This window comes from Pseudoalteromonas sp. BSi20311 (assembly GCF_000239875.1).
Classification (GTDB): Bacteria; Pseudomonadota; Gammaproteobacteria; order Enterobacterales; family Alteromonadaceae; genus Pseudoalteromonas.
Window position 1 is genome coordinate 1 of the sequence record NZ_BADU01000046.1, and the last position, 57,671, is coordinate 57,671.

Below are 57,671 nucleotides of genomic sequence, written 5' to 3' on the forward strand. Positions count from 1 at the left end.
GTCTATGCCAAATTTATAAAAAATAGATTGGAAATATGTCTAAAATCCGTTCAATGAGTTTAACCACTCGCATCATGATTGGTATGGTGCTTGGTGTTGCAGTAGGCTTTATATTTCAGGCTATATTAGCTGGTGAAGACGATTACCTAATCCCTCTTGGGTTATTCTCTTTGCCAATTAAAGCTTTTTTTGTTGATGGCCTATTTCATGTAGGTGGGCAAATATTTATAGCTAGTTTAAAAATGCTAGTTGTTCCCTTGGTATTTGTATCTCTTGTGTGTGGTACTTGTAGTTTAAGCGATCCTAAAAAATTGGGCCGTTTAGGTGGAAAGTCGATTGGTTTATATCTGGTGACCACAGCAATTGCTATTACAGTGGCAATTACATTAGCGCTATTATTTAACCCAGGTGAAGGTATTGGTTTACCCTCTCAAGCAAGCTACGACGCAAAAGAAGCGCCTACTTTAGCTCGTGTTATCATTGATATGTTCCCTACCAACCCATTTGAAGCAATGGCAAAAGGAAACATGCTACAAGTTATTGTGTTTGCTTTGTTATTTGGTATTGCAATGGCGCTTAGCGGTAAAGCTGGTAAACGTGTAGCAACGGTATTTGAAGACTTAAACACGGTTATCTTAAAACTAGTTACTTTGCTAATGAATATTGCTCCTTACGGCGTATTCTTCCTAATGGCTAAGTTATTTACGACTATTGAACTAAACTTAATTGTGAGTTTAGCTAAGTACTTTGGCGTGGCTGTATTAGCCTTATTACTACACGCATTTGTAAACTACACCCTGCTGCTAAAAATACTCACGGGTCTAAACCCGCTCACTTTCTTGGCTAAAATGAAGCACACTTGTTTATTTGCTTTTAGTACCTCAAGTTCAAGCGCGACTATGCCTATTACACTTGAAACGGCAACTAAAAAGCTTGGCGCTAATAATTCGGTCGCTTCGTTTACTATTCCGCTTGGTGCAACCATTAACATGGATGGCACCGCAATTATGCAAGGTGTGGCTACGGTATTTATCGCTCAGGTATTTAGTGTTGACTTAACTATTTCTGATTACTTAATGGTGATACTAACTGCAACGCTTGCCTCTGTTGGCACGGCGGGTGTTCCTGGCGTTGGCTTGATCATGCTGGCCATGGTACTTAACCAAGTTGGCTTACCTGTTGAGGGCATCGCCATTATTATTGGTGTAGACAGATTGCTTGATATGACCCGTACAGCAGTAAACGTAACGGGTGACTGTATGGTTACGTGTGTCGTCGCTAAAAGCGAGGGTGAATTAGATGAAAATATCTTTAACGACCCTAATGCAGCTAAAAAGATTTAGAAGACTATCACAAGTCAATTGACTAACCGCTTCTCTTGTTAGTTATAAAAAAAGCCTTGCTACTTTAAGTAACAAGGCTTTTTTATTGAGTTTTGTTATTAGGGATTTAACGCCTTAAATTTTGACATTAAACTTACGCCCGCTTTATTCACACCATGGCTTAGGCCCATTGCCAGCTTGTCACTTAATCCTTTTTTAATCTTGTATTGCACTTTATAAATTTGATAGTGCTGTTGTTGCTCTAACAACGCATCATCGCTGGTTTTAATAGTATCGACTAACCCTTTTTCAATTGCTTGGGTTGCAAACCAATGTTCACCCGTTGCCACTAAATCCATATTTAAACTTGGGCGCTGCGTGCTAACAAAGGTTTTAAATAACACATGGGTTTGCTCTATCTCTTCGCGGAATTTTTCGCGGGCTTTATCTGTATTTTCACCAAAGAGTGTGAGTGTACGTTTAAATTCGCCCGCCGTAATTTGTTCAAAATCTACGTCATTCTTCTTTAAAATTTTATTAAAGTTTGGAATTTGTGCAATCACACCGATAGAGCCAACAATTGCAAACGGTGCGGCAATAATATGATCTGCAACACAAGCCATCATGTAACCACCACTGGCGGCGACTTTATCTATTGACACTGTTAACTCAATACCGGCTGACTTTAAACGTTGTAATTGTGATGCGGCTAAACCATAGCCATGTACCACGCCACCACCACTTTCAAGGCGAACTAACACTTTATCTTTTTTTGCATCCGCTATCGAAATTATCGCGGTCACTTCTTCGCGCAAGCTTTCTACTTCATGTGCGTCCATACTGCCATTAAAGTCAATAACATAGAGTCGTGATTTAGGGGCTTCTTTTTCAGCTTTTTTTTGTTCTACTTTTTGTTGTTTTTGATAGGCTTTTAACTCTTTTTTACCTAGCGTATTATTTAAAAAGCTTTCTTTTATATTGGTCAGCTGCTCTGATAGGTCATCAATTTCAATCTCACCTTTTTTCGCTTTTGGCTTAACAGCCGAGCTTACAATTAAGGTTAAAATCACAGCAATAGCAATAACAAAGGTAATGGTTTTTGCAAAAAATAAGCCGTACTCGTATAAAAATTCCAACTGTGTTCTCCGTTTATAAATTTCAGTCAATTTAGCATGCTTTAAAATAAAAAAAAGCCACTATACAGTGGCTTTTTAGACTTAATTGGGTGGTTGATTATTAATTAGTCACAATATCAGTATCTGATACAGATAATAAACGTCCACGCGATGCTAGATAAGTTGCAATTTGCAATTGCATTTCTGCATTAGCTGCTGCGCTGCCCGCTGCTGTAGACGACTGCCTTTCATCTTGCGCCGGTGTTAATACCGAGCCATGATGACCTGTGTTAAATTTAACTAAATAGCTAGAGCCCATCTCTGTTGGTGCTTGAGATGTACTCACTGTTTCTAACCCCATGAAGTTAGCTAGAGGCAGTGTACCTGCAATTGGGTTGTTAGCAGTCATCGGCGGAATAACTTGGTCTGGCTTGTTACTATCAGTGCCATCACCAACAACAACATTCATATACACAGGTGTTTCTAGTGCTTTAACCGTTGCTGCGTAGTTAGTCGGATCGCCGCTATCTAATGCTGTTTGTGCTGCAAATACAAACTGCGTCATCACGCCCTTGATGTTAGCCAGTTTATCAGCTTCTCCCGCCATAGTTAGCGATGTTGCAAACTCATTAAAACCACAGCTTAAGAAGTCCTGCATGTCTGGTAACAAGGCGCCACAGTTTGATAACGCACCAGCATTTAAGAATGCATTAAACTCGTCAGCTTCAGCAGTTCCAGCTTGAGAAAGTACAGAGCCTTGAATAAATGGACCAAACGCGGCTGACTCTAATAAGAAGCTAGCAATACCGCCACCGCCACTTGCCAATGCTACAGCGTTAACCTTAAACAATGGATCTACTTGATCAGCCAATGGGCTATTCGCTTGTGCAATAAATGCAGGTGCTACAATTGAGCCCAGTGAATGGCCAATATAAGATACATCTCTAGAATTGAGTGAACTATCACCACTGAAGTTTAAGCCTAAACGTAAACCAAGTAAGTCGGCACTTGACTGGCGTAAGCTGTCTCTGGCGACCAATAACGAGCTTAGGTTCATGTAACTAAGTACAGAGCCTGATGTTGCGTTAAAGTCATCTGTGCCATCAACATCAACATCTATTCCACGCTCGCCATGACGAGGATGGTCAATTGCAACCGTTGCAAAGCCTTGAAGTGAAAGCTGTGCTGTTAGTGTCAACATGCTTTCTTTTTGTGTGGTAATACCGTGTTGCATAATAACCACTGGCCAGCCATTTTCTGGCATAGCAGCAAAAGGCTCTAAACCTAAGCCTGAACGGTACGCATTAACAACCGGTAAAATCGGTTTGGTAATTTGTACTGGCACAGTTGCCGTGCTCTGCACTTTAGGAAGTGAGTTATATTTCGTTAGATGACGTGTAACGTCTAAGCCTTCACCTAAATCACGCAATCGGCCATCACTTAAGGCTGCACACATTGCATCGTTAGTGCTAACTGGATCAGCAGGAAAATCTTCTCCCTTTTGTGCTTTATAACCCATAACAGCTACTGCGTTATCACACATAGCTTGCCAGTAAGTATCATTTAAATCACTGATCTCTTTACCCTTCGGCGTACCTAAATACATAGGTAACTGAATACTGCCCTTTTGATACTGTGCTACTTGGAATACGTCAGGCACCGTTATGCCTTGTAATGCAAAAGCTTGTTGTACGTTAGCCATAGGCTGAGTTGGAATTTGCAACGCAGGCGTTGGAATTGTTGGCTCTGTTAAGCTTGCTGCTAAAATCTTTTTAATCGTGCCAAGCACTGGTCCTGCTGATTGCATAGTCATGGCAGCAGAAAAAATAATATCGTCTTTTGTGATATCGCCTGAGCTAACCACTACATTTTCGTAACTATTAACTGCACCTTGTAGCGCAAGTTGTGATGGCGTCACTAAAGGGGCTTCTTGTTTAACTGTTGCATAGGTAGATGAAGGCTCAATTGCACGCCCTTCTGAATCTTTTAGCCCAGTCGTTAATACATTAATATATGAGCTACCTGCTTTAAATGGTTTAAGTGGAATAATGGCCACCGCATCACCAGAAGCCTGGGTTACAAAATCCACGCCAAAGGTCAATTCGCCTACTAATTTACATGCTGCACCGGCTGGTGCTTGCGAACATTCGGCATCAGTTAAACTTGCACCCATGATCACTTCAAAAATACGTACTGAGCCTGGTGAAGCTGCAGACGTTTCATCTAGACTAATGCCCGGTGGAAACGTTAAATCTATTTTGAAAGGAACTTGCGTAGACCAGCCATCAAGTGCCCCTAGTGCAAGTTGCGGATCTGCATACGCAGCGCGAGGGATAGAAACATTTTCGTCATTTAGCTCACCAGGAATGTTTAATGTGCCATCGCGCGTACCGCTCATCAATAAATCATTAGGAACCGAAATTACACCATTTGCAGGGTCAAATTTTACCGTAGCTTTTGGAATAACTGTAACTGAATCGTTTTTAACATCTTCTAACGTTTCTCCGCCGCCACAGCCTGCTAATGCAGCTGCAACTGAGAGCGAGAGTAGCATTTTTTTCATAGTGTTCTCCGCACAAATCTTATTTTTATAGTGTGTTTATAGTCAGTGTAATTAAGTTAAAATAATGTAGCTAGTATATTAATGAGACATTAGACCAGTTAAACTTAACGTAAACTTTCTAGTTTCGCCACCTAAATTTGTAATAAATTCGATTACTTGTCGATTTGCTATGTTAAAATCAAAAAAAATTTAAACATTGGTACTTTTATGCATACCTATCAAGCAACTGAAAACGCACTTAAAGACAAAGTAATTTTGATAACAGGCGCAGGTGATGGTATCGGCCGTGTTGCAGCAATTACTTATGCTAAACATGGTGCAACCGTTATTTTATTAGGAAAAACAACTAATAAACTAGAATGTGTGTATGACGAAATCGTCAATGCAGGCTACCCACAGCCAGCGATTGTGCCTATGGACTTAAAAGGTGCAACCAAGCAGAACTATCGTGATTTAGCCGCAACTATCGAAAGTCAGTTTGGTCGCTTAGATGGGTTATTAAATAATGCGGGTATTTTAGGTACTTTAGGCCCATTGGAACATTTTTGTTCATCAACATTTGAAAACGTCATGAAAGTAAACGTGACGGCACAAGCCATGATCACAAAAGCATTGTTTCCTGTTATGCGCAAATCAAAGAGTGCCTCAGTGGTATTTACTTCTTCGGGTGTTGGTCGTAAAGGAAGAGAGTTTTGGGGACCATACGCTATTTCTAAATTTGCGGTAGAAGGTATGATGCAAACGTGGGCGTGTGAAGTCGAAAAAACGCCAATTCGTGTTAACTGTATCAACCCAGGCGCAACGCGCACATCAATGCGAGCAAGTGCCTTCCCGGGCGAAGACCGAGATTTACTTGCGACTCCTGAAGATCTAATGCCAACATACCTGTATTTAATGAGCGATGACTCGGCAGATATCAATGGCCAATCTTTGGATGCACAAGCTAAAAAATAACGCTTAGTTATTTAAATATGTTAAAAAGCCGCTATTAAAGCGGCTTTTTGTTTTTCATAATGATTTAACCAAAATCTCGCTTACTTGCGTTTAGTCGGTTTTACACGTTGGTTGTGCTTTTTAACTGCTTTACGAATTTGATTTATTTTCGCGCGCTTATCTTTACGCTTTTCAGGGATAACCGACAGCTTAGTTTGCGTTTCTTTACCAAGTTTAACTGTTTTACGTAAATAGTTAACTGTATCCAAATCGTACTCAATCCAGCCACCCTGTGGTACACGCTTATCAAGCTCTAATTTACCGTAACGAATACGAATAAGACGTGATACTTCCACATCTTGTGATTGCCATAAACGACGAACTTCACGGTTACGGCCTTCGTTAAGTGTTACGTTGTACCAACGGTTAATGCCTTCACCGCCCATAGGCTTAATACCGGTAAATTTAGCCGGACCATCTTCAAGCTCTACACCACGAAGTAAGTTTTTCATTGTTTCGTCAGTCACTTCACCAAATACACGTGCTGAATATTCGCGTTCAACCTCGTAACTTGGGTGCATCAAACGATTTGCTAATTCACCGTCATTGGTAAAAAGCATCAACCCTGACGTATTCACATCTAATCGCCCTACCGCTATCCAACGATCGCCATCTATGCGTGGCAAACGGTCAAATACAGTTCGACGACCTTCTGGATCTTTACGGGTACTTAGTTCGCCCTCTGGCTTGTTGTACATAATTACGCGACAAATTCTGTCAGCTTTTTCTTCAATTTTAACAGTGTGACCGTCAACACGAATTAAATCAGTTTCTTCAACCCTGTCGCCTAATTTTGCTACTTTACCGTTTACACTCACGCGATTAGCGTCAATGTATTTTTCCATTTCGCGGCGTGAACCTACCCCTGCGCGGGCTAGGACTTTTTGTAACTTTTCACCTTGTATACTCATTTGGATGGTTCTCTCACAGAAGGATCACTTAATAACTGGGTAATTTTACTTTGCTGTTGCTCTGGCAATGCGGGTAAATCATGAAGTCCGGTTATCGAAAAATAATCTAAAAATTGTTTAGTCGTTGCATAAAGTGCCGGTTTACCGGGTACTTCTTTATGCCCAACTACTTTAACCCACTCTCTTTCAAGCAGAGTTTTAATAATATTTGAGCCAGTTGCTACGCCCCGCACTTGCTCAATTTCACCACGGGTAATGGGTTGCTTATATGCAATTAGCGACAGGGTTTCGAGTAAGGCTCGAGAGTACTTAGGGGCACGTTCTTGCCATAAATTACTCAGCCATGGGCTTAAACTACTACACGCTTGAAAACGATAACCACTGCCTACCTCAACTAAACGTATTCCACGCGTTTGATAGTGAACTTGAATGGCCTCTACAGCATCATTAATGCGCGCCATAGAAATTGCTAAGTCGTTTAAAACCGTGTCCTTAAGATGACGTTTTGATACGGGCTTATCTGCCACAAAAATCGCCGCTTCAATGATTTCAATTAATTGTTCATCACTAATTCGCCGACCTACCATAATCACTCTTAAGTTAATAAAAACACACAGCCATCTATTATGACAGAACAACCGCAAACTAGGAAAACATATTGTGTAAATAACTCAATAATGGATGAAACATACGCTATTAGAGCACCATTAAAATATTAAATACCCACAGTTTGTATTAAACCAAGATGCACTCTAACTTTTAGCAACTTCACTCTTTTTACTTCAGCAAAACATTATAATCTCAGCGCAAAAAGCCCAGCATAGGCTGGGCTTCAGTCAGTGTATCTAACACTTAAATTTAGATTGCAGCGTTTTGGTAACGCTTAACGAAGTCAGTAACGTTTTGGCCATTACACTTTAATGTGTTTAGGTTACCAATTTGCTTACGTACTGGTTGTAAGCCTTGCTTTAATGCAGTTATACATAACTGTGTTTCTTGATGTGTATCTTTTGCAAATATTTCAACTTTTGATGCTGCAGGTTGTACTGCAGTTTGCTCTTTTGCAATATCGCGAATGTCTTGACCGTTACATAGGATACTTTTTGAATAACGAGATAAGTATATACCATGCTTTGCTGCCATTTTACGTGCAGCTGAAAAACCTTCATTGGCGCTTACTACACATAAGTTTGACTCTAATTTGTTGTCTTTGCTGTAATACGCATTGCTTTGTGCAGAAGCGGTAACAGAAACAAAAAGAGAGGCAGCTAAAAGTAATTGAGTTTTCATCAGGTAGTCCTATTTGAACGAGTTAAACAAACGATTTTTGCGCATTATATAGACAACTTTTAACATATCAATTGAATATTTTATTTATTTTATTATTTAATAATGCATTTACAATGTTTAAACATTAAACAGTAATTGATCAACAATTGTGCAGTTATTTTCTCATTTCAGTCATGTTATGTCGCTCTAAATGCTGATACAATTTGACGAATAGAAAAAATAAATTTGAAGGTTAACTTTATGAAAGTGATTTCTTTTAATATCAATGGTCTGCGTGCTCGACTACACCAGCTACAAGCTATTATTGATAAACACCAACCAGATATTATTGGTCTTCAAGAGATCAAGGTACATGATGAAGCGTTTCCGCTAGACGATGTACAAAAGATGGGTTACCACGTTTATTTTCATGGGCAAAAAGCGCATTACGGTGTGGCAATGTTATGCAAAAAAGAGCCTAAATCGGTATTAAAAGGCTTCACTACTGACACCGATGACTCGCAAAAGCGTATGATTAGCGTCACTGTAGAACAAGAAAATGGCCGTGACCTACATGTAATGAATGGTTATTTCCCTCAAGGCGACAACATTAATCACGAAACCAAGTTCCCGTACAAGCGTCAATTTTATCAAGATTTAATGACTCACCTAAATAGCCATTTCACCCCTGATCAAGATGTAATTGTCATGGGAGACATAAATATCTCACCAACCGATTTAGATATTGGTATTGGCGAGGTAAACGCAAAACGTTGGTTAAAAACGGGGAAATGTTCATTTCAACCCGTTGAACGCGAGTGGCTTGCTACCCTATTAAACTGGGGTTTCAAAGACACCTTCAGAGAACAAAATCCAGAAACTAACGACCAATACTCTTGGTTTGACTATCGTTCAAAAGGGTTTGTTGATAACCGCGGTCTTCGAATTGATGTGGTACTGGCAACGCACGACTTAGCAGCTCGCTGTATCGACACTGGTATAGATTACGAATTACGTGCTATTGATAAACCGTCAGATCATGCGCCTATTTGGTCAGAGTTTAATTAACGATTATGTTGAGCGCGCAATTACAAGGGTTACTGTGGATTGTTGTCATCGTTATCGGCTTTTTAAGCGTTAACAAATCAACATACAGTAATTTATTTAATACCCCAGCAAGACAATCAGGTGTGTTTGCCTGTGCACTGGTTCTCGCTTTGTTATGGCGTATAAAGGCCGGTATTTTACCCGGTCTCGATCTGCATATTTTAGGCATTACCGCAGTTACCCTAACATTAGGTTGGCGTCTTGCTATATTAAGTTGTGTACTCGCAACAGCGCTTTTAACTGCTTTTGGACAAATAACACCTGAATTAGTCGCGTTAAAACTCATTATTAGTGCCTTTATACCGGTGTTATTCACCTATTTAGTTTTTATTGTCTGTTATCACTATTTAGCACGGCATTTTTTTATCTATATATTTGTTTGTAGCTTTTTAACGGCAGGTGTTGTTGCCTGCGTTAACATTATACTCGGTGGTGCTTTTTATTATGCAATAGGTGAATACAGTTGGCATCAGCTGAGCGAGAATTATATTTACCTAAGTCCTATTTTGGCCTTTCCTGAAGCTATGCTAAACGGTATGGCAATCACTGTACTGATCACCTATCGCCCACATTGGGTAAAAACTTTTTTTGATAAGGACTATTTAGGCTCATGAGTCTTCATTACCATTGCCCTATTTGTAAACAGCCACTAGCGCTCAATGATAAAACATTACGATGCGATAATAATCACAGCTTCGATTTTGCCAAAGAAGGCTACGTAAACTTACTCCCTGTGCAAAACAAAAATTCTAAACAGCCTGGCGATTCGTTAGAAATGGTACAGGCTAGGCGCTCATTTTTAGAACAAGGTTATTATGGCTTTTTACAAACGGCTTTAGCCAATATCGTTAAGCCACTTAATGCTGAAATAGTGATTGATTTGGGGTGTGGTGAAGGGTTTTATACTCATGCTATTGCCAACAGCAGCCAAGCCAGCGTATATGGTGTTGATATATCAAAGTCGGCAGTAAAGTATGCTGCAAAACGTTACAAACAATGCCATTTTAGCGTTGCTTCAATCAGCCAAGCGCCTTTTGATGATCAGCTTGCTGACGTATTAGTTAGTGTGTTTGCGCCTTTATTTGACAGTGAACTTGCGCGTCTGATTAAAAATAACGGTCGCTTAATTGTGGCAAGCCCAGGCCCAACGCATTTGAAAGAATTAAAAGATTATATTTATAGCAACGTAAACGAACACACTGAAATAGCAGCACCTGCGGGCTTTGAAAATACATCGCAACAATTAATCACAGAGCAGGTATCGCTTAGATTTAACGATGTTAAAAACTTAATTATGATGACACCATTTGCGTGGAAGTTCAGGCCAGAACATTGGCAAGCACTTGAGCAAAAACAACAGCATAGCGTCACATTGTCATTTTATGTCACGCAATTTACTAAAACTGCTCTTTAGTAAACGTTTTATCCATTTTATCGAACATATCTTTTAGTAATTCGGCAAGCTCCAAATAGCGGGGCTTGTTTTTCCCCATTTGCGCGTCATAACCGTTAGCAACCATTTTTGCAAATAACTCGTTATACCATTGCAGCATAGCGGGCTCTAATTCAGTTTGTGCACGTTTACCCAACCATAAAAGCCCTTGCAATGGCAACGAGATAAAAAACAGACTACTGGCAATCGCTTGGGGCAGAAAATCCGAGCCTAAATAATTAATCTGAAAAAACAGGGTCAGCATGGCTAATATTGGCATTACTGTAATCGCAAGCTCAGTGGCTCTGATCACTTTAAATTCTGCAAATAATGGCGCAACCTCTTTACGCATTGGCCACGTTTTAGCATAAGAACGCCCTAATTGAACTTGCGACATCACACTTTTTTGCATTAATAAATCCTCACCGTCACGGTTTGTAACACTTCAACAAACGTAATACTTATAAAAGTGTAACACAATTATAGCTGCTTTCACTTTATCGGTAAAAATGCTTAATTTCATAAGTAAAACTCACAAAAAGCATAAATTATCGAAAGAATTTCACAAAGCCCTTTCAATAAAGTCAACTACACTTTAGTCTACACTCATTTGAGCCTACAGGGCTTATACATCAACCAAGTGTACTGATTAATACTTAAATGGAAAATGAATCTATGCCAACACTCCCAAATAATCCAAACCATGTTTTGGTACTCAATTGTGGAAGCTCAAGTCTGAAGTTTGCGATTATTGATGCAAACACAGGAAACGACATTATTTCAGGTTTAGCTGAGCGCCTAGGTGATGATGCTCCCTCAATCAAATATAAGTTTAAGGGAGAAAAAACCACTATCAAGCTTGCTGCTAATCAAGCACATGCTCATGCAATTGATACGCTGGTTGATTTAATAAAAGATCACAACCTAGACGAGCAATTAGTGGCAGTGGGTCATCGTGTAGTTCATGGCGGCGAGCATTTTACCCAATCTGTGTTAATCGACGAAAGCGTCATTGCAGGTATTACCCAAGCAGCCACATTAGCTCCTTTACATGGCCATGCTAATTTACTGGGTATTTCATCTGCACAAGCATCATTTAAAAATTTACCGCAAATAGCCGTGTTTGATACCGCATTTCATCAGACCATGGGTGAAGTTGCTTACCTATATGCTCTGCCTTATAAGCTTTATAAAGACTTTGGGGTTAGACGCTATGGATTTCATGGCACTAGCCATTTTTATGTAGCAGGTCAAACCGCTAAAATGTTGTCTATACCTGTTGAAGAAAGTAACTTTATTAGCGCCCACTTAGGCAATGGCTGCTCTGTGTGTGCGATCAAAAATGGTAAAAGTGTCGATACCAGCATGGGCTTAACCCCGCTTGAAGGACTTGTGATGGGTACCCGTTGTGGCGACATTGACCCAGGGCTATTTAACTTTTTAACTACGCAGCTTGATTACACTTCGCAGCAAATTGATGACCTGCTAAATCAAAAAAGTGGCTTATTAGGAATAAGCGAGCTATCAAACGATTGCCGTACTATTGAAGAGGCTGCCATTGCTGGCAACTCGCAAGCCATGCTGGCACTTAATATGTTTTGCTACCGCTTAGCAAAACAAATAGCCGCCTATATGGTACCGCTGCAAAAATTAGATGCGCTTATTTTTACCGGTGGGATTGGCGAGAATTCCGATATCATTCGCGAAAAAGTACTCACACAGTTAGCCTTTTTAGGTATCAATTTAGACCCTCAAGCAAACCTTGATGCACGGTTTGGCCAAGCTGGATTAATTAGTACCACCAATTCAACAAGCAAAGCGGTGGTTATGCCAACCAACGAAGAATGGGTTATTGCACTTGATGCCGCAAACATCAGCAAGGAGTTATAATATGGCTCGTCGTATTATGTTGGTTCCTATCTCTACAGGGGTAGGTTTAACCTCAGTATCAGTTGGTTTAGTAAGAGCACTGGAACAAAAGACGGTTAAAGTTAATTTTTTTAAACCTATCGCCCAACCGCGCGCAGGCGAAACTGGCCCTGAAAAGTCTACTCAAATTGTCACTCAAGGCTCACCAATTAACCCGCCAACACCGTTTGCACTCGATTACGCAGAGCAAATGATTGGCGATGGTAAAGGTGATGATTTATTAGAGGAAATTGTTGAGCGTTTTCAAAGTAAAATAAACGATGATGAAGTGGCCATAATCGAAGGAATGGTGCCTACTCGTCGCCAACCTTATGCGGGTCGCATAAACCGTGAAATTGCACAAACCTTAGGGGCCGATATTGTATTTGTGCTTACTCCTGGAAATTACAGTATTACGCAAATTGAAGATCGCCTTGAAATTGCTGCCGGAAATTACGGTGGCATAGATCACCCTCGTGTTCTGGGTTGTATTTTCAACAAAGTAAATGCCCCTCTAGATGAAGAAGGTCGCGCTCGCGCTGATTTAGTCGATACTTACAGGCCAGAAGCACTTGATAACGAGCTTAATCGCCTAGCCTCTTTACCTATTTTTAGAAAAAATCCTTTTATGTTACTTGGCGCAATTCCATGGGACTTTGAGCTAGTAGCGCCGCGCGTTAAAGATTTAAGTGCTTATTTAAAAGCCACTATTATTAACGAAGGCGATATGGTGCACCGTCGTCTTAGACGCATTACTTTTTGTGCACGCACAGTATCAAATATTCTAAATTACTTTACTCCAGGTGCATTGCTGGTTACCCCAGGTGATCGTTCAGATATACTGGTTGCAGCCTGTTTGTCTGCTATGAACGGTACCAAACTAGGTGCTATTTTGCTCACAGGTGGCTTTGAGCCTGAGCCGCGTATTATGGCGTTGTGCGAACAGGCCATGCAAACAGGTCTGCCTATTTTAGCAACCGAAGGCGATACTTGGCGTACCTCATTATTGCTGCATAACTTTAACCTAGAAGTGCCAAGCGATGATGAACAACGCATTGAAAAAGTAAAAGATCATAATGCAGAATATATAGATTCTGATTGGTTAGACAGCTTAGCTAAAAGTGTTGGGAAAACGCGTAAACTATCTCCTCCTGCTTTTAGATACTTATTAACTGAAAAAGCTCGCAAAGCCGATAAAACAATTGTACTACCTGAAGGTAACGAACCCAGAACCATTAAAGCAGCCGCTATTTGTGGCCAGCGCGGCATTGCTAAAACTATTTTATTGGGTGACCGTGATGAAATATTACGTATTGCAGAGCAACAAGGCATTGAGCTTAACGATCATGTAACTGTAATTGAGCCAAGCAGTATCATAAATGATTACGTAGCACCTATGGTGGAAATTCGTAAAAATAAGGGTCTTACCGAAGTAGTCGCCCAAGAGCAGCTTCAAGATCATGTGGTACTTGGTACTATGATGCTAGAGCAAGGTAAAGTCGATGGCCTGGTATCAGGTGCGGTAAACACCACTGCCAATACCATTCGCCCACCGTTACAGTTAATTAAAACCGCGCCAGGTTCATCATTAGTGTCATCTGTATTCTTTATGCTATTGCCTGATCAGGTTTTGGTTTATGGTGATTGCGCTATTAATCCCGATCCTAATGCCGAACAACTGGCCGACATTGCAATTCAATCTGCCGACTCAGCAGCGGCATTTGGCATTGAGCCTCGCGTAGCCATGATAAGTTACAGTACGGGTGATTCAGGCAGTGGGGCTGATGTAGAAAAAGTGCGAGCGGCAACTAAGCTTGCCCAGCAAAAGCGCCCTGATCTAATTATAGATGGGCCACTACAGTACGATGCGGCAATTATGGAAAGTGTAGCAATTAAAAAAGCACCAAACAGCCCTGTTGCGGGCAAAGCAACGGTGTTTATATTCCCTGATTTAAATACCGGCAACACCACGTATAAAGCGGTACAACGAAGCGCTGATTTAATCAGTATCGGTCCTATGTTACAAGGGATGCGTAAACCGGTTAACGACTTAAGCCGTGGCGCATTAGTCGATGACATAGTGTACACCATTGCTTTGACAGCCATACAAGCAGCACAAGTTGAGGCACTTAATTAACCCCTTTCATTTACATGTGCCTTTTATAGCCTAGCCAATTTTTAATTAATTATTAATAGGTTAGGCTATTTATACCTTACAACCCCCAAGCTTATCCACAGAAATTGTGGACAATTATTTTTTAATTATTAAAAACTTTAGCAACGGCTAAGTTTGAGCCTTTAATTTAGATTCAATACTCTATACTATAAAGCTATTATATTGCTGCTAGCGATGGGTTTTATGTCAAAACAAACACTACAACTACACAGTACTGTTTTATCAATTCATAGTTTAGCGCTTGATGCTGACATTCCCCCTGCACTGTTAAAACAACCATTGTTTTTTATTTCAAAAACGCACGATGAACTGTCGGTTGTCTGCCCTGATGAGTTTATAATTGACAGCCAAGATACAGAGTCAAATTGGCAAGCACTGGAAGTAATTGGCCCCTTAGGGTTTTCGTTAACCGGTATCATGGCAAATATTTCAGGGGTGTTAGCAAGAGCTGGCGTGTCAATTTTTTCAATTTCAACCTATGACACCGACTATATTTTAGTAAAAAAGCAAACAGTCAACAAAGCGATGGCTGCTCTTAGAGCCGATGGCTACAATGTGGTAACTTAATTAATAATGAAATCTGAAGACGTTAGCTATTTAACTAAAAATAAAATTGGCCGAAGCGCGATACAAATAACTAGCCCATTCAGTGGCAAAGTTATGCAGATGGACGCCCACCCTGAAGCTTTTTTCCGCTTTGGAACTTTGGGGCCTGGGATTATTGTCAGCTTAACCAGCCATAAAGTGTTAGCGCCATTTAATGGCACTTTATTGCAAGTTAAAAGCGGCGGGTGCGAATTTATTCTAAAAGCTAAAAATGGCTTAAAAGTATTAATAAACTTAGCCGTACCTGATTCTCAAACTCTCACACATACTCATATTGCTCAGCTTAATGGCAGCAAAATAACCAAAGGCCAACGGCTTGCTTATTTTGATTTGCGTGAACTCGATGCGCCTATTTTAGCCAGCCTTATCATACTCAATGGCCACGATTTAGGCACTTTTCATTATTCTCACCCGCAGGTCAATGCAGGTGTAGATACCTTATTAACTATTATCAAAAAGAAGTAGATTTATGATCACTCTCTATGGCATTAGCAACTGCGACACTATTAAAAAAGCAAAAAAATACTTAAGCGATAATGACATCGTATTCACTTTTCATGACTATCGTAAAGACGGCGTTAATCACAGTATGGTCAGCGATTTTGCAGAGCATATTGACTGGGAGCAACTTGTTAATAAACGTGGTACAACGTATAGAGCATTGTCAGATGAGCAAAAGCAAAGCTTAACTAAGCAAACTGCTATCGATTTATTGGTTGAACAACCGGCGATAATTAAACGCCCTGTTCTTATTAATAACGGGCAATACCATTTAGGCTTTAAAGCAGCCCAGTACGATGAGATCTTTAAATAATGACTCACCCAGTAATTACCCTAGCCCAAGCTTTAATCCAGCGTGAATCCGTTACCCCTGAAGATGCAGGCTGCCAACATATGATGAATGAGCGTCTAAGCGCAATTGGCTTTGACATCGAATCGCTGTTTTTTACCGACACCCTCAACACTTGGGCACGAAAAGGGTCGCAATCACCACACTTTTGTTTTGCCGGTCATACCGATGTGGTGCCCACTGGGCCTGAAAAAAATTGGCAGCACCCCCCTTTTGCTGGGCTAATTGAAGACGGATTATTACATGGCCGTGGCGCAGCCGACATGAAAGGCTCACTAGCTGCCATGGTTGTAGCAACAGAGCGTTTTGTAACCAAGCACCCTGATCACAAAGGCTCTATCTCGTTTTTGATCACCTCAGATGAAGAGGGCCCTTTTATCAACGGCACTACCCGCGTAATAGATACTTTAGAAGAGCGCGGAGAAAAAATTGATATGTGTCTTGTTGGCGAGCCTTCATCGCGCGATGTGCTCGGAGATGTGGTTAAAAATGGCCGTCGTGGTTCACTCACTGGTTTTTTAACTATAGCCGGTGTACAAGGGCATGTGGCTTACCCACACTTAGCGCAAAACCCAATTCATTTATCCACGCCAGCTTTAACCGAATTAAGCCAAACTGTGTGGGATATGGGTAACGACTTCTTTCCTGCCACCAGCTTTCAAATCTCTAACATTAATGGCGGCACAGGTGCCGGTAATGTGATCCCTGGTGAGCTTGAAGTACAATTTAACTTTAGGTTTAGCACCGAAGTTACTCATCAGCAGCTGCAACAAAAAGTGAACGCGATTTTACAAAAACACAATTTGAATTACGAACTAAATTGGATTGTAAACGGCCTACCGTTTTTAACCGATCACGGTCCGTTAGTTGATGCTACAGTCGCTGCCATTAAATCAGTAACTGGCTTAACCACTAACTTAGAAACAACAGGTGGAACATCAGATGGCCGCTTTATTGCCCAAACAGGCGCTAAAGTAATCGAGCTGGGGCCACGTAACGCCACAATTCATAAAGTGGATGAGTGTGTCAGTACAGACGACCTAATCGCGCTGGCGGATATTTACGAGCAAATATTAGAACAACTGTTAACTTAATGAATGCAAATAAAGAACTCATACAATGCATCACCGGGCAAAGTGATGCACACCTAGTTGCTATACAAAACCATTATTTGCATGCCAATATTGTCAACGACTTTATTGCACTGCAATCAGCGGCCGCATCCGCTGGCTTTGATTTATGTATTGCATCAAGCTTTCGGGATTTTAATCGTCAATCGGCTATTTGGAATGCTAAATTTTCAAATAAGCGCGTGGTGTTAAACAAAGCGCAACAAGCCGTTGAACTAAATTCACTGAGTGATATTGAAAAATGTACCGCCATAATGCTTTACTCTGCACTGCCAGGTGCAAGTCGCCATCATTTAGGCACTGACTTAGATATTTTTGATAAAAGCGCAGTGAGTGACGATTATGAGTTGCAACTAACCCCCGATGAATATCAGCATGGCGGACCTTTTGCCGAACTGAGTCAATGGCTAGACACTCACCTAGCAGAATTTGGATTTTATCGGCCTTATCAGCACGATTTAGGCGGTGTTGCCCCTGAGCTTTGGCATATTAGCCACATTGCGCAGTCAGAGCAGCTTATGAGCCATTTATCACTTGAGGTATTACACAATTGTATTAAAGAGAGTGATTTATTAGGTAAAGACGCTATTTTAACCCACTTACCTGCTTTATATGAGCGCTTTGTGATCAATGTCAGTCCACCAGCTAAGCAGTATTAGTTAGTTTTTTTATTTAACGTAAAAACCAATATCGCTAATAAAATGATACTGCTGGAGAGCATAAATTGCAGAGTTAATGTTTCCGATAAAAATACCGCTCCTGCAATAGCCGCCAAAACGGGCACGCATAACTGCACTATAGCTGCATGCGTGCTTTTTAATAATGGCATAGCCACATACCAAATACTGTAACCAACACCCGATGCTATCGCACCTGAGCCGATGGCAAGTAACACCCCTTCCATACGAATATTCTTAAGCTGGCTCATGCCCACCACAATCAAAATAGGTAGCACCAATAAGCTGCGAATAAAGTTATAAGTAGTGGCCCTAAGTGGTGACACACAAGCTTTGCCTCTAATGCTATAAATTCCCCATGCCACGCCACTTATGCTCATTAATAATGCCGCCATTAACGGTGGTGCTGTTTGCGAGGGTAGCATTAAGTAAACAAAAGCCGCAAACGCCACAATAAATGCAAGCCATTGCACAGCAGATAAGCGCTCTTGTTTATATATACCCCAACTAATCATGGTAAATTGCACCGCAGAAAATAAAATAAGCGCGCCCATGCCGGTATCTAGCTCTATATAGGCAACAGAAAAACACAGCGCGTATATCAGCAAGCTCGCACTGCTTCGCCAACTTCCGGTATCATTAATAACGGGGCTACTTAATTGTGCTTTTTTATTTAACTGCCTTGTATAGAGCAGCATAATAATAGCCAAACACACTGCCCCGCTGAGTAGCCGTATAACAGTAAAATTCCACGCATCAATATAACCTTGGGCTAACGCTAAACGACACAATAACGAATTGGCAGCAAAAGCAACTAACGCGATAATAGTAAACAGAGTGGCTTTCAAATGAATTCCTAACCTAAAAAATAGCACCGCTTTAGACACGGTTACGTTAATTATTAACCTTTAGACGTTAACATGATTATTTTTTAATAATAAAGGGTTTTTAATCTATGTTTATACACTACGCTTTTTTACAATCTTTCACACCTACATTTATAAGCCATGTGTTAACCTTATAAGATAGATAAAAGGAGTGCGTGTGCATCACATTTTAATTTTCAGTTTTTGCTTTATTGTAAGTGGTTGCAGCACTATAGGCTTTGACGATCTGTTTAATGATTATGCCACAAACACCACCCCTGTTAGGCAAGCTATTAGTAATAATAATATTGAAAATGCACGCGCCCTTATAAAAACCAACAGTAAAGCACATAGTAATTATTTACTGAACCAATTAGAGCAAGGCCGTATTGCTGATTTAGCGAATAACCCAGACAGTGCGCAAACATATTTTGAAACTGTCTACCAACAAATGCAAGCTAAGCGCCAAGCAGCCCAAATACAAGTAAGTGCAGGGCTTGAGCAAAGTAATGCGCTGTTAACCAACGACTCAGCGATAGGTTATATCCCCCCTGCTTACGAAATGAGTATGTTGCATAGCTACAAAGCACTTAATTATGTTTATAAACGCGATATTGAGAGCGCGTTAGTTGAAGTACGCCGTGCCAATAAAGTACAAGTTGATGCACTACTTGATAATCAAAGCGAGTTTGATAATGCCATTGCCCAAGCACAGCAACACTACCCAGATATGGATAATTTAATTCGCTCGGTAAAAAATGGCTTTCAAAATGCGTACACGTTTTACTTATCAGGGTTGTTATATGAAACGGCAAAGCAAGGCGATGATGCCTACATAGACTATAAAAAAGCGCTCGAAATACAACCTAACAATCCTTATTTACAGCAAGATATATTGCGCCTTGCTAAGCAGCAAGGTTTTGCGGATGACTACCAGCAATTTAAGCGACAGTTTGGTGAAGTAAACGCCATAGATAAAAATCAAGGCGAAGTAGTTATATTATTTGAACAAGGCCTGATACCAAAACAGCACGAGTTTAAGTTGCGATTGCCTATTTATACTTCGCAGGGAGATGCCCGCTTTTATAGCCTAGCAATGCCCGTTTATATAAATACGGCCTACAGCAGCGCCGTAAATAATATAAAAGTTAATAATCAAGTATTAGCATTAAGTCCGTTAGTGCATTTAGAAGCACTGGCTGCTAAAACGTTAGAGCAGCAAGTAGCTGGACGTGTTTCAAGGCAAATATTACGCCTTGTCGCTAAAGAAAAAATGCGTGCAGAGCTTGCGCGCAGTGCCGGTGATGTGGGGAACATTTTAGCAAATTTATATAATCTTGCATCTGAGCAAGCAGATACGCGCAGTTGGCTTACACTGCCTAATCAGATCAGCCTTGCTCGCAGTGCCGTAAAAGCAGGCGAACATACTTTAAATGTTGGCTCACAACCGCCAATAAATTTTACCGTTAGTAAGCAAGGGTTAACGTTAATCTACCTAACCTCTGTTAATAACTATTTTAACTCCCATGTAGTGCAACTTTAGGAGCCATCATGAAATACATACTTCCCGTTATTGCGTTAATTATGCTCAGCGCATGTAGCAGCCGACCTGTAACCTCAGGTATTGGGGTTGAGCAAACTGCCGACGCTTACAAAGAGCAGCTCAACGTTAATAACCCGCAATTAGCTAAAAAGCTTTTAATTAGTGATGTAAAAACGCGTCAAACAAATAACCTGACCGATGTAGTGGTTACTTTAGCGAGTACCTATAAAAAGTCGCAATACTTACAGTATCAATTTAACTGGTTTGATAAAGATGGCTTTGTTATTAAAGGCAACCACTCACCGTGGCAAGCCCTAACATTATTTGGCTTTGCTAAAACTCAGCTTGCAGGACTAGCACCTAGCTCTGATGCCGTTACTTTCTCATTAGCTGTAAGAGAAGTTTCAACCGACGCACAAGAATTTAAAGATTAAAGGAAATCATGATGATCAATAAACAATTTAAATCACTGTCTAGTTATGCAATTTTAGGCCTAGCGGCACTGACACTGTCAGGCTGTGCCAACAAAGCGGTTGTCAGCTATGGTGATGCCCAAGCCGTAGAAACCACAGATATAAACTTTGGCTCTACTGACTTACAAAAAGTTGCCTCGCAAATGACCGACTCTCTGCTTAGTTCGCCTGTGGTTGGTACTATGACCGCCAATACACGCCCTGTGGTATTTGTAGAGCGTATTAAAAATAAAACCAGTGAACACATAGATACAGAATCAATCACCGACTCAATCTCTACTCAATTACTGCGTAGCGGCAAATTTAGATTTGTTGATATGACCCGTGTAGAGGCGGTTCGTGAGCAAATTACATTTCAAAACGAAGACGCCTTAGTCAACCCAAGTACTGCGGTGGCTTTTGGTAAGCAAATTGGTGCGCAATATATGCTGTACGGTAACCTATCAAGCATTGTTAAATCTAATGCAGATAAAGCCGATGTGTACTACAAATTTACAATGCGTTTAATGGATATGCAAAGCGGCCTTGTTGAATGGGCTGACGAAACTGAAATTCGTAAAACGCGTGAAAAATCAACGTTTGGTTGGTAATAACAGGAGCGAATTATGAAAACGCTTAGCTTAATTTTATGCGCTTTATTAGTAGTAAGTACCCCAACGTTTGCCAAGTACGAACGCAATAAAGCCGTTCCTGTACAGCAAGTACTATTTGGTAAAGTAAAGTCGGTTCGCACTATTACTGAGCAACAATTAGTACAAGACAAAAGTAACGGCTGGAAAACCTTTGGCGGTGCCTTACTAGGCGGTGTTATTGGTAACCAGTTTGGCGGCGGCAGTGGTCGAACTGTAGCGACTATTTTAGGATCGGTGATTGGTGGTAACGTTGCTCATAATCAGCAGCAAACACAGCGCTATGAAAACACACAGCTCGTTGAATTACTGATACAAGTAGAAAGTGGTGAGCAATTTATGGTGGTACAAGACAACGATCCCGCTATGCGTTTTCACCAAGGGGATAATGTTCGCCTGATCTACTTAACCAATAACACGGTGCGAGTAGATAGCGCGTATTAATATTCTTTTGACGGCATAGCTGAAAAAACCTAACTTAGGTAACTAAGTTAGGTTTTTTTAAAGGTAATTACGCTTATTTTTAAGCTGGTTCTTTTGCCCAAAGCTGCTCATTTTCATGCATTTCATATAAGCCATGAGCACGGTTTATAAGTAAGTTTGCAAAGTCGGCTTGGGTTTTATCTCGTGCACCCGCGGTAATAATTTGGTCGGCCTTTAACTGCCACTGCAATGAAAAATAACGCATGGCATCACGTGCATCTTTTGCTGCAGACGCTTCAGCGTGATCAGTTGGTAAACGACCGGTGATCACCCAGTAGCTTTTACCGTTTTGCGCTTTAAATTTCCAAAGCGCGCATAAAGGCGCTAAAAAACGGCTTTCTTTTTCAAGCAAGGTTTTAGGCATAATGCCTTTTTCAGCTAAATGTTTTTGCGCATTTTGAAAACATTCGCGCTGCCATTGAATTTCTTGTTGCTGAAGTTCAGCTTGCTGCTCTGGTGTTAATGGTTTTTGTTCTTGTTGCTGCATTTTAATAACCTTTTTACTTCTTTGTTTACACTTTAAGGGCATAACAAATAAGGCGCAAGCATAAATAGCGTGCTTAACACCTTATTCACAGCTGTTTGCTGGGTTTTTAAGCAAAGTACACTTACTTTATGTTGTGATCAAACGAACCCACAGCACCTGGGAATACCACTGGCGACTCAATACCCTGTTTATTCACGCTAGCAACTCCAAAATAGTAGTTATCAATAACCACATTTTTTAGGGTAAATTCACTGACCTTATCAACCCATTGACTGTATTGCCATTGTGGTTCACTAGTATATCGCCAGTATATACGATAGCCTGCTACATTTTTATCCTCTGTTGGCTGCCAAGAAAGAGTGGTACTGGCGCGTACGGCACCACTAATTTTCACCTCTTTTGGTGGCGCAGGAGCCCACGCCATTGACGCAAGGCTTACCGCATTTAACGAGGTAAGTTTTGCGGCGTAATCAAAATCCACCCCATCAATAGTATCACCGTACACTACCCCATTTTCGATGCGCAGGTCTTGATGTTGGCGATCATAATGCTCGTTGGTTTCCATAATGCGCACAGCCGCAAAACCCGCATCATTAAACGGACGATGATGCCCGCCTCGTGCAAAACGGTCGAGTCTGTATACCAGCATGGTATCTAAGTTCTCAATGTATTTATCAGCAATGGTGTCTATGTAACGCGCTAAATTACGGCTCGCTGAGTCAACTTCGCCGCCAGTAAAACGACGAGTACGGGCTTGTTCCTTAGTTTCAACTACACGCGTACCTTCAGAAAAAATACGTGCAGTGGTGTTATCGGTTACGCCATTAATGCCGGTAATGTTACCAATCATGTCGTTATTTAAAACACCATGAACCTGCCAGTTATTTTTTTGTGCATAAGCAGTTAAAATTTTACCGCCAAATAAACCTTGCTCTTCACCTGAGAGTGCTGCATATACCACTGAGCCATTAAATGTATATTGCGATAACACCCGTGCCGCTTCAATCACACCGGCAACCCCTGATGCATTATCGTTTGCCCCAGGTGAATCGCTAGTAAAATCCATAACATCACTAACGCGTGAGTCTATATCTCCCGACATCATCACCATACGGTTAGGATCGGTGTTACCGCGCTGAATCGCAATTATGTTAACCACTTCCACGGGTTCAGGAATGCGCTTTTCACCCGAGATGGTTTGTTTTACTTCTAGTATCTCTAAACAGCCACCACACTGTGCCGAAATTGCTTCAAATTCTTTTTTTATCCAGCGTCTTGCCGCGCCAATACCACGGGTATCCGATTTAGTTTCAGATAAAGTATGGCGGGTACCAAAATCCACTAACGTTTGAATATCATCTCCAATACGCTGCGCTGAAATTTGATCTGCAATATTGTGCAATGATGCTTGTTGTGTGGTTTGTGCAGCCACACTATAAAATGACGCGCTACAAACAGATGCAACCGCACTATACTTAATAATCCGAGTAACTAACTTTAAAGGTGAAATTGACATAGCAGTTTAATCCTTATTGTTGATGTTTTTAAAATGACAGCTCTGCAGGTATACAGCAATGCATTTGAGATAGACGTTAAAAACCTCAGGTTAAATTACATTTAATTAACACGCTTAGTTTAGCTATCGCTTGCTCAGTTTCTAGTTTAATAAAAATAATCACTTATGCTGTTTTGTACGTATATTAAAGAGAGAAACACGATTAATCAGCTATCATTTTATATACCCAGTTTAAAAATAATAAGGTGCTGTAAAAATATGAAGAAACACGAAGAATTACCTGAGGATCATGTTGACCCGCTTATGCAGTATTTACATCATGCGATTCGCTTTGCTATTAAAATATTAGCGGTGCTCATGGTGCTAGTTATTTTTTGGAGTATTGCTGATGTAGTATATGTTTTATATATGCGATTGAGCTCTCCCCCTTACTTTTTATTAAACATTGAAGACATTCTGCAAACCTTTGGTGCTTTTATGGTGGTGCTTATTGCGGTAGAAATATTTACCAATATTCGTTTATATTTAGGCTCCAGTTCACTTCCGGTTGAGCTGGTCATTGCCACCGCACTAATGGCTGTGGCGCGTAAAATTATTGTTTTAGATTTAAAATTAGTGACCTCAGAGCAAATTATTGGCCTTGCATTAGTGACTTTAGCCTTAGGTATATCTTACTGGCTGGTAAAAAATAAAACCGGTCATACAAAACTGTAAATCGTTAACTTAACTTAAGATAACAGCTAAATACCTCATTCCCACTGCGCCTTTGCGCTTTACAATGGTATAGTGGGATACCTCTATAAATACTTAATAAGCTTCTAATATGTATCGATTATTTGAACGGATGACTAAACCGTTCCCGGAGCGTTCTCCATCTCAGCCTCCTAATACCTTATTTGCCTTTTGCCGCCATTACACCAAAGGCATGGAACTGTCGTTAGTGCTTATGTCGCTCAGTGCCGCATTATTAGCTATTTTAGAAGTGTCTTTATTTAGTTACATGGGGCAACTGGTTGACTGGCTCGGCGAGTACACCCCTAACGAGCTATTTTCACAGCAACAATCCGAATTAATAAAGATGGGGTTAATGCTCTTGGTCGTGATGCCCATGGTAGTCTTTTTTAGGTCGGCTATTTTACACCAAGCACTGCTGGGCAACTATCCGATGTCGATACGTTGGTTAGCGCACCGTTATTTATTACGCCAAAGTGTTAGCTTTTATCAAAATGAATTTGCCGGAAGAATAGCTACTAAAGTGCTGCAAACCTCATTGGCCGTGCGTGAGTCAGTCACTAAGTTACTTGACGTATTGATGTACATTGCCGTTTATTTTGGCTCAATGGTGTTTTTAGTAGCCGCCTCAGATTGGCGCTTAATGCTGCCGTTATTAGTGTGGTTAGCATTATATATTTGCGTGCAAATTTACTTTGTACCACGGTTAAAAAGCATTGCTAGCTCACAAGCTGATGCACGCTCAGAAATGACTGGCCGTATTGTTGATAGCTACACCAATATTTCAACCATTAAGCTGTTTTCTTATACTCAACGCGAAGAGCAATATGCTAAACAAAGCATGGATGTATTTTTACAGCCTGTATATAAACAAATGCGTTTGGTAACCAGCCTTAACGTGGTTATTCAAAGCTTGAACTATTTACTGGTATTTTCGGTGGCAGCAGTGTCTTTGTATTTATGGTCGTTAAGTGCCATTAGTGCGGGGGCTATTGCAGTAGCATTGAGTTTGTCGTTAAGGCTTAATGGTATGGCCCAATGGATCATGTGGGAAATTAGCAGCTTATTTGAAAACATTGGTACCGTAGCCGATGGCATGCGCACCCTTTCAAACCCGATTGCGGTTGATGACAAGCCAAAAGCCGATAGTTTAAAAGTAACTCAAGGTTCAATCGACTTTAACAATGTACACTTTAATTATGGTAAAGCCGCTAATGAAAATAACCGAGGTCCAGTAATTAACGGTTTAAACTTAAATATTAAACCGGGCGAAAAAATTGGCTTAGTGGGTCGCTCTGGCGCGGGTAAATCCACATTAGTTAACTTGTTGCTACGTTTTTACGATACAGACAAAGGCTGTATTAGTATTGATGGCCAAAATATAACTGATGTAAGCCAAGAAAGCCTTCGCCGCTATATCGCTATGGTCACCCAAGACACCTCACTACTGCACCGCTCAGTAAAAGACAACATCTTATACGGCAGACCTGATGCAACCGAAGCGGAAATGCTCGATGCGACCAAACAAGCCAAAGCTCTCGATTTTATAAACGATTTAGAAGACAGCAAAGGCAATAAAGGCTTTGAGGCACAAGTGGGCGAACGAGGAGTAACCCTCTCGGGCGGGCAACGCCAGCGGATTGCGATTGCTCGGGTGTTACTTAAAAACGCGCCTATTCTTATACTTGATGAAGCCACCAGCGCTTTAGACTCAGAGGTAGAAGCAGCTATTCAAGCAAGCTTAGATGATTTAATGACAGGCAAAACGGTTATTGCTATTGCACACCGATTATCAACCATTGCACAAATGGACAGGCTTATTGTGCTTGATGAAGGTGGCGTTGTAGAGCAAGGCAGTCACGATGAGTTAATTGCCCAAGGCGGCATTTACGCTGCACTGTGGGCACATCAAACTGGCGGCTTTATTGGTATTGAATAAAAAAACCATCTCAGAGTAGGTCATCATTTGGCCTGCTCTTGTTTACTAAAATTTAACTTTATTATTGATTTTAAACGCTATTTATAGCCTTTTAGTCGAATTTTATAGCCCACCTCTTGCCTCACTGTTTTTATAATGTCACATTCGCGACTGACTTTTTTATCATTCATCAGGCAATTCACCATGTCTTTATTAAGCAAACATAAATACACCCTTTATGGAGTGCTCGCTATTTTACTTTGGAGCAGTTTAACTGCCTTTATTCGTGATTTATCAGAATTATTTAGCCCAATTGGCGGTGCCGCTTTAATTTATAGCGTCAGTGCGATTTTTTTAATGTTAGTCATGGGTGTACCAAAGCTAAGCAATTATCCAAAACGCTATTTAGTCTTTGGTGGCAGCTTATTTGTTATTTACGAAATATGTTTGGCTTTATCGCTTGGCTTTGCAAATAGTCGCCAGCAAGCGTTGGAAATGGCGATTATTAACTACCTTTGGCCAGCGTTAACCATTTTATTATCGATTATTGTTAACCGCATTAAAGTAAGCGTATTAGTCTACCCGAGCATACTGATTGCGTTTTTAGGGGTTGCATGGTGCATTGCAGGTAATAGTGGTTTATCTGTAGGAGTATTAACCGCTAATATTAGTGACAATCCATTACCCTACTCCATGGCGTTTGCAGCGGCGTTTATTTGGGCTGTGTATTGCAGTGTAACGGTAAAACTTAGCGAGGGTAAAAATGCCATTAGTGTATTTTTTGCAGCCACGGCAATCTCTTTATGGATAAGTTACGGATTGAGTAATGAACCCAGCTTTGAGTTTAGCCTAGATTCTAGCTTTACCTTAGTATTGGCAGGCGTGGTTATTGGTGGAGGTTACGCACTGTGGAACCAAGCAATCATTGGCGGTAACCTAGTGTTGTTAGGCACCTTGTCTTACTTTATCCCTGTGTTATCAACACTATTTGCTGCAATTTACTTATCAGTATCGCTCACCAGCGCATTCTGGCAAGGCGTTGTGTTAGTGACATTAGGCTCATTAATGTGTTTTATTGTGACCCGAAAAACAAAGCCAGCCCAATAAAATATGTAAGCGAAAAGCTAGAGGCTGTCTGCTTTTCGCTTTAATCATTTACTTAACTGGCTAATCGCAGTCCTAACAGCACTAACATCACAATGTTTGCTATCACACTGATTAAAAAGAAGTAACTACGCGGGCTGGGGTTTTTCTCGGTGGCAATTGCGTAATACAGTGCCATATGAATTAAACGTGCAATCACATATACCCAAATACATATTGCAAATACCGAGCTGTGGTAATTCATCACAAAAGCAAATAAAACCGTTCCTATAAACAACGCGCTGTTTTCTAGGGTGTTATGAAAAGTACGATGAGCCCTAAACATAAAGCTCTCATGAGATAGCTCTTTATCTATTTTTCCTGGCACTGCACCGGGCTGTTTAGCCTTACTAAACGTCGCCACAGCCCACTGAACTAACATCATAATTAAGTATAAATAAAATGCTACAAACGCAGAATGTGCAATATCGGTCATTGTTTTTTCCTTTGTGTTGTTATTAGAGTAATAGTTACAGCAACTATTAAGCCAAATTTAAACCACTGATATGTATATAAATTATTTTATAAAATATACATTTTTTGTAATAGATTCCTGCTTTATATAAAAATTACGGTGTTTATGTAATGTATATCAAACCGCAAGCCAACATTAATACTAATTACGTATTTTATAAATTTAACTTGAGCATTTATTCTAATTATTGTTTTATAGTGTTACTAGAAACGGAACGGCGGAATTTGTATGAAAAATAAAATAACCAAATCTTTAGCTACAGCGGCATTATTGAACTTTATATCAGTACCTGCTTTTTCAGCTCAAGCTCATATTGAAAATGCAGAAAACTTGGTACAGCAAGCTCAATACAAAAACGTAGCAACTATTAAGCGTAATTTCGCAAAGCAAGTAGCGCTTAATTATTCAGTATTGAATGCTGATTTAAAACAATCAGTAAATAAATATAACTTAGTTTTAAATGCTGATCAGTTATCAACTGTAGCACGGCATACAAAGCGTAATATAAGTCAGGCAAATAGCGCCTTACAACAACTTAAAGGCTTACCAAACAATACAGGAAGCTTGTTACAAGTCCGTTTGGCAAGTGAGTCCATGCTTACTGATTGGCAACAAGGAGAAAGCCCTTTATTCGCATTTGCACCCGCTGGTGACGATAGCCAATGGAGCGAGATTGAAGCGTTCGATCAGTTTGGTGACATTCATTATCTGAGCGTTGACCAAATGCCAACCCAACCTGTTTTTATTGTGGAGTTAGATCAACAAAAAGTACAGGATGCGGGTATTGCAGTAATGAAAGGAATTTTGTCTGCTAACAAGTTCAGCAAAAACATGGTTAGCCCACAAAATCAATTAAGTAATGAGCAGCCATTACAAACTAGCGTGCTAAAAAAAATACATTTAGAGGATGATAAAGAACCTTGGATTTCAGGAAAGGCAGAAGTTTATGCCATCGTAACGGGGATTAATCCTAGCAGAGATGAACCAATATTAGATATTGTTGATTTACCTTATTTAGATCATGACCAAACCACTTACAGCCCTAATCAGGTTTTAATTCATTGGCAACGTTATCGTTGGCAAGCGGTCGATTTGCTTTTAATGGAGCAAGATGACAACACTAATTATAAAACCTTAGCAATGAAATTATTAGAAATATCAGAGCAAGTAATGGCAAGTATCCCTGATTTACAAGCACAGGGCTATACTATTATTCCTAAACTTACTAATGAATTGCTTAAAGCAATGCCTGATGAATGGTTTACCAATAATGATGATTATGTTGATGTTTTTTACACGCTATTTGAAAACAAAGACTATCAAGAATATAAAGGGGCCAGCAGTAATGCTACTATTACCTTGTCACCTTTAGAGATTAACCCTCGTCAGTAAATAGCGACTCGCCACTGTTTGGCTTGGTAACTAAACAGTGGTGAGTTAATCATTACTCCCGCAGTTTAAGCGTGATACATACAACGCCGTGATCGGTACTTAAATCGTCGCGCTCAAACTCGGGGTTAATTAAATGACGATCGTAAGTATGATAATCGCTTACTTCAAAAAAACTGTCGTCATAGCCAGAATCAAACTCACAAGACAGCAAAATATAATCAAGTACTGAACTGCTTGCGCCAAAGTAATGTGTTGCTTTTCGTAATGGTTTTAAACATCGATTATCTTTATCGGTAATACCTTGTATTGACTCATTAGCTACTTCATCAAGCTCGCAATCATCGTGTAACTTCGTAAACAACTGCCACGCATCGTTAAGACAATATTTTGCAAGGTAGGTTTTACTATCAAACGCGGGGGCAAAACGCAGTGTATTGGTTAGTAAATGGCTTAAAACGCCATCAGCTAGGTCGTTATTAAAATCTCCCATTAGTATCATAGGCTGTTGCGTGGCCTCACGACGACTTATCATTTCTATCATCAGCAATGTTGCTTCACTACCGCGCTGAATAGTTGAGCCCCAGCCACCCGCTACATTTGCTTTTAAAATTTCAATAATGTTTTTTTCAGCGGTTAGTTCTTTATTAGTTTCATCAATCTCAATTGATGGCCGTTTAGATTTAAAATGCACCACATAGCAATCGGTATTGCCGATATGCGGCAAACTTATTGTGGCTCTAAGTACTCTACGGCTAAAGGCAAAATCTTCAGTTAAACCTAAAGTACTGGCAAGCTCATAGTCGTGTTTAACGCTTGCTACTTCAACGATGGGGTATTTTGCTGCTATTGCCACAACGGGGCGTTTATAAATAAAATCATCTATTACCTGTGGCTCATCCACCACAGCAAAGTGCGCATAACCTTGCTGCTTTACTAATTCTCTAAGCGACTCAATGCTAAACACTTCCTGAAAGCCAATTACATCGGGCTGATGCTCGGTTAAATAATCAATAATCCAGCGCTGTTTTTTTGCCCATTGCTCTGCGGTATATATCCGCTCAAACTCATAATAAGCATTAGGTGGCTCAATATAATTAAACAGGTTAAATGTGGCTATTTTTAATGTTGAATTGGTTATCATCATCTCAGGGGATTGTTCTGAGTTATCAGTTAAAGGTGATGTATTACAGTCACTAATAATGGTCGCCTTTGAAAGTTTATATTGTGTGCTATTGTCAACATCATATAAGATTTTTGCTGAGTGCCAAAGCTTGATAACAACTAAAACCAATTAAATCGTTTAAAGTTTAAGCAAACGAAACCTATCCCCTTTAAATTTATATACAAGTTGGTATGCTACGCGACCTTTTTTAACATATGGTTATCAAAAAAGGCAAAGCCAAGGGGCGGCTAATGCTGCAAGGCACTTAGTATAAGTGGCAGCAATATTACAGGCATCACGTTAAACAAACGTTAGGTGTAACTTTAAATAGCAATATAAAAAGCACTATTAGGGTCAAACTATGCGATTAGGACCAGGACTACTCGTCACCGCTGCCTTCATTGGACCAGGGACTATTACCACCGCGAGCGTAGCGGGTGCAAACTTTGGTTTTGCACTAATATGGACATTACTATTTTCAGTAATTGCCACCATATTATTACAATCTATGGCGGCGCGCCTAGGCGTAGCCACTGGGCAAGACTTAGCACAAGCACTAAGAGCCCATATTGAAACTCCCCTATTTAAATCTCTCGCTATATTTTTAGTGATCAGCGCCATTGGTGTTGGCAGTGCCGCCTACGAGGCTGGTAATTTAAGCGGTGCCAGCATGGGATTAATTGAAATATTCCCTCAGGTAAATGCCCAACTTTGGACGCCACTGATTGCATTTTTAAGTGCCATACTACTTTATAGCGGTAAACACAAAGTTGTTGAAAATGCGCTTATTTTACTAGTGATTTTAATGAGCCTAGTGTTTATCTCTACGCTTGTTATGGCGGCTCCCTCGCTTAGTGATGTGTTAGCAGGCTTTATTCCTAGCATGCCAGAGGGCTCAGTCACCACAGTCTTAGCATTGGTAGGTACGACCATAGTGCCATACAACTTATTTTTGCATTCGGGTGTACTGGCTGCTCGCCACGACAGCGAAAGTGACAAACAAAAAGTAATTAAAGAAACCAATATAGATACGGGCGTGTCTATCACCTTAGGTGGCGTGATCACGCTAGCTATTTTATCAACCGCGTCAGTGGCATTTTATGGCACAGATGCAGGGCAAATTAGCGCTGCTAATATGGCGGTGCAGCTTGAACCCTTACTAGGTGATGCCGCCCATTACTTTTTTGCTATTGGTTTATTTGCCGCAGGTTTAACCAGCGCAATAACTGCTCCCCTTGCCGGCGCTTACGCCGTATGTGGCATGTTAGGTTGGTCAAATAAAATGGATAACGTTCGCTTTAAAAGCGTTGCCATTGTTATTTTATTATTTGGTGCGGCGGTGGCCTCACTGGGTTTAGACCCTGTTGCCGTGATAATTTTTGCCCAAGCCGCTAATGGTTTACTATTGCCAATTGTAACCGCCTACCTAGTGTGGCTGGTTAACCAAAAAACAGTAATGGGTAAATACACTAACTCAGTATTGGTAAACCTACTTACTTTACCAGTGTTGGTACTTATTTTTGGCCTAAGTAGTTACAAGCTCTTTAGTTTGATTTTTTAATACTACTCTGCGATTTATGAACACACAAAAGCCGCTGTATTAATAGCGGCTTTTTACATTGCATTGCAAACCAATACTCACTTAAAAACCGTGATGCTCTGTCTTTTGCTTATTTGCCTTAATGAGTTTTGCAAATACATAACCCCCTACTGCACCTGCACATAATTGCGCATAAAACCCCCAGCCTCTTGCACCCGCAATAATAGTAATATTCATAATAGATTCAATAGCAATTAACGCTGTTGCAAACGCTACAATACCCGCAGTTACAAATAATTGTACCCCCTGATTTTTAAGCTTTTTCGCGATAAACCAAGTCACTAAAAATGCAATACTCAATGCAATGGCTATAATAGCGCCGTAAGTGGGTAGTAATCCGAGCCAATCATCAAAGGTTAAATTAACACGATCATTAAATCCTACCACTACACCTACATTAACTAATTGATTGACAACGTATTGGCTATGAAACAAGCTAGCAAGAGTGAATGTAAGAAACCAAGAAACTAAAAATGACGGGAGTATACGTGTTAAAAACTGCATGGTTATCTCAACTTAAAATGAAACTTTTTCCTTACACTAGCAAAGGCTTGCAGGGTAAACAATCTCTACGTTGTATTACGCTACTCTCGCTTTTAGTGTTTTCGTGTAACGCCAGTGCCGAGCTCCCAAAACAGCAATACACTACCAGCACATTAGCAACAGGTCTCAATTCACCTTGGAGCATGGTTAAACTCCCAAACAATACCTGGTTAATCACCGAACGTGATGGCCATGTTGTCATCATTAAAAACAACCAACAAACCCGTGTTAAACTAGATTTCGAGGGCTTGTACGTTGCAGGGCAAGGCGGTTTACTCGATATCGTGCTTTCGCCAAATTACAGTGAATCAAAAGAAATTATATTCACTTATGCTCAAGGTGAGCTTGATGCAAACAGGCTCGTTATTGCCAAAGCTAAGTTTGATGGCGAGCAATTTTCAGCACCAAAAATTATTTATAAAGTTGCCACCGATAAGGGCACACCGCAGCATTACTCTGGCCGCGCGCTTGTACTGCCCGATAATAGCTTATTATTTTCAAGTGGTGATGGCTTTGACTACCGCGAGCAAGCACAAGTTATAACCAGCCAATTAGGTAAAGTGCTACGAATTAATTTAAATGGCACTATTCCAACCGATAACCCGTTTATTAAACATGAAAACTCTAACGCGCATGCCATTTATTCACTTGGCCATCGGAACCTACAAGGTTTAGTATACGATGATGATACCAAGCAAATTATTAGTCACGAACACGGCCCCGCAGGCGGCGACGAGCTCAACTATTTAACAGCTGGCACCAATTACGGCTGGCCGGTAATCACTAACGGCGACGATTATTCACAAGCACGTATTTCCCCCTTTAGAGACTACCCCGGAATGGCTAAACCAACCGTAGATTGGACGCCTTCAATTGCGCCATCAGGCATGGCATATTATGGTTCTATGCATACAGCCTTCCCTTCACTGCAACGTCACGTGCTTATTACTACATTAGTCGATAAAAAGCTCTACAGTGTTAATTTAGCAGATGGTGAATACACCCAGTCGCATATTTTCCCAGAGGCTACAGGTAGGCTCAGAGATGTATTTGTTACTGCTGAAGGTAATGTAGCGATATTAACGGATGGCAAAGAGGCAAAGCTGATGCTGGTAACGCCAAATTAGTCATTTATTTAAAATTATGAAACTCAAAAAATGACTGAGTTATTTGAATTGGTTGTTCTAATTGCGGGTAATGGCCTACCCCTTCTAGTTCAATAATATCTGGATTAATGATTAATTCGCGATAACGTTTAACCATATGACGACCCGAAACGGGGTCGTCCATACCGCAAATTAACCGCATGGGTACATCTGCTTGTTGTAAAGCGCTCACCCAACGAGCGCGATGTAATTTACGCTCTGTGATGTAACACTCTGTGATGTAATAAATCAGTTTTGACATGACTGGCTTGCCCTGTTTGTATGCAATTAACTGCCACAACTCCTTGAGCTCTTTTTCAGCAAGGGGCGTAGCGCATATATTATCAAAATTACGCTTAAAGCTTTTATAGTTTGCAAGTCGCGACACTAAAGAGCCTATGGGGCTAAGTAACAGCTTTTGCAATAGAACCGGTTTATGTGTTTCTGGAAATAACCCGCCGTTAAGAAAGCAGATGCTTTGTATTTTTATGGCATATGGCTCATTTAAGTTGCTTCTAGCAAGTAGCTCCTGCGCTACCGTATCACCGTAATCGTGGCTTAAAATATGCGTTGCTTTTACATTGAACAGCTTTAAAAAATGAGTCAGTAAATCCGCTTGCATACTAATGGTGTAGCGACTGTTTTTTGGTTTATCACTAAAACCAAAGCCCAGCATATCGAGGGTAAATACCTTAAAATATTGAGTGAGCTCAGGCCATTGATTATGCCAATCCCAACTTGCGGTTGGGTAACCATGGATCAGTAATAAACACGGCGCGTCCTCTTTGCCTTGCACATGATATGCAATGTCATGACCTTGAAATTCAAACGTCGATTGGTTCTTGTGCCAAGAAGCTAATGAGTCAGTGATTATTGTAGTGTTGCTAATCGTGTTACTAATGACATTCATGACAATTTAGCCGCTTTTATAGGGTTATAAACACATAAACTAAGTTACTACCTTAATTAACTTCTTAGCTTGTGTCACCTAAATTAGAACTCTGTTGGGTGGCGCCTTGGGCTTAACCAACCTACCTTTTAACGTAGGTCGGATAAGTGGCGAAGCCACGCCATCCGACAAAAAGATAATGGATTTACTTGGGACAACCCGACTTATAACGCTGTGCTTAATATGCAAAATAGCGACTTAAATTAAGCCGCAATAAGATTTAAGTTTTGATGTGTGGAGTTAAGATTTGCTAATTCTGTTCTTCAACCAAATAATCTTTAAATAAATCATTACACTCCGTAGTTTGCATCAACTAATTGACTAACAACAATATTTGAAATGTTTTCTTTAGACTTTAACCAAAGCTCAACGTCTGCTCTATCTTGATTAGTCGCCGAACCATAACGATGAACAGAACAAATAAAACCACTAAATGACTTACAGTCACCTCCACCAGCAATACAAAGTTTTCTTTTATCGATGAATTCTAAAAGCTCATCTAGCAATAAATCAAACTCTGCTTCTGTAGCATTTAAATTACAAGTAAATTCAAAACCTAGAATAGCAAATTCATCTAAATACAACTTCTTGCGTAATCGTCTACTTTTAGTACTCATAAATATCCTTTGGTATATGACGCCAACTTATTAATCCGCCTACGAAGTGGCTTAGAATAAGTTATAAAGGAGCAAAAGCCAAAGATAACTTACTATTTAACATATAGTTAAAACTTAACTAACTTCGCTAAATTGTTACCCGAGTGCTTTTATTAATGGAGAACTTAATTCACAAAGAGGATAAGAGACGCTGCGCTTTTAGAGGAAAATAAAAGGGTGAATTAAGCCGTTTGAAGAAATTTAAGTTCTGATGTCTGAAGTCAAGATTTGACCCCTTTGGTTTTTAATTACTCACAATCAGCTAACGGCTCTCTAATTGTCAGTGTGTAAGTACCAAAATCTAACACAGCTTGGTATTTTCTAAAAAATGGAGAGCCTAATAACCCATGTATTATATTGTCACCACCGGCTACCTGAACATGGTCAAGGTTTAGTGAAACAAACTCTGTACTTTCAAAAAACTGTCCTGCTAATTCAAATTTCAAAACGTCTATTAAGCCCATTTCGTGGTCGGCTGTACCTAAACCTGCGGCATTTTCTTTACTTAGTTTTTCTTGTATTCCAAGCTTTTTAATACATGCCCTATCTAAAACAGATGCACCCGCCGCTGTATCTAAAATTAAATTTACTTTATGTCCGTTGATCTCAGCCTGAATAATTTGATGACCTGTTTCTGTTACTTCAAATTTCAAACTTGTGGTTTTGACTAATTCCATGAATGTTCCTTATTCTATATTTAGGTTGATTAATAGACACTATATTACAAACACTTATGAAAACAACCCACCTTATAAATAAGTAAACAAATGGCTTTTCACTAACGCCTATATCGTAATTAAAATATGCTGAAAATAACTGACCCCAATCGCACAAAACCTCTGCTGGCAAAGCAAAATTAATTCACAAAGAGGATAAGGGACGCTGCGCTTTTAGAGCACAATAGCGGCTTGAATTAAGCCGCTTTGAAGAATTTAAGTTCTGATATCTGAAGTCAAGATTTGCCCCCCATTGGTTCTAAAATGTTGAACAGAGTGAAAACAGTCAGTTGTAAATTTTCCCTCTTGAATAGCTTGTTATGAGCACTTTACACCAACTGCTCTCTTTTCGCGTTTGATAGAAAAGCAAGTTTTGAATTATTATTAGCTGGCTGAAAAGTATTAGTGGCTTTAGATTGTACTTTTATTGTTGAAATTAAAGCACCTGCAATGGTAGCAATAGGCAATGTCATTCCTGATGCAAAGAAGTCAATAATTGCCCCTGATGCAGCACCAACGGATATATCTTTACCACTTAAATTAAGTTCCGCTGATAAATCAAATTTACCTGTTTTGTTAAAACGCTCCTTAGTTACAGAATCTAAATCACCTATAGACTTAGCTAAATCTGAAATAGCTCTTTTAGATGCTAAATCTTGATCAACAGAGCTTAGGACTTGTTCATATAAGTCATCTAAATGTGCATGGAGGGAGCTTAGCTCATCCTTTCTTTTTTCCTTGAACTCTAATAATTCATAAATATCAACATTGCCAGTCGGAACTGGTAATGATGATGCAAGGTCAACGCGAATAATGTTTCTTCGTTGATTGAAACCGTTAGGAAATAGACATTCACCACCTAGCTGATGAACAACCCAGTCGGTAGTTTTATCTTTCACTAAATCCTTTGCAACCAAGCTTTGGCAAGACAATATAGCATTTGTAACTTGATCACCTTCAAATCGTCCATTAAACCCAACTCTTGGGCGCTCAAGCGCACCGGACTCAATTAACTTCTCCTCTTCAGGCAAGCCAATATAAACAAGGTTATTCCCGGGAATTACAACTTTATCCCAATAAAGTATGTAATAACGTAGTTCATCAATCGACAGACTGCGTTCCATTTGAAACCCTTTGGGTAATCTATGTATGATCCCAGGTGAAGCTATAACACCTCTATCCATTTTGTACACTCCTTGCCTGTGCTCATAACAATTTTGTATCCGACATTTGTCGTTTTATAAACCGACAAATGTTCAAATAAAACAATTACTCCAATGTAACCAGCGAATAAGCACATGTAAACAATTAGTTAGCTCTCATCTAAATTTACTGGATGCAGAAAAACACCAAAATGGTGGAGATCAGTAATATTGGACAAAAAGTGTTGTGCAAATAAACAATAGAGGCAGGTTTATTATTTTTACTGACAAATAGCGTAACTTAGACTTTTACTTTCGCCTTGAGCCTTTCTCCTTGAACCTTTTATCTTTCACCTTCTCCCTAAAACAAAAAAAGCCGCTGTTCGTTAAAACAGCGGCTTTTCTATTAAAGCTTTATAGCTAAAAACTGACAGCTGACAGCTGACAGCTGACAGCTAGTATTTTACGCTTTCCCAATCACTTCAAGTCCACCCATGTATGGGCGAAGTACTTCTGGTACTACTACAGAACCGTCAGCTTGTTGGTAGTTTTCTAGTATTGCTACAAGTGTACGCCCTACCGCTAAACCTGAACCATTTAGTGTATGAAGTAACTCTGGTTTTTTAGCGCCTTCACGACGAAAACGTGCTTGCATACGACGTGCTTGGAAATCGACCATGTTTGAACAAGATGAAATTTCGCGGTACGTGTCTTGCGCTGGTAACCATACTTCTAAATCGTATGTTTTAGCAGCGCCAAAGCCCATATCGCCCATACATAAAATAACTTTACGGTATGGTAATTCCAGTGCTTGTAAAATTTGCTCAGCATGGCCTGTAAGCTCTTCGAGTGCTTGCATTGAATCTTCTGGTTTTACAAGTTGTACTAGTTCAACTTTATCAAACTGATGCTGACGGATTAAACCGCGTGTATCGCGACCGTAGCTGCCTGCTTCACTTCTAAAACATGGGGTATGCGCTGTTAAGCGAATTGGTAAATCGCTTTCTTCGTAAATTTCATCACGGGCGCTGTTTGTAAGCGGTACTTCTGCCGTAGGAATTAAGCTAAAACCAGCTTGTTGCTCGCCATCATCGTTCACTAGGCCTAATGTGTGGAATAAATCGCCGGCAAACTTAGGTAATTGGCTAGTACCGTAAAGACTTGCGCTATTAACTAAGTACGGTACATACATTTCTGTGTAGCCGTTTGTGTCTGTATGGGTGTCTAGCATGTATTGGGTAAGTGCACGGTGCATACGTGCTACTTGGCCGCGCATTACGGTAAAACGCGCGCCACTAATTTTAACGCCCATTTCAAAGTCTAAGCCGTTTAGGTCTTGCCCTACGTCAACGTGGTCTTTAACTTCGAAATCGTATTTTTTAGGGGTGCCCCACGTTAAAATTTCTACGTTGTCGTCTTCGTCAGCGCCTTCTGGTACCGACTCGTCCGGTAAATTTGGAATTGCTAAGGCAATTTGTTTAATTGCTTCTAACACTTCGTCTTGCTCAGCTTTAGCTGCGTCTAATTCGCTGCCTAAGTTAGCCACTGCGTCTAGCAATGGCTGTGCGTCTTCGCCTTTTGCTTTTGCTTGACCAATGGCTTTAGCACTGGCATTACGTTGACTTTGAAGTTCTTGCGTTTTTACTTGTAATGTTTTGCGTTTTTCTTCAAGTTCAGTCACTACCGCTACATCTAGTTCATAACCACGTGCGGCTAAACGTGCTGCAGTTTGTTCGACATCTTGACGTAAATATTTAGAATCTAACATGTTAGTTTTTTAACCTTTTTGCATTACTAGCTGAAGGCCCAGCCAAGCCATAAAAATACACACCATCACGTTTAAGATGATATTGAGGGCCATTTTAATAAAGTGACCTTGTTGTAATAACAACAACGAATCCATTGAGAATGTTGAAAAGGTGGTTAACGCACCTAAAAAGCCAATTCCGATGAGGGTTTTAGCGGGACTAACGGCAATAACCTGCTTATCTATTAAACCGTACAAAATGCCCATCAACAATGAACCCAGAATATTAACCGTCAACGTACCAAAAGGGAATCCCCTACCAAGGAGTTTTAGCATGGTTTCGCTAATAAAAAATCGTAAACAGGCTCCTGAGGCTCCGCCAAGGGCGATCATCATGTAAAGTTTAATCATGCTCATAACGTTTTACTGGGCTTTGTGCGTCGCGCTCTTTTAAATAATCGAGCTTTTGTTTAATTTTTTGCTCAAGTCCACGATCACTTGGCTGGTAATATTGTTTGCCATCCATTTCTGGCGGTAGGTATTTTTCGCCAGCAGCAAATGCGCCTTCTTCGTTATGCGCATAACGATACTCTGCGCCATACCCTAAGTCTTTCATTAGATTGGTGGGGGCATTGCGTAAATGCTCTGGCACCGGGTAGCTTGGTTGATTTTTAGCATCGTCTTTGGCTTGGTTAAACGCCATATAAACCGCATTGCTTTTAGGCGCGCTGGCTAAGTATAAGGTGGCTTGTGCAATTGCGCGCTCACCTTCGCTTGGGCCAACTCGTTGAAAAATATCCCATGCGTTTAAAGCCACTTCCATAGCCCGCGGATCGGCATTGCCAATGTCTTCGGTGGCAATTGCTAATAAGCGCCTTGCAACATACAGCGGGTCGCCGCCACCTGCTAAAATACGGCAGTACCAATAAAGCGCACCATCGGGTGAACTGCCTCGCACCGATTTATGAAACGCCGAAATTAAATCGTAAAATTCATCGCCGCCTTTATCATATTTGGCTAAATGCGTAGGGAGTACTTGGCTGAGTACCTGTTCATCAACATGAAATTGGCAGTTTTGCTCAGTGGTTAAATCGACTGCTTGCTCGAGTAAATTAAGTACTTTACGAGCATCGCCACCACTTGCTTGGCATAGCGCCTGTTTGGCGTTATCTGCAATCACGATATGTTTTTGGCTTAATTGCTCATCTTGTTTAAGTGCACGCTCTATTACTGTGTATAAATCGCTTTCCTGCAAGGATTTTAAAACATATACCCTTGCACGAGACAAAATCGCATTATTAAGCGCAAACGAGGGGTTTTCGGTGGTGGCGCCTACAAATATAAAAGTGCCATCTTCAATATGCGGTAAAAACGCGTCTTGCTGAGATTTATTAAAGCGGTGTACCTCGTCAACAAACATTAAAGTGCGCTGACCACGGCTTTGTAAGTTATCGCGAGCTTGGGTTACGCTATCGCGAATATCTTTTACGCCAGCGGTTACTGCCGACATTTGAATTAGTTCAGCGTCGGCATGGTTGGCAATAATTTGCGCCAGCGTAGTTTTACCTACCCCCGGCGGCCCCCATAAAATTAAACTATGGCAGCGCCCTGCTACTATCGCTTGATGAAGAGGTTTATCAGCGCTGAGTAAATGTTGCTGCCCTATGTAATCGTTAAGCGATAAAGGGCGCATACGCGCAGCGAGTGGGCGTACATCGGGCCCAAAGTTAAAACCTAAATTACTCACCGTTACTCTGATCGTCTATTTCTACACCCGCTGGCGGGGTAAATTCAAAAGTTGTTTTATCAAGCTCAGTATTAACCTGTGCATTGCTAAATGTAAACGCAGACAGCTGGCCTGAGTTATCTTTAACCACCAGTTTTGCAAGCCCCTGCTCGTTATCAGCAAAAGTAATATCAAGCTGCTCTACTTGGCTTTCTACGCCTTTATTTGGGGTAATGCTAAAGCCTAAGTTAGTAGCGAGCACGCTGTATTTTTCCCATTGCGCAGGGTCTTTAGAGGTGAGCAATATAAACGGTGTAGAGTCAATTAAACCGCTGGTTTTCATAATGGTTACTTGCTCAGCAAAGCTATCAAAGTAATAGGTTTTATCGCCGTTTGACACAAATAAGGTGTCGTCTGGGTTAGTTTGCTGCCAGCGGATCATTAAAGGCTGTTGCAAGGCAATATTGCCTTGGCCTTGCATTACCAGTTGGCCTTCACCGTCGGTTACGTTTTGTTTAAATTGTGCTTTAAAGCTTTTTAAGGTCGATAACTTATCTTGTAATGCTTGGCTGTCGTCAGCAAAACTTGGCATAGCAACTAAACTGCTCAATACCAATAATAAACTACTTAATTTTTTCATTAATTTGCTCCATTAGGTACTAATACATCGCGCGCGCCGTTGTGTCCTGGTGCACTCACGATACCTGATGTTTCCATTTGTTCTACTAAACGTGCAGCACGGTTATAGCCTACACGTAATTTACGTTGCACTGATGATACCGATACTTTACCGGTTTCTATTACAAAGGCGACCGCTTCGTCGTATAACGGATCTGACTCTTCATCGCCATTCTCGCTGGCTTCCCCTGGTAATAAAATATCTTCAGTGGCATCGCCATTTAAAATTTCGTCTATGTAATTTGGTTTAGCACGAGCTTTCCAATCGTTTACTACAGCATGTACTTCATGGTCGTCTACAAACGCGCCATGCACACGCTCTGGTACACTGGTGCCTGGCGGTAAATAAAGCATGTCACCCATGCCTAATAAGTTTTCAGCGCCTTGTTGATCAAGTATGGTGCGCGAATCTATTTTACTTGATACTTGAAACGCCATACGTGTAGGTATATTCGCTTTAATTAAACCGGTTATTACATCAACCGACGGACGCTGCGTTGCTAAAATTAAATGAATACCCGCAGCACGCGCTTTTTGCGCAATACGAGCAATTAACTCTTCAACTTTTTTACCTACAATCATCATCATGTCGGCAAATTCGTCAATAACCACCACTATGCTAGGTAATTTGTCTAGCTCATCAGGGCCGTCTTTCATGCCATCGGTGTCTTTAAATAATGGATCCATAATTGGGTAGCCCGCTTCTTTGGCTTCCATTACTTTTTGGTTGTACCCTTTTAAGTTACGTACACCTAAAGCCGACATCAGCTTATAGCGGCGTTCCATTTCACCTACACACCAACGCAGCGCGTTAGCGGCTTCTTTCATGTCGGTCACAACTTCACATAATAAATGCGGAATACCTTCGTAAACAGAAAGCTCAAGCATTTTCGGGTCAATCATGATCATACGAACATCTTCTGGGCCCGATTTATACAGTAAGCTTAATATCATTACATTAACGCCCACTGACTTACCTGAACCCGTTGTACCGGCAACTAATAAATGTGGCATTTTACCTAAGTCGGCACACACAGGTTGCCCTGCAATGTCTTTACCTAGCACCATGGTTAATGGCGATGGATTTTGCTCAAACTTAGGCGCGTTTATGACTTCTGATAAACGCACAATTTCACGGTATTTATTAGGCAGCTCAATACCGATATAGGTTTTACCTGGAATAACTTCAACCACGCGCACACTAATTGCCGAAAGTGAGCGCGCTAAATCTTTTGACAGTCCAGTAATTTTAGACACCTTAATACCCGGTGCTAAATCAAGCTCAAAACGAGTCACAACAGGCCCTGGGTAAACCCCAACCACGGTAGCTTGTACGTTAAAATCGAGTAGTTTTGTTTCTACAAGGCGCGATACGCTATCTAGCTCTTCTTGCGAAATTGGGTTTTTAGCTTTGTCGGGTCTGTCGAGTAAATCAAGTGATGGCAATGGCCCCGGTGGTGGTTCTTGCTCTAATAATTGTTCAAACTTTTCTTTTGCAGTTGGCGGCGGTTGAAACCCTGATTTAGGCTTGTTAATTGGCCTTGCCGGTGAAACCACGGTTGTGGCAGGTTTTTCAGGTTCAACCACTGGGCTTTGATCCAGCGCGTTAAGTGCTGCCTCGGTGTCCATCGGTTCATCGTCTATGGCGCTAAAGCTAATTTCTTGATCGAGTATTTGGTCAAGCTCGTCAAACGGCATAAACTCGTCGTCTTGAGGGGCATTAACCTTAGTTGCTGGTTTATCGAGTGCTTTTGGTTTGTCTGCTGTTTTATTAGCAAGCTCAGGTTCTTGTTGGCGTGTGTCGTCTTCAAAATAGGCATCGGGTTGCTCGTCTTGAACTTTACCTGCAATGCGTTCACGCTGCATCCAACCTCGGGCATAGGTCACCAAAAAGCGGTATAACCTAACAATTAAATCACCCAAGTAATCAACAAATTGTACCCACGACACACCCGTTAATAGGGTTAATCCTGCAAAAAAGAAGCACAGCAGTAAAATAGAGGTACCGGTAAAATTAAACGCAGGCATCATCGCCGATGCAATTACATCGCCCACTACCCCACCGGATGAAAAATTATAAATATCGTCAAAATTAATACTGCTGATAGCAGTTGCTGAGGTAATAAACAGCGCAAAGCCAATAATGCGTAATCCAAGTGTGGTGTAATCGAGTTGTAAAATACGGTGCGGCTGCTTAAATACCAGGTAACCTAGCAGCTGAATAGCCGCTGGTACAAAATAGGCAAGCCAACCAAAAGTGAGCAATAGTATGTCGGCCACCCACGCGCCCGCTGTACCCGTTATATTTTGTACATTGGTAAATTCACCGGTTTGCGACCAAGCAGGATCGGCAGGATGAAAACTAATTAAAGCACATAAAATAAATACCGCTGCAAAGGTGCTGACGATGAGCCCCGTTTCTAATAGTCTTTGTACACCGTTTAGGCGCATAATTACCTATCCCTCATTATTATTTTTTACACTCACTTGGCAATAGAATACCTTAGCAGGAAATGTATTTTGATGCACTTTATCTTAACCATGATGGCCTGATTATGAACAAGTTTTTATTATTTAATCGGCTTTTTCTTAAGCCAAGCAAAATTGACTGCGACAATAAAAGTATTTTAAAGGCTGTTACTCTATCATTAAGCAACAAAAGGACGAATAACAACGCCCTCTTCACCCTTTACTTCTTCCATGACTACATAGGTGCGGCTTTCACTAACATTGGGCAGCTTTAATAATATATCACCAAGCACGCCTCGATATTCTGACATATCGTTAACCCGGGTTTTTAATAAAAAGTCGAAATTACCCGATACCAAATGACATTCTATAATTTCTTCGTGCTTTCTAACAGCAGCACTAAACTCTTCAAATACGTCGGGCGATGTTTTGGTAATGGTTACTTCTACATACACAGAAAGCCCTTGACCAAGCTTGGCGGGATCAACCACCGCTTTGTAGCCTAAAATATACCCTTCTCGTTCAAGCTTTTTCACTCGCTCTAGACAGGGCGTGGCGCTTAGGCCAACTCGTCGGGCCAGTTCAACATTTGACAGGCGGCCATCAAGTTGTAATTCGACTAAAATTTTGCGATCAATACGGTCTAATAAGTTATGCATAGCTTTTTAGTTTTTTATTCTAATAAAATTAATTTTACAGATACTAACACTGCAAAGGGCTTAAAAAAAGGTGGGACACACTACCCTAGCATGAATATAATAGTGAAAAATTTTTATCCCGTTCTAACAAGGCAAAATTATGATTATTGGTGTACCTAAAGAAATTAAAAACCATGAGTACCGTGTAGGTATGGTTCCTGCGAGTGTTCGCGAACTTGTAAATCACGGCCACCAAGTGATTGTTGAAACGAATGCTGGTATGGGCATTGGTTTTACAAATGATGATTATGTTCAAGCAGGCGCTGAAATTTTAGAAACAGCTGCTGATGTTTTTGCAAAAGCAGAAATGATCATCAAGGTAAAAGAGCCACAAGCTGTTGAACGTGCAATGTTACGTGAAGACCAAATTCTTTTCACTTACCTTCACCTTGCACCGGATCTTCCTCAAACTGAAGACCTTGTTAAAAGTAAAGCAATCTGTATTGCTTATGAAACAGTAACTGATTCACGCGGTGGTTTACCACTTTTAGCGCCAATGAGTGAAGTTGCTGGCCGTATGTCTATTCAAGCAGGTGCACAAGCGCTAGAAAAAGCTAACCACGGTCGTGGTATGTTACTAGGTGGTGTACCTGGTGTTGAGCCAGCTAAAGTTGTTGTTATTGGTGGCGGCATGGTTGGTCGTAGCGCTGCACAAATGGCGGTTGGCTTAGGTGCTGAGGTTGTTGTACTTGACCGTAACATCGACGTACTACGTGCACTAGACGCACAGTTTGGTAACAAAGTTAAAGCTATTTACTCAACAGCTGATGCGCTTGAAAAGCACGTATTAGAAGCTGACCTAGTAATTGGTGGCGTGCTTATCCCAGGTGCTGCTGCACCTAAACTAGTGACTGCTGAACACATTAAAGCAATGAAGCCAGGTGCTGCTATTGTTGATGTTGCGATTGACCAAGGTGGTTGTATTGCAACGTCTAAAGCAACTACGCACGCTGATCCTACTTTCATCGTTGATGAAGTTGTTCACTACTGTGTTGCTAACATGCCTGGTGCTGTTCCACGTACATCGACGTTTGCACTTAATAATGCAACATTACCGTTCATCATTAACCTTGCAAACAAAGGTTACAAAAAAGCACTACTAGATGACGCTCACTTCTTAAAAGGCTTAAACGTAATTAAAGGCCAAGTAACATACAAAGAAGTAGCTGAAGCGTTCAACATGGAATATGTTGACCCACGCACTGCAGTAGAAAACGCGTAACTATTATTGTTACCGCTTATACCTAAGCCATAATTTAGGTATAAGCATTAAAAAAGCAGCTAATTAGCTGCTTTTTTGTATCTAAATTTTAGGGTCTGTGGTCAACAGACCCTAATGTTATATAAATCGTTTAATAATAAAGTCGACTTTTACGCGCTTAGCTTGACCAAGCAGTTTTTTCACCGGCTGCGGGTAATCGCTCATGGTTTCTAAATCATCTGGACCGGTTAAACGACGACAATGCTTTAAAATTTCTTGGCGTTCATTATCAATGTCGCGCATTATCGTTTGCTCAGGGTCTTCTATCAGAATACCATTTTCGATATCTAGCCCCCATGCACGCGGATTTAAATTATGCCCGCTAAGTAAATGCACTTTACGGTCACAACAAATCCCTTTTAAATGAAACGAGTTACTCTCGTGTTTCCACAGGTAAACGTTTAAGTTGCCATTATCTATGTGGCGTTTTTGCGATTTTACAAACTTGTGCAAAATAGTTTCGTATAAATACGGCAGTGCACCAATTTTACTAAATGGCTCGCTAGGTGGCAGATAAAAATCGTTTGCGGTTTTATCGCCCACCACAATAGTGACTTGTTTACCTTGCTTTAATAAGCGACGTAAAGAGCGCATTAAAGGCGCTGGAAAATTAAAATACGGCGTGTATAACACCAACTCTTGCTCGGTGGTATCAAATAACGCTTTAATTAAGCGATTAAGCTCATTATTACGACGGCCTAAACCTAAAAATAAACGAATGCCCATTGCATGAGTATTCAAGTTCTGCGCACTTTTATAGCTTGCCGATTTAAGCTCACGCATAAGTTGCTTTTGTTCAAGCTTAAAGTCAGCCATGCGTTTAAGCGGTCGTTGATCAATTCTTGGTACCGCTTCAGAGCTCAATAAAGTTGATTCGATAAAATCGACCACTGAGTCACATAATTCGCTTTGCGAGACTAAAAAGTAGCGATCAAGTCGGTATCGGTCGCTATATTGCAAATACACATTATTTAAACTGGCACCGCTGTAGAGCAATGTGTCGTCTATAACAAAGCCTTTTAAATGCAATACCCCAAACAGTTCTTTGGCTTTTACGGGAACACCATACACTTGAACGTTTGAATTAAACTTCTCTAAGCTGTCGCAATATAAGCTTGCATTGCCCTCTGACTTTTCTGCACCAATTAAACCGCGTTGGGCGCGATGAAAATCAACCAGTACTTTAATTTCAAGCGAAGGGTTAGCTAACGATGCACTGTGTAGTGCGGCTAATATTTCACGACCCGCTTCATCATCTTGTAAGTAAAGTGTGGTGATATAAATTCGTTTTTTTGCGTTGGCAATTAAATCTAACAATTGCGTACGGTATTCTTGCGCATTGGTTAAGACGTTAACGTCTTTTGAAGTCAACCCAAATGCGGGTTTCTCTTGCCAAAATAACATAGTTGCCTATTCACTTAGGTCACATAATTAAGCAGTGACAAATCAAAATTAGTTAAAAGATAACAAAAAAAATCAGGCTGGTCATGAATTAACGTCGTTTTATTAGCTAACAGTCTATTTATTAGGCGGGCGCTCCCTTTAATGCATTTACTAGTACACATTAATGAACAGCTTTGTAATTTGCGAAAAAAAATAATCTCATCTTTTATTTACTTCCTGCTTGTTTTTCTTAGAATCGGGCGCATTAAAACCGTATTAAACGTTTAGGAAAAGATCATGACTGAAGCAAAACATTGTAAGTTACTTATTTTAGGTTCGGGCCCTGCAGGCTACACAGCCGCAGTTTACGCTGCACGTGCTAATTTAAACCCTGTTTTAATTACAGGTATTCAACAAGGTGGCCAGCTAACAACCACCACTGAAGTTGAAAACTGGCCTGGCGATGCACACGGTTTAACCGGCCCTGCATTAATGGATCGTATGAAAGAGCATGCAGAACGCTTTGAAACTGAAATTGTATTCGACCACATCAACAAAGTTGACGTATCTAAGCGCCCTTTCACACTAACCGGTGACCAAGGTACTTACACATGTGATGCTTTAATTATTGCAACCGGTGCCTCTGCGAAATATTTAGGCTTAGAGTCTGAGACTAATTTCCAAGGCCGTGGTGTTTCTGCTTGTGCAACCTGTGACGGCTTTTTCTATAAAGGTCAAAAAGTAGCGGTTGTTGGTGGTGGTAACACAGCGGTTGAAGAAGCGTTATACCTATCTAACATTGCTGATGAAGTTCATGTTATTCACCGTCGTGACAGTTTCCGTAGTGAAAAGATTCTTGCTGACCGCCTTGCTGAAAAAGCTGCGAACGGTAATGTTGTAATGCACTACAACCGTACACTTGATGAAGTACTTGGTGACCAAATGGGCGTGACCGGCGTTCGCATTAAAGATGTGGCGTCAGATGCTACTGAAGAACTTGATTTAGCGGGTGTGTTTATTGCCATTGGCCATAAGCCAAACACCGATATGTTTGAAGGTCAGCTAGAAATGAAAGACGGCTACCTAGTGGTTGAATCTGGTCTTAACGGTAATGCAACCCAAACCAGTGTGCCAGGTGTATTTGCTGCTGGTGATGTATCTGACCATATTTACCGTCAAGCGATTACCTCTGCCGGTACTGGCTGTATGGCTGCACTTGATGCAGAACGCTTTTTAGATAATCTGTAATTTAGAATCTAAATTAAAAAAGGGCTGAATTTTCAGCCCTTTTTTGTGCCCAAACATAACTGTACTCACACCAAAATTCATTGTACTTATAATTGAAATTAGTTTTATTTATACAATTAATGGCTTAGGTGCGATAGGATCTAAGGGTGAGCAACAAATACCGTCAAATTATATAAGTAAAACTAGCTATAATTATCGTCAGGAATAAAAGCTTTATTCATTTAGGCATTACTAGAAACTGTAAAATCAGTTAAAATGCTTAACTTCATATCAAGTAAATTACCGAGAGTTTTCTATGAGTTTGTATACAAAATATATGGAAGAAATCCAAACCCGTAAAACGGAGCTTGGATTAAGCCCACAACCAATCGATAGCGCTGAACTAGTATCAGAAATAATTAATCAAATTAAAGATACTAATAACGAGCACCGTAAAGATTCACTGCATTTCTTTATTTTTAATACTTTACCTGGAACAACCAGTGCTGCGGGCGTTAAAGCACAGTTTCTAAAAGAAATCATTTTAGGTGAAGAGCACGTTGCAGAGATCACTCCAGAATTTGCATTCGAACTACTTTCACACATGAAAGGCGGCCCATCGATTGAAATGCTAATTGATTTAGCCTTTGCTGATGACGCAAAAATCGCAGCACAAGCTGCAGAAGTACTGAAAACTCAGGTATTCTTATACGATGCAGATATGGAGCGCATAAAAGCGGCCTACGAAGCAGGTAACCCAATTGCTAAAGAATTACTAGAGAGCTTCTCAAAAGCTGAATTCTTCACAAAACTACCTGACATCGAAGAAAAAATCGAAGTAGTAACTTACATTGCTGGTGAAGGCGACATCTCAACTGATTTACTGTCTCCAGGTAACCAAGCACACTCACGTGCTGACCGTGAATTACACGGTAAGTGCATGATCACTGAAGAAGCACAACAAGAAATTGTTGCCCTTCAAAAGAAACACCCTAACGCTAAAGTAATGCTTATTGCTGAAAAAGGCACCATGGGCGTTGGTTCATCTCGTATGTCTGGTGTGAATAACGTAGCACTTTGGGCTGGTAAACAAGCAAGCCCATACGTTCCTTTCATCAACATTGCACCTGTTGTTGCAGGTACAAATGGTATTGCGCCAATCTTCTTAACAACGGTTGATGTAACTGGCGGTATTGGTCTTGACCTTAAAAACTGGGTTAAGAAAGTAGATGCAGACGGCAATACAGTAACTGATGCAAATGGTGACGCAGTGCTTGAAGAAGCCTACTCTGTTGCTACTGGTACTGTGTTAACAATTAATACTAAAGAGAAGAAGCTTTATAACGGTGATAAAGAACTTGTTGATATTTCATCAGCATTCACACCGCAAAAAGTTGAATTTATGAGAGCTGGCGGTTCTTACGCAGTTGTGTTCGGTAAAAAACTACAAACGTTTGCTGCTGAAACTCTTGGCATTGAAACTCCGCTTGTTTACGCACCTTCAAAAGAAATTTCACACGAAGGCCAAGGCTTAACAGCGGTTGAAAAAATCTTTAACCGTAATGCGGTAGGTGTTCTATCAGATACGCCACTTCACGCAGGCTCAAATGTTCGCGTTAAAGTGAACATTGTTGGTTCGCAAGATACAACCGGTCCAATGACTGCACAAGAATTAGAAGCAATGGCTGCTTCAACGATTTCACCTCTTGTTGATGGTGCCTACCAGTCTGGTTGTCATACAGCATCAGTATGGGATAGCAAAGCACAAGCAAACATTCCTAAACTAATGGCGTTTATGAATAAGTTTGGTTTGATCACTGCACGTGACCCGAAAGGCGTTTACCATGCAATGACTGACGTTATTCACAAAGTATTGAACGACATTACAATTGATGATCGCGCTATCATCATTGGTGGTGACTCGCATACACGTATGTCTAAAGGCGTTGCCTTTGGTGCCGACTCAGGTACTGTTGCTGTTGCACTTGCAACGGGTGAATCAGCGATGCCAATTCCTGATTCAGTTAAAGTGACGTTTAAAGGCAAAATGGCTAAGCACATGGATTTCCGCGACGTTGTACATGCAACGCAAGCGCAAATGCTTAAGCAATTTGGCGGCGAAAACGTGTTCCAAGGTCGTATCATTGAAGTTCACATTGGTACCCTAATGGCTGACCAAGCGTTTACCTTCACTGACTGGACTGCAGAAATGAAAGCGAAAGCGTCAATCTGTATTTCAAATGATGAAACGTTAATTAAGTCAATTGAACTTGCTAAGTCACGTATCCAAATCATGATCAACAAAGGTATGGAAAACGAAGCACAAACGCTACAAGGTCTAATCGACTTAGCCGACAAGCGTATTGCAGGTATTCAATCTGGTGAAGAGCCAGCACTTTCTCCAGACGACAATGCTAAATACCACGCAGAAGTTGTGGTTGATTTGGACCAAATCGTTGAGCCAATGATTGCCGATCCAGACGTAAATAACGATGATGTTTCTAAGCGTTATACTCACGATGTGATCCGCCCTGTTTCTTTTTACAACGACAAGCCTGTTGATTTAGGTTTTGTTGGTTCGTGTATGGTTCACAAAGGCGATATGAAAATTATTGCTCACATGCTACGTAACCTTGAGAAGAAAAACGGTTCTATCTCATTCAAAGCGCCATTAGTTGTTGCGCCACCAACATACAACATTGTTGATGAGCTTAAAGCTGAAGGCGATTGGGATATTCTTGCTAAATACGCAGGTTTTGAATTTGACGATGAAAAACCAAAAACGGCTGCACGTACTAAGTATGAAAATATCTTATACCTAGAACGTCCTGGTTGTAACTTATGTATGGGTAACCAAGAAAAAGCAGAACCTGGTGATACTGTTATCGCAACGTCAACACGTTTATTCCAAGGCCGTGTAGTAGCCGATACATCTGAGAAAAAAGGTGAGTCACTACTAGGTTCTACGCCGGTTGTAGTACTTTCTTCTGTTCTTGGTCGTTTCCCGACTATCGAAGAGTATAAGTCTGCGGTTGAAGGCATTGACCTTACATCGTTTACACCTGTTGAAGAAGCAATGACAACTAAGTTCAACGCTGGACAAGCTGTACCAGTAAAAGTGGTTAGCTAATTCGATTAGTTTACCATTTAATTAAGCGCGTTTTTTAACGCGCTTTTTTTTGGCTAAAATTTACCTAACAGCAATGTAAGTCCTGCTCAACCCTATAGAGAACACAATAATTTGTGGTTTGTGATTTTAAAGCAACAGGTTACACTTTATCTTGACCATGCAGTTATTCAATCGGTGTTATGACTAAACAACTCTATCAACTCGCTACGAGCCATTTTGCTTTTCCTGATCCCAGCCATGCATTAGATGATCCAGATGGTTTACTTGCCATTGGTGGATGCTTATCGGTAACACGATTAAAAAATGCTTATTTATCTGGTATTTTTCCGTGGTTTAGTGAGCACGAGCCAATTATGTGGTGGTCACCTAGTGAACGCGGTATTGTTGAGCTTGATGACTTTCATGTTAGTAAAAGCTTACGAAAACATTTAAAAAAGCACCCGGTCACCGTAACTGTTAACCATGCCTTTGAAGAAGTAATAGAAGCGTGCCGCGATCAACGCATTGATACTGATGGCACTTGGATCACCCCGCAAATGCAACAGGCGTACATTAATGCCCATCACAATGGCTTGGCCCATAGTTTAGAGGTATGGCGCGAGGGAGAGCTTGCAGGCGGCTTATATGGGATTATGCAAACAGGTGTTTTTTGTGGTGAATCAATGTTTCATCATCAAACAAATTGCTCCAAACTGGCGATGTGGGCGCTGGTTAATTGGCTTAAGCGCCATGATGCGCATTTTATTGATTGCCAATTAGAAAATCCTTATTTAATGTCGTTAGGTGCCAGCGTGATTCCACGTGAAGAATTTTTAACTAAACTTAATAAAGCACAGTGTTACACCCCAGCTGCCAGTATGTGGCAGCCACAGGAGCTAATCGCGATATATGAATGAACAACTTCCGGCTCGTATAGGCCTAAGCCAACCGTTTGAATGCAGTTATTTACCTGATCGCCAAGAACAACTGCTGGTGATACTCGACCCAAGTTGTTACAGCAGCAACAAGTTTGAATCATTATTAGGATTAGGCTTTCGTCGCAGCGGTAACCAAATTTATCGCCCGCACTGCCCTATTTGCAGCGCGTGTAGTTCTGTGCGCGTTTTAGCTGATGAGTTTATGCCGACAAAATCGCAAAAACGTAAACTTAACAAAGCAAAAAACCGCTTTGAGGTAAAATATTCACAGGTTGAACGCGAACAATACTACCCACTTTACAGTAAATACATTAGTTTACGTCATCAAGACGGTTCTATGTATCCACCTGATAAATCACAATTTCAAAGTTTTTTGTTTTGTAGCTGGTTAACCATCACCTTTATAGAGCTTTGGGATCAAGATAACTTAGTGGCCGTTGCTGTAACTGATTGTATGGACAACGCTATTTCGGCTATTTATACATTTTTTGACCCTGACTACGAACACTTTAGTTTAGGGACTGTAATGATATTACAGCAGCTTAAATTTGCTAAACAGCAACACAAACAGTTTGTTTATTTAGGCTATCAAATAGATGAATGTGACAAAATGAAGTATAAAACCCAGTTTTTACCTGCCCAAAAACAGCTCAATGACCAGTGGGTGGCTATTTAATTTACAAAAATAGCCCCTGCGCCTTTACTTATTGGCGTATTTTGGGCAAAATCTGCAGCGTTTAACTATTAAAGAGGTGTTACGCTAAACATGGCGAAAGAAGACGTAATCGAAATGCAAGGGACAGTCCTTGATACTTTACCAAATACAATGTTCCGAGTTGAGCTAGAAAATGGTCACGTAGTTGTGGCTCATATTTCAGGTAAAATGCGCAAAAACTATATCCGTATTTTAACCGGCGATAAAGTAACGGTAGAAATGACTCCTTACGATTTATCGAAAGGTCGTATCGTATTCCGTGCTCGCTAAGTAAGTGCGTAAACGAGATTTAGTTTTTGGCTAGTGAAAACTAGCTTTAAGCGTTTATTAAATGTAATTAATGGTAGTAGCCAGTAATTACATTTAATAAACAAAAAACCCAGCCTTTGCTGGGTTTTTTGTTGCCTATTCCTTTGGCAAATAAAAAAGCCTGCATAAAGCAGGCTTTTTAAATTGCTAACTTTTTTAGGTTAGGCTGGCGTTAAGTCACTCTCGTAATCAAAACGCAGTTTTTTATCTTTAACCGATACTTTTACCGTACCGCCAGAAATTAGCTCACCAAACAGTATTTCGTTAGCCAATTGCTTTTTAAGATCTTCTTGGATAACACGCGCCATAGGGCGCGCGCCCATTGCTTTGTCATAGCCTTTATCAGCCAACCACTCACGTGCTTTAGAGGTAAGCTCAAGGTTAACTGACTTCTTATCCAGTTGCGCTTGTAACTCAACAACAAATTTATCAACCACTTGCAAAATAACCTCTTTCTCGAGGTGATTAAACCAAATAATGTTATCTAAGCGGTTTCTAAATTCAGGTGAAAATACTTTGTTAATTTCACCCATCGCATCATGTGTATGGTCTTGCTCACTAAAACCAATCGACTTACGCGTGGTTTCTTGTACGCCGGCATTGGTGGTCATCACCACTACTACGTTTCTAAAGTCAGCTTTTCGGCCGTTATTATCTGTTAGCGTGCCGTGATCCATAACTTGTAATAAAATGTTGTAGATATCAGGATGCGCTTTTTCAATTTCATCCAGCAATACCACTGCATGTGGGTTTTTGATCACCGCTTCTGTTAATAAGCCGCCTTGTTCAAAACCTACATAACCCGGAGGCGCACCGATTAAACGGCTCACCGCGTGGCGCTCAACGTATTCAGACATATCAAAACGAATAAACTCAACACCCATGCATTTAGCTAATTGCTTGGTAACCTCTGTTTTACCTACCCCTGTTGGGCCTGCAAATAAGAACGAACCAACCGGTTTGTTCTCGTTTGCTAAACCTGAGCGCGATAAGCGAATAGCAGAAGTTAATGCATCAATGGATTGATCTTGTCCAAACACCAACATTTTTAAATTACGGTCTAAGTTTTTCAGCGTTTCTTTATCAGACGACGACACATTTTGAGGCGGAATACGCGCCATTTTAGACACAATCATCTCAATATCAGATACACCAATGGTTTTTTTACGCTTAGACGTAGGCAGTAGCCGTTGGCTTGCGCCTGCTTCATCAATAACGTCAATCGCTTTATCAGGTAAGTGACGCTCATTAATGTACTTGGCACTTAGCTCGGCGGCTGCTTTTAACGCTTTTTGCGTATAACGAATACCGTGGTGTGCTTCGTAACGATCTTTTAAGCCGTTAAGAATTTTAGTGGTGTCTTCAACGCTAGGTTCAAGCACATCAATTTTTTGAAAGCGACGAACTAGGGCGCGATCTTTTTCAAAAATATTCTTGTACTCACCGTAAGTAGTAGAACCCATACAACGTAATTGCCCACTTGAGAGTAACGGCTTAATTAAGTTTGAGGCATCCATTACCCCACCTGAGGCAGCACCTGCACCAATAATGGTGTGAATTTCATCAATAAATAAAATTGAACCTGGTTTTGCTTGTAACTCTTTTAATAAACTTTTAAAGCGTTTTTCAAAATCGCCTCGGTATTTGGTACCGGCAAGTAACGCGCCCATATCTAAGGAGTACACAACCGCATCAGCAATGACTTCAGGCACTTGTTCGTTAACAATACGATAGGCTAAGCCCTCGGCAATAGCAGTTTTACCTACGCCGGCTTCACCAACCAGTAATGGGTTATTCTTTTTACGACGACACAGCACTTGCACTGTGCGCTCTACTTCACTATCACGGCCAACAAGCGGGTCAATATTACCCTCTTTAGCGTGTATATTAAGGTTAGTTGTAAAGCTGTCGAGCTTACTCGCTTCTTCGCTTGCTACTTCTTGCACCTCTTCATGAATATCGTCGGTATCATCGCCTAATTCGTCGTCACCTTTGGCGATACCATGAGAAATAAAGTTAACAATATCAAGTCGAGAAATATCATTCTTTTTAAGTAAGTACACGGCTTGGCTTTCTTGCTCAGAAAAAATAGCGACCAGCACATTAACGCCTGTGACTTCATTTTTGCCAGAAGATTGCACATGAAATACCGCGCGCTGTAATACCCGCTGAAAACCAAGTGTTGGTTGAGTTTCGCGCTCTTCTTCTAAATCAGGAATAACCGGTGTGGTTTCATCAATAAATTCAAGTAACTCTGTTTTTAATCCAGAAACGTCAACACCACACGCATTAAGCGCTTCTCCAGCTGATGGGTTGTCGAGTAGAGCTAATAAAAGGTGCTCTACGGTCATAAACTCATGACGACGTGTACGCGCTTCACGAAACGCAGTGTTCAAAGTTAGTTCTAAGTCTTTATTTAGCATTGGCAACCCCTTACAGAGATAATAATTTTATACCGCACTTCAAAGATGAAAGTTCACCTTTGTGGTATTTATTCCTGCTCACAACTACATAGCAGTGGATGCTCGTTATCCCTTGAGTAGCGGTTAACTTGCTCAGCCTTGGTATGTGCTACATCGGCGCTATAAACACCACATATGCCCTTACCTTGCTGATGTATTTGCAGCATCACATCAGTTGCTCTATCGCTATCCATATTAAAAAACGTCATTAAGATCTCTATTACAAAATCCATCGGCGTGTAATCATCGTTGTTTAACACAACTTTATATTTTCGCGGTGGCTGCAACTTTTGCTTTTCACTATCGCGAACGGTGTCGATAACACCAGAATCTTTCATACCACTCATAATTAAATATAGTCTTGTCTTTGTAACTCAAGCAAACTTGAATAAAAAAATAAATAAAATGTTAAAAAATAACCTAAAACACTTGACTGGTTGCTTAAATAAACTACAGTCAAATGGTGATTGATTAAACCTTAGTCAGTCTAGCAAACAATACAGTTTAGGATAACTAAATTAGTCAACTTATAGAAGGATGTAGAAGTATGGCTTGTGGTAAAGTCAAATGGTTCAACAACGCCAAAGGTTTTGGTTTCATCGTAGAAGACGGTTGCGAGAACGACATTTTTGCTCATTACTCCACTATTGTAATGGACGGATACAAGACGCTTAAAGCTGGTCAAGATGTTACCTTCGAATTACAACAGGGCCCTAAAGGTCTACACGCTACTAATATAGCCCCTAACGGCGATATTATAGAGTGATTGTAAATATGAGACTAAAGCGAGTGACCTGTTTAGATCCTCGCTTAATTCCCTAAATATCCCTAACCACTTATATATAAATTGCTTCATTGTTTGTTAATTCAACCCCGCTCCTTGATTTTATTTTATCTACCCCAATAATTTCAGTATTAGATGTTTAACTGCTGGCGTTTGGCGCGTAATCCTAGCCCTTTTTAGCCAAGCTTGTTACACTCTTTATCCTGTAAAACGTAATTACTTTAGCCTAATGGCTAGTTTGTATTTACATAAATTTCAGTTATAAAAGACACTAGTCCGTCAGGTGTGATTATTCTCACCTTGTTTAGGTTATACGAGTACCAACACCTAACAGACTACTCATTGCATATACTAATGCTTTATTTATAAGGTATTAAGCGATGATTTCTTTGCATTGTTGAATTTGGCCAATGCGGCCTACTATCTAGGAATGATGATGACATCAAAAATTATCTATACAAAAACGGACGAAGCTCCGGCACTAGCAACTTATTCGTTGTTACCTATTATCCAAGCGTACACAAATGCGGCAGGTG

55 protein-coding genes (1 of these 55 running past the window's edge) are annotated in these 57,671 nt (G+C 40.6%); 30 read left to right on the forward strand and 25 right to left on the reverse strand.

Annotated features, from left to right (window positions below):
- Positions 1-35: 35 nt before the first annotated feature.
- Positions 36-1,343: a dicarboxylate/amino acid:cation symporter gene (locus P20311_RS04085; RefSeq protein ID WP_008109997.1), complete on the forward strand. Its 1,308-nt coding sequence runs from the start codon at positions 36-38 to the stop codon at positions 1,341-1,343.
- A gap of 98 nt (positions 1,344-1,441) precedes the next feature.
- Here the strand turns inward: P20311_RS04085 and sohB are convergent, their stop codons facing one another.
- Both sohB and P20311_RS04095 read right to left on the reverse strand, forming a co-directional pair.
- Positions 1,442-2,458, reverse strand: coding sequence for a protease SohB (gene sohB, locus P20311_RS04090; RefSeq protein WP_008109998.1), 1,017 nt, complete (start codon positions 2,456-2,458; stop codon positions 1,442-1,444).
- A gap of 100 nt (positions 2,459-2,558) precedes the next feature.
- A complete protein-coding gene (locus P20311_RS04095) occupies positions 2,559-5,000 on the reverse strand; it encodes a VolA/Pla-1 family phospholipase (RefSeq protein WP_008109999.1) in 2,442 nt (813 codons plus the stop codon).
- Positions 5,001-5,207: 207 nt separating this feature from the next.
- On the opposite strand from P20311_RS04095, the gene P20311_RS04100 reads away from it, so the two are divergent.
- Positions 5,208-5,954 carry a YciK family oxidoreductase gene (locus P20311_RS04100; protein WP_008110000.1) on the forward strand — a complete coding sequence of 249 codons (747 nt, stop codon included), beginning with the start codon at positions 5,208-5,210 and terminating at the stop codon, positions 5,952-5,954.
- Positions 5,955-6,034: 80 nt separating this feature from the next.
- On the opposite strand, the gene rluB is transcribed toward P20311_RS04100, so the two are convergent.
- From rluB to P20311_RS04115, 3 genes are all read right to left on the reverse strand, one after another.
- Positions 6,035-6,904: a 23S rRNA pseudouridine(2605) synthase RluB gene (gene rluB / locus P20311_RS04105; RefSeq protein WP_008110001.1), complete on the reverse strand. Its 870-nt coding sequence runs from the start codon at positions 6,902-6,904 to the stop codon at positions 6,035-6,037.
- Positions 6,901-7,491, reverse strand: a complete 591-nt coding sequence (gene scpB / locus P20311_RS04110; protein ID WP_008110002.1) for an SMC-Scp complex subunit ScpB — start codon at positions 7,489-7,491, stop codon at positions 6,901-6,903. The genes rluB and scpB overlap by 4 nt, the downstream gene beginning before the upstream one ends.
- Before the next feature lie 271 nt (positions 7,492-7,762).
- Positions 7,763-8,194, reverse strand: a complete 432-nt coding sequence (locus tag P20311_RS04115; protein ID WP_008110003.1) for a hypothetical protein — start codon at positions 8,192-8,194, stop codon at positions 7,763-7,765.
- Between the two features lie 240 nt (positions 8,195-8,434).
- On the opposite strand from P20311_RS04115, the gene xthA reads away from it, so the two are divergent.
- The 3 genes from xthA to rlmA are packed head-to-tail and all read left to right on the forward strand — an operon-like array spanning position 8,435 to position 10,694.
- Positions 8,435-9,241, forward strand: a complete 807-nt coding sequence (gene xthA, locus P20311_RS04120; protein ID WP_008110004.1) for an exodeoxyribonuclease III — start codon at positions 8,435-8,437, stop codon at positions 9,239-9,241.
- Positions 9,242-9,246: 5 nt separating this feature from the next.
- Complete coding sequence (locus tag P20311_RS04125; RefSeq protein ID WP_008110005.1) at positions 9,247-9,894, forward strand: energy-coupling factor ABC transporter permease; 648 nt, start codon at positions 9,247-9,249, stop codon at positions 9,892-9,894.
- Entirely contained in the window at positions 9,891-10,694 is an 804-nt protein-coding gene (gene rlmA, locus P20311_RS04130; protein WP_008110006.1) for a 23S rRNA (guanine(745)-N(1))-methyltransferase, read from the forward strand. Before P20311_RS04125 ends, rlmA begins: the two co-directional genes overlap by 4 nt.
- On the opposite strand, the gene yfbV is transcribed toward rlmA, so the two are convergent.
- A complete protein-coding gene (gene yfbV, locus P20311_RS04135; RefSeq protein WP_008110007.1) occupies positions 10,678-11,124 on the reverse strand; it encodes a terminus macrodomain insulation protein YfbV in 447 nt (148 codons plus the stop codon). The two genes, rlmA and yfbV, sit on opposite strands and share 17 nt — an antisense overlap.
- 263 nt (positions 11,125-11,387) lie before the next feature.
- Between yfbV and P20311_RS04140 the strand changes: the two genes are divergently transcribed.
- From P20311_RS04140 to P20311_RS04170, 7 genes are all read left to right on the forward strand, one after another.
- Positions 11,388-12,602, forward strand: a complete 1,215-nt coding sequence (locus P20311_RS04140) for an acetate kinase (RefSeq protein ID WP_008110008.1) — start codon at positions 11,388-11,390, stop codon at positions 12,600-12,602.
- A 1-nt stretch (position 12,603) separates the two neighbouring features.
- Positions 12,604-14,757, forward strand: coding sequence for a phosphate acetyltransferase (pta, locus tag P20311_RS04145; RefSeq protein WP_008110009.1), 2,154 nt, complete (start codon positions 12,604-12,606; stop codon positions 14,755-14,757).
- 222 nt (positions 14,758-14,979) lie between these two features.
- A complete protein-coding gene (locus P20311_RS04150; protein ID WP_193371759.1) occupies positions 14,980-15,363 on the forward strand; it encodes an ACT domain-containing protein in 384 nt (127 codons plus the stop codon).
- A gap of 6 nt (positions 15,364-15,369) precedes the next feature.
- Positions 15,370-15,867, forward strand: coding sequence for a PTS glucose transporter subunit IIA (locus tag P20311_RS04155; RefSeq protein WP_008110014.1), 498 nt, complete (start codon positions 15,370-15,372; stop codon positions 15,865-15,867).
- A 4-nt stretch (positions 15,868-15,871) separates the two neighbouring features.
- Complete coding sequence (locus P20311_RS04160; protein ID WP_008110016.1) at positions 15,872-16,216, forward strand: ArsC family reductase; 345 nt, start codon at positions 15,872-15,874, stop codon at positions 16,214-16,216.
- The gene (gene dapE / locus P20311_RS04165) at positions 16,216-17,346 is read left to right on the forward strand and encodes a succinyl-diaminopimelate desuccinylase (RefSeq protein WP_008110018.1); all 1,131 of its coding nucleotides are present in this window, start codon (positions 16,216-16,218) and stop codon (positions 17,344-17,346) included. Before P20311_RS04160 ends, dapE begins: the two co-directional genes overlap by 1 nt.
- Positions 17,346-18,041 (forward strand): M15 family metallopeptidase, encoded by a 696-nt coding sequence (locus tag P20311_RS04170; RefSeq protein ID WP_008110020.1) that lies wholly within the window; start codon positions 17,346-17,348, stop codon positions 18,039-18,041. The genes dapE and P20311_RS04170 overlap by 1 nt, the downstream gene beginning before the upstream one ends.
- Here the strand turns inward: P20311_RS04170 and P20311_RS04175 are convergent.
- Complete coding sequence (locus P20311_RS04175) at positions 18,038-18,907, reverse strand: DMT family transporter (protein ID WP_008110022.1); 870 nt, start codon at positions 18,905-18,907, stop codon at positions 18,038-18,040. The two genes, P20311_RS04170 and P20311_RS04175, sit on opposite strands and share 4 nt — an antisense overlap.
- Before the next feature lie 196 nt (positions 18,908-19,103).
- On the opposite strand from P20311_RS04175, the gene P20311_RS04180 reads away from it, so the two are divergent.
- From P20311_RS04180 to P20311_RS04195, 4 genes are read left to right on the forward strand one after another with little or no spacing between them, the layout of a single operon-like run.
- Positions 19,104-20,468 (forward strand): COG3014 family protein, encoded by a 1,365-nt coding sequence (locus P20311_RS04180; protein ID WP_008110023.1) that lies wholly within the window; start codon positions 19,104-19,106, stop codon positions 20,466-20,468.
- A gap of 8 nt (positions 20,469-20,476) precedes the next feature.
- Positions 20,477-20,902, forward strand: coding sequence for a YcfL family protein (locus P20311_RS04185; RefSeq protein ID WP_008110025.1), 426 nt, complete (start codon positions 20,477-20,479; stop codon positions 20,900-20,902).
- Positions 20,903-20,910: 8 nt separating this feature from the next.
- A complete protein-coding gene (gene lpoB, locus P20311_RS04190) occupies positions 20,911-21,531 on the forward strand; it encodes a penicillin-binding protein activator LpoB (protein WP_008466598.1) in 621 nt (206 codons plus the stop codon).
- Between the two features lie 15 nt (positions 21,532-21,546).
- Positions 21,547-22,014, forward strand: coding sequence for a glycine zipper 2TM domain-containing protein (locus P20311_RS04195; protein ID WP_008110029.1), 468 nt, complete (start codon positions 21,547-21,549; stop codon positions 22,012-22,014).
- A 79-nt stretch (positions 22,015-22,093) separates the two neighbouring features.
- Here the strand turns inward: P20311_RS04195 and P20311_RS04200 are convergent, their stop codons facing one another.
- On the reverse strand, positions 22,094-22,540 hold the full coding sequence (locus P20311_RS04200; RefSeq protein WP_008110031.1) for a DUF4826 family protein: 447 nt from the start codon (positions 22,538-22,540) through the stop codon (positions 22,094-22,096).
- A 121-nt stretch (positions 22,541-22,661) separates the two neighbouring features.
- Positions 22,662-24,056 (reverse strand): M28 family peptidase, encoded by a 1,395-nt coding sequence (locus P20311_RS04205; protein ID WP_008110034.1) that lies wholly within the window; start codon positions 24,054-24,056, stop codon positions 22,662-22,664.
- 258 nt (positions 24,057-24,314) lie between these two features.
- Between P20311_RS04205 and P20311_RS04210 the strand changes: the two genes are divergently transcribed.
- The 3 genes from P20311_RS04210 (at position 24,315) to yddG (ending at position 27,813) form a co-directional block, all read left to right on the forward strand.
- Positions 24,315-24,770: a phosphate-starvation-inducible PsiE family protein gene (locus tag P20311_RS04210; protein WP_008110035.1), complete on the forward strand. Its 456-nt coding sequence runs from the start codon at positions 24,315-24,317 to the stop codon at positions 24,768-24,770.
- Between the two features lie 109 nt (positions 24,771-24,879).
- Positions 24,880-26,727: an ABC transporter ATP-binding protein gene (locus P20311_RS04215; RefSeq protein ID WP_008110037.1), complete on the forward strand. Its 1,848-nt coding sequence runs from the start codon at positions 24,880-24,882 to the stop codon at positions 26,725-26,727.
- Positions 26,728-26,910: 183 nt separating this feature from the next.
- Positions 26,911-27,813: an aromatic amino acid DMT transporter YddG gene (gene yddG / locus P20311_RS04220; RefSeq protein ID WP_008110042.1), complete on the forward strand. Its 903-nt coding sequence runs from the start codon at positions 26,911-26,913 to the stop codon at positions 27,811-27,813.
- Between the two features lie 52 nt (positions 27,814-27,865).
- On the opposite strand, the gene P20311_RS04225 is transcribed toward yddG, so the two are convergent.
- Positions 27,866-28,285 carry an MAPEG family protein gene (locus P20311_RS04225; protein WP_008110044.1) on the reverse strand — a complete coding sequence of 140 codons (420 nt, stop codon included), beginning with the start codon at positions 28,283-28,285 and terminating at the stop codon, positions 27,866-27,868.
- Positions 28,286-28,552: 267 nt separating this feature from the next.
- Between P20311_RS04225 and P20311_RS04230 the strand changes: the two genes are divergently transcribed.
- On the forward strand, positions 28,553-29,716 hold the full coding sequence (locus P20311_RS04230) for a DUF3103 family protein (RefSeq protein WP_008110046.1): 1,164 nt from the start codon (positions 28,553-28,555) through the stop codon (positions 29,714-29,716).
- A gap of 52 nt (positions 29,717-29,768) precedes the next feature.
- Here the strand turns inward: P20311_RS04230 and P20311_RS04235 are convergent, their stop codons facing one another.
- On the reverse strand, positions 29,769-30,818 hold the full coding sequence (locus P20311_RS04235; protein WP_036933553.1) for an endonuclease/exonuclease/phosphatase family protein: 1,050 nt from the start codon (positions 30,816-30,818) through the stop codon (positions 29,769-29,771).
- A 421-nt stretch (positions 30,819-31,239) separates the two neighbouring features.
- Between P20311_RS04235 and P20311_RS04240 the strand changes: the two genes are divergently transcribed.
- Positions 31,240-32,439, forward strand: coding sequence for an Nramp family divalent metal transporter (locus P20311_RS04240; protein WP_008110050.1), 1,200 nt, complete (start codon positions 31,240-31,242; stop codon positions 32,437-32,439).
- An 81-nt stretch (positions 32,440-32,520) separates the two neighbouring features.
- On the opposite strand, the gene P20311_RS04245 is transcribed toward P20311_RS04240, so the two are convergent.
- Entirely contained in the window at positions 32,521-32,982 is a 462-nt protein-coding gene (locus tag P20311_RS04245; protein ID WP_008110052.1) for a hypothetical protein, read from the reverse strand.
- Between P20311_RS04245 and P20311_RS04250 the strand changes: the two genes are divergently transcribed.
- Complete coding sequence (locus tag P20311_RS04250; protein WP_083830211.1) at positions 32,967-34,148, forward strand: PQQ-dependent sugar dehydrogenase; 1,182 nt, start codon at positions 32,967-32,969, stop codon at positions 34,146-34,148. The two genes, P20311_RS04245 and P20311_RS04250, sit on opposite strands and share 16 nt — an antisense overlap.
- A gap of 4 nt (positions 34,149-34,152) precedes the next feature.
- Here P20311_RS04250 and P20311_RS04255 read toward each other — a convergent pair whose 3' ends face one another.
- From P20311_RS04255 to lrp, 10 genes are all read right to left on the reverse strand, one after another.
- Entirely contained in the window at positions 34,153-35,076 is a 924-nt protein-coding gene (locus P20311_RS04255; protein WP_008110056.1) for an alpha/beta fold hydrolase, read from the reverse strand.
- Positions 35,077-35,405: 329 nt separating this feature from the next.
- Entirely contained in the window at positions 35,406-35,732 is a 327-nt protein-coding gene (locus P20311_RS04260; RefSeq protein ID WP_008110058.1) for a YggL family protein, read from the reverse strand.
- A gap of 287 nt (positions 35,733-36,019) precedes the next feature.
- Entirely contained in the window at positions 36,020-36,448 is a 429-nt protein-coding gene (locus P20311_RS04265; RefSeq protein ID WP_008110060.1) for an aspartyl protease family protein, read from the reverse strand.
- 368 nt (positions 36,449-36,816) lie between these two features.
- Complete coding sequence (locus P20311_RS04270; protein WP_008110062.1) at positions 36,817-37,671, reverse strand: DUF6236 family protein; 855 nt, start codon at positions 37,669-37,671, stop codon at positions 36,817-36,819.
- Positions 37,672-38,092: 421 nt separating this feature from the next.
- On the reverse strand, positions 38,093-39,397 hold the full coding sequence (serS, locus tag P20311_RS04275; RefSeq protein ID WP_008110064.1) for a serine--tRNA ligase: 1,305 nt from the start codon (positions 39,395-39,397) through the stop codon (positions 38,093-38,095).
- Positions 39,398-39,406: 9 nt separating this feature from the next.
- A complete protein-coding gene (crcB, locus tag P20311_RS04280) occupies positions 39,407-39,787 on the reverse strand; it encodes a fluoride efflux transporter CrcB (RefSeq protein ID WP_010389726.1) in 381 nt (126 codons plus the stop codon).
- A complete protein-coding gene (locus P20311_RS04285) occupies positions 39,780-41,123 on the reverse strand; it encodes a replication-associated recombination protein A (protein WP_008110068.1) in 1,344 nt (447 codons plus the stop codon). The genes crcB and P20311_RS04285 overlap by 8 nt, the downstream gene beginning before the upstream one ends.
- Positions 41,116-41,742: an outer membrane lipoprotein chaperone LolA gene (lolA, locus tag P20311_RS04290; RefSeq protein WP_008110070.1), complete on the reverse strand. Its 627-nt coding sequence runs from the start codon at positions 41,740-41,742 to the stop codon at positions 41,116-41,118. Before lolA ends, P20311_RS04285 begins: the two co-directional genes overlap by 8 nt.
- A complete protein-coding gene (locus P20311_RS04295) occupies positions 41,742-44,231 on the reverse strand; it encodes a DNA translocase FtsK (protein ID WP_008110071.1) in 2,490 nt (829 codons plus the stop codon). Before P20311_RS04295 ends, lolA begins: the two co-directional genes overlap by 1 nt.
- Positions 44,232-44,428: 197 nt before the next feature.
- Positions 44,429-44,908 (reverse strand): leucine-responsive transcriptional regulator Lrp, encoded by a 480-nt coding sequence (gene lrp, locus P20311_RS04300; protein WP_008110073.1) that lies wholly within the window; start codon positions 44,906-44,908, stop codon positions 44,429-44,431.
- A 139-nt stretch (positions 44,909-45,047) separates the two neighbouring features.
- Between lrp and ald the strand changes: the two genes are divergently transcribed.
- On the forward strand, positions 45,048-46,169 hold the full coding sequence (gene ald, locus P20311_RS04305) for an alanine dehydrogenase (protein ID WP_008110075.1): 1,122 nt from the start codon (positions 45,048-45,050) through the stop codon (positions 46,167-46,169).
- A gap of 117 nt (positions 46,170-46,286) precedes the next feature.
- Here ald and pssA read toward each other — a convergent pair whose 3' ends face one another.
- Positions 46,287-47,612 (reverse strand): CDP-diacylglycerol--serine O-phosphatidyltransferase, encoded by a 1,326-nt coding sequence (gene pssA, locus P20311_RS04310; RefSeq protein WP_008110076.1) that lies wholly within the window; start codon positions 47,610-47,612, stop codon positions 46,287-46,289.
- Between the two features lie 276 nt (positions 47,613-47,888).
- On the opposite strand from pssA, the gene trxB reads away from it, so the two are divergent.
- The 5 genes from trxB to infA all read left to right on the forward strand — a co-directional run bounded on the left by trxB (position 47,889) and on the right by infA (position 53,850).
- Positions 47,889-48,839 carry a thioredoxin-disulfide reductase gene (gene trxB / locus P20311_RS04315; protein ID WP_008110078.1) on the forward strand — a complete coding sequence of 317 codons (951 nt, stop codon included), beginning with the start codon at positions 47,889-47,891 and terminating at the stop codon, positions 48,837-48,839.
- Between the two features lie 295 nt (positions 48,840-49,134).
- Entirely contained in the window at positions 49,135-51,948 is a 2,814-nt protein-coding gene (locus tag P20311_RS04320; RefSeq protein ID WP_083830212.1) for a bifunctional aconitate hydratase 2/2-methylisocitrate dehydratase, read from the forward strand.
- A 179-nt stretch (positions 51,949-52,127) separates the two neighbouring features.
- The gene (gene aat / locus P20311_RS04325; protein WP_008110082.1) at positions 52,128-52,844 is read left to right on the forward strand and encodes a leucyl/phenylalanyl-tRNA--protein transferase; all 717 of its coding nucleotides are present in this window, start codon (positions 52,128-52,130) and stop codon (positions 52,842-52,844) included.
- Complete coding sequence (locus P20311_RS04330; RefSeq protein ID WP_008110084.1) at positions 52,837-53,541, forward strand: arginyltransferase; 705 nt, start codon at positions 52,837-52,839, stop codon at positions 53,539-53,541. The genes aat and P20311_RS04330 overlap by 8 nt, the downstream gene beginning before the upstream one ends.
- A gap of 90 nt (positions 53,542-53,631) precedes the next feature.
- On the forward strand, positions 53,632-53,850 hold the full coding sequence (infA, locus tag P20311_RS04335; RefSeq protein WP_002962494.1) for a translation initiation factor IF-1: 219 nt from the start codon (positions 53,632-53,634) through the stop codon (positions 53,848-53,850).
- A 200-nt stretch (positions 53,851-54,050) separates the two neighbouring features.
- On the opposite strand, the gene clpA is transcribed toward infA, so the two are convergent.
- Positions 54,051-56,312, reverse strand: coding sequence for an ATP-dependent Clp protease ATP-binding subunit ClpA (gene clpA, locus P20311_RS04340; protein WP_008110100.1), 2,262 nt, complete (start codon positions 56,310-56,312; stop codon positions 54,051-54,053).
- A gap of 68 nt (positions 56,313-56,380) precedes the next feature.
- Positions 56,381-56,689 carry an ATP-dependent Clp protease adapter ClpS gene (clpS, locus tag P20311_RS04345; RefSeq protein ID WP_008110102.1) on the reverse strand — a complete coding sequence of 103 codons (309 nt, stop codon included), beginning with the start codon at positions 56,687-56,689 and terminating at the stop codon, positions 56,381-56,383.
- A 209-nt stretch (positions 56,690-56,898) separates the two neighbouring features.
- Here clpS and cspD point away from each other — a divergent pair, with 209 nt between their 5' ends.
- The gene (gene cspD, locus P20311_RS04350; protein ID WP_008110104.1) at positions 56,899-57,117 is read left to right on the forward strand and encodes a cold shock domain-containing protein CspD; all 219 of its coding nucleotides are present in this window, start codon (positions 56,899-56,901) and stop codon (positions 57,115-57,117) included.
- Positions 57,118-57,571: 454 nt separating this feature from the next.
- Positions 57,572-57,671, forward strand: the start of a protein-coding gene (locus P20311_RS04355) for an NADP-dependent isocitrate dehydrogenase (RefSeq protein WP_008110106.1). The gene runs 2,123 nt beyond the window's last position; only the first 100 of its 2,223 coding nucleotides appear in the window; it begins with the start codon at positions 57,572-57,574; its stop codon lies off the right edge, out of view.

What these genes read in the sequence shown, in the direction of transcription:
- P20311_RS04085 (WP_008109997.1), top strand. Translation starts at nt 36, where the DNA reads ATGTCTAAAATCCGTTCAATGAGTTTAACCACTCGCATCATGATTGGT.
- P20311_RS04095 (WP_008109999.1), bottom strand. Translation starts at nt 5,000, where the DNA reads ATGAAAAAAATGCTACTCTCGCTCTCAGTTGCAGCTGCATTAGCAGGC.
- P20311_RS04100 (WP_008110000.1), top strand. Translation starts at nt 5,208, where the DNA reads ATGCATACCTATCAAGCAACTGAAAACGCACTTAAAGACAAAGTAATT.
- rluB (WP_008110001.1), bottom strand. Translation starts at nt 6,904, where the DNA reads ATGAGTATACAAGGTGAAAAGTTACAAAAAGTCCTAGCCCGCGCAGGG.
- scpB (WP_008110002.1), bottom strand. Translation starts at nt 7,491, where the DNA reads ATGGTAGGTCGGCGAATTAGTGATGAACAATTAATTGAAATCATTGAA.
- P20311_RS04115 (WP_008110003.1), bottom strand. Translation starts at nt 8,194, where the DNA reads ATGAAAACTCAATTACTTTTAGCTGCCTCTCTTTTTGTTTCTGTTACC.
- xthA (WP_008110004.1), top strand. Translation starts at nt 8,435, where the DNA reads ATGAAAGTGATTTCTTTTAATATCAATGGTCTGCGTGCTCGACTACAC.
- P20311_RS04125 (WP_008110005.1), top strand. Translation starts at nt 9,247, where the DNA reads ATGTTGAGCGCGCAATTACAAGGGTTACTGTGGATTGTTGTCATCGTT.
- rlmA (WP_008110006.1), top strand. Translation starts at nt 9,891, where the DNA reads ATGAGTCTTCATTACCATTGCCCTATTTGTAAACAGCCACTAGCGCTC.
- yfbV (WP_008110007.1), bottom strand. Translation starts at nt 11,124, where the DNA reads ATGCAAAAAAGTGTGATGTCGCAAGTTCAATTAGGGCGTTCTTATGCT.
- P20311_RS04140 (WP_008110008.1), top strand. Translation starts at nt 11,388, where the DNA reads ATGCCAACACTCCCAAATAATCCAAACCATGTTTTGGTACTCAATTGT.
- pta (WP_008110009.1), top strand. Translation starts at nt 12,604, where the DNA reads ATGGCTCGTCGTATTATGTTGGTTCCTATCTCTACAGGGGTAGGTTTA.
- P20311_RS04150 (WP_193371759.1), top strand. Translation starts at nt 14,980, where the DNA reads ATGTCAAAACAAACACTACAACTACACAGTACTGTTTTATCAATTCAT.
- P20311_RS04155 (WP_008110014.1), top strand. Translation starts at nt 15,370, where the DNA reads ATGAAATCTGAAGACGTTAGCTATTTAACTAAAAATAAAATTGGCCGA.
- P20311_RS04160 (WP_008110016.1), top strand. Translation starts at nt 15,872, where the DNA reads ATGATCACTCTCTATGGCATTAGCAACTGCGACACTATTAAAAAAGCA.
- dapE (WP_008110018.1), top strand. Translation starts at nt 16,216, where the DNA reads ATGACTCACCCAGTAATTACCCTAGCCCAAGCTTTAATCCAGCGTGAA.
- P20311_RS04170 (WP_008110020.1), top strand. Translation starts at nt 17,346, where the DNA reads ATGAATGCAAATAAAGAACTCATACAATGCATCACCGGGCAAAGTGAT.
- P20311_RS04185 (WP_008110025.1), top strand. Translation starts at nt 20,477, where the DNA reads ATGAAATACATACTTCCCGTTATTGCGTTAATTATGCTCAGCGCATGT.
- lpoB (WP_008466598.1), top strand. Translation starts at nt 20,911, where the DNA reads ATGATGATCAATAAACAATTTAAATCACTGTCTAGTTATGCAATTTTA.
- P20311_RS04195 (WP_008110029.1), top strand. Translation starts at nt 21,547, where the DNA reads ATGAAAACGCTTAGCTTAATTTTATGCGCTTTATTAGTAGTAAGTACC.
- P20311_RS04200 (WP_008110031.1), bottom strand. Translation starts at nt 22,540, where the DNA reads ATGCAGCAACAAGAACAAAAACCATTAACACCAGAGCAGCAAGCTGAA.
- P20311_RS04205 (WP_008110034.1), bottom strand. Translation starts at nt 24,056, where the DNA reads ATGTCAATTTCACCTTTAAAGTTAGTTACTCGGATTATTAAGTATAGT.
- P20311_RS04210 (WP_008110035.1), top strand. Translation starts at nt 24,315, where the DNA reads ATGAAGAAACACGAAGAATTACCTGAGGATCATGTTGACCCGCTTATG.
- P20311_RS04215 (WP_008110037.1), top strand. Translation starts at nt 24,880, where the DNA reads ATGTATCGATTATTTGAACGGATGACTAAACCGTTCCCGGAGCGTTCT.
- yddG (WP_008110042.1), top strand. Translation starts at nt 26,911, where the DNA reads ATGTCTTTATTAAGCAAACATAAATACACCCTTTATGGAGTGCTCGCT.
- P20311_RS04225 (WP_008110044.1), bottom strand. Translation starts at nt 28,285, where the DNA reads ATGACCGATATTGCACATTCTGCGTTTGTAGCATTTTATTTATACTTA.
- P20311_RS04230 (WP_008110046.1), top strand. Translation starts at nt 28,553, where the DNA reads ATGAAAAATAAAATAACCAAATCTTTAGCTACAGCGGCATTATTGAAC.
- P20311_RS04240 (WP_008110050.1), top strand. Translation starts at nt 31,240, where the DNA reads ATGCGATTAGGACCAGGACTACTCGTCACCGCTGCCTTCATTGGACCA.
- P20311_RS04245 (WP_008110052.1), bottom strand. Translation starts at nt 32,982, where the DNA reads ATGCAGTTTTTAACACGTATACTCCCGTCATTTTTAGTTTCTTGGTTT.
- P20311_RS04255 (WP_008110056.1), bottom strand. Translation starts at nt 35,076, where the DNA reads ATGAATGTCATTAGTAACACGATTAGCAACACTACAATAATCACTGAC.
- P20311_RS04260 (WP_008110058.1), bottom strand. Translation starts at nt 35,732, where the DNA reads ATGAGTACTAAAAGTAGACGATTACGCAAGAAGTTGTATTTAGATGAA.
- P20311_RS04265 (WP_008110060.1), bottom strand. Translation starts at nt 36,448, where the DNA reads ATGGAATTAGTCAAAACCACAAGTTTGAAATTTGAAGTAACAGAAACA.
- P20311_RS04270 (WP_008110062.1), bottom strand. Translation starts at nt 37,671, where the DNA reads ATGGATAGAGGTGTTATAGCTTCACCTGGGATCATACATAGATTACCC.
- serS (WP_008110064.1), bottom strand. Translation starts at nt 39,397, where the DNA reads ATGTTAGATTCTAAATATTTACGTCAAGATGTCGAACAAACTGCAGCA.
- crcB (WP_010389726.1), bottom strand. Translation starts at nt 39,787, where the DNA reads ATGATTAAACTTTACATGATGATCGCCCTTGGCGGAGCCTCAGGAGCC.
- lolA (WP_008110070.1), bottom strand. Translation starts at nt 41,742, where the DNA reads ATGAAAAAATTAAGTAGTTTATTATTGGTATTGAGCAGTTTAGTTGCT.
- P20311_RS04295 (WP_008110071.1), bottom strand. Translation starts at nt 44,231, where the DNA reads ATGCGCCTAAACGGTGTACAAAGACTATTAGAAACGGGGCTCATCGTC.
- lrp (WP_008110073.1), bottom strand. Translation starts at nt 44,908, where the DNA reads ATGCATAACTTATTAGACCGTATTGATCGCAAAATTTTAGTCGAATTA.
- ald (WP_008110075.1), top strand. Translation starts at nt 45,048, where the DNA reads ATGATTATTGGTGTACCTAAAGAAATTAAAAACCATGAGTACCGTGTA.
- pssA (WP_008110076.1), bottom strand. Translation starts at nt 47,612, where the DNA reads ATGTTATTTTGGCAAGAGAAACCCGCATTTGGGTTGACTTCAAAAGAC.
- trxB (WP_008110078.1), top strand. Translation starts at nt 47,889, where the DNA reads ATGACTGAAGCAAAACATTGTAAGTTACTTATTTTAGGTTCGGGCCCT.
- P20311_RS04320 (WP_083830212.1), top strand. Translation starts at nt 49,135, where the DNA reads ATGAGTTTGTATACAAAATATATGGAAGAAATCCAAACCCGTAAAACG.
- aat (WP_008110082.1), top strand. Translation starts at nt 52,128, where the DNA reads ATGACTAAACAACTCTATCAACTCGCTACGAGCCATTTTGCTTTTCCT.
- P20311_RS04330 (WP_008110084.1), top strand. Translation starts at nt 52,837, where the DNA reads ATGAATGAACAACTTCCGGCTCGTATAGGCCTAAGCCAACCGTTTGAA.
- infA (WP_002962494.1), top strand. Translation starts at nt 53,632, where the DNA reads ATGGCGAAAGAAGACGTAATCGAAATGCAAGGGACAGTCCTTGATACT.
- clpA (WP_008110100.1), bottom strand. Translation starts at nt 56,312, where the DNA reads ATGCTAAATAAAGACTTAGAACTAACTTTGAACACTGCGTTTCGTGAA.
- clpS (WP_008110102.1), bottom strand. Translation starts at nt 56,689, where the DNA reads ATGAAAGATTCTGGTGTTATCGACACCGTTCGCGATAGTGAAAAGCAA.
- cspD (WP_008110104.1), top strand. Translation starts at nt 56,899, where the DNA reads ATGGCTTGTGGTAAAGTCAAATGGTTCAACAACGCCAAAGGTTTTGGT.